This is a genomic window from Streptomyces huiliensis, assembly GCF_020037025.1.
GTDB classification, from domain to species: Bacteria; Actinomycetota; Actinomycetes; order Streptomycetales; family Streptomycetaceae; genus Streptomyces; species Streptomyces huiliensis.
On the sequence record NZ_JAIQLH010000087.1, the window covers coordinates 1 to 56873 of the forward strand.

The window sequence follows — 56873 nt, forward strand, 5'->3', positions numbered from 1 at the left end:
GGCCAGCCCGGAGGCGCGGGACCGAACGCGCCGGGCGGCGGACCCGGCGGCGGGCCGGGCGGGCGGTCACGGGGCGGCTGGGGCGGGGTGGCCATGCGTCCAGCGTCCTCCGCCGGGCGCCGCCGCCACCGCGGGGTGACAGGACCGTCACACGTCCCGCGCGGGAGCATGACATTCCGTCACGGTCCCTGGACCGTCACGGCTTCCGCGCCGTCATGGTCCCCGCTCCCACCCGCGTGGCGCACCGCACCAGCCCGACGATCCGACCGTACGATTTTCCGGATGACGGTCGATACGCACCAGAATGTCACCTCGGCGAAGGCGCGGGCCGCCTGCCTCCTGCTGGCCTTCCGCCACGGCAACCAGCGCGCCTTCGACGACGGCCTGCCCTCCGACATGGCGGCGGACGAGGCCCGTTACCTCGTCGCCGCCCTCGTCTGGATCGCCAACGAAGCGGTCCGCAAGGTGTACCGGCCCGCCGTCACCGACCGGGTGCTGCGCCACCTCGCCGGCCGCTCGCCGGACGAGCCCGGCTGGGTCCGGACGGACGAGGAGGCGGCGCCGGACGTCGCGCTGCTGCTGGAATCGGTGTGGCGGGAGGACACGGACGCGGTCCGTGAGCTGGTTCGGGCCACGCCCGACACCACGTTCCTGCTCGGCAAGCTGCTCCAGGCCGTGGCCCTGCTGCTGCCCCGGGTGCCGGAGGACGAGTTGCGCGGGGTGCTCAGCGAACTGCGCGGAGGAACGCCTCCAGACCCGCCAGATCGTCCGTGTTGAGGTGGTCGACACCGGCCGCCAGCAGCTCCCGCCACACCGCGTCCCGCGCCGGACCGGGCAGGTCGGGCGTCGCCCAGAATCGCACCCGCCGGTGCTCGGCGTGGGCCTGCCGGACGATCCGCCGCAGCGCCGCCCGCTCGGCCTCGGGCATCGGACCCACCCCCTGCCAGCGGAAGTTCTGCCCCCAGTTGTCGCTGACGAGTGGGAGGAACGAGGCGGGCACCGCGGTACCGAGGTCGGCCGGCCGCCCGTCGTAGCCGGCGTACCGCACCCGTTCCGCCTCCATCGGCCCGCGGGCCGCGCGGTCGCCGGAGACCACCGCCGTCACCGCGCCGGTCCTGACCCGGCCGTCCGCGCAGACGGTGAGGATCTCCCGGTAGCGGCGGAGTTCCCGGGACAGGGCGCGGTACGTGGGGTCGCCCGCGGACTTGATGTCGATCAGCAGCTGGAAGCCGCGGCCGTACCCCCGGTACACCCGCCCGCCGTTGGCCCGGACGCGGCGCAGCAGCGGGTCGAGGTAGAGCGCGGCGAGGGTGCGCCGCGGGTCGAGGCCGACGGGGTCGTGCGCGACGAGCAGCTTCTCGCCGACGAGCCAGATGTCGGCCTCGACGCTGGTGAAGCCGTGGGCGAGCGCGTCGGCGAGGGGGCGCGGGTGCTCGTAGTCGTTGTGGGCGTGGGCCTGCCGCAGGGGAGGCGGGGTGTGTCTGCCGCGCGCGGTGCCGGCGAGGGCGGGCGGGGCGACGGTCCCCGCGAGGGCGGCGCCCAGGGTGACGACGACGGCGCGGCGGGTGTGGCGCGACGGCCCGGGGCGGCCGGAGACGGACGGGGTCACGGTCCCTCCTGGGGAGCGGGAGTTCGGGGGAGCGGGAGTTCGGGGGACGGACATGCGGCCCGGGCGCGGGATACGCCTGTGCTGCGCGTGTCGCTGTCAGTGAAGTATCGGGGCCCGAAGGGCTGTTCGGGAGGGCCGTGCCGAGAGTTGCCGGGTTCGACGCCGGTGCTTTCACCGCCGTTCTTCCGGGGCAGGGATAGGGCCCCTTGTGGTGTGGTGCAGTCGACGGGTCTTCAGGGGTGACGGTGAGCAGACGCGGATGCCGCGTGCGCGCGGTGCTGACGGGGCTGGTGGCGTGGGTGTCCCTGGTCGCGGGGGCCGGCGGGACGACCGCGTGGGCCGGGCAGGAGGCGAAGGGGAGCGAACCGGGCGCCCTGTCGCTGGGCGCTCCGGCGGCGGTGGCCCCCGGGGTGGACTACCGGGAGTTCGCGCTGAAGGGTGGTCACGGTCCCGCGCGCGGGCACCTGCTGACCGTGGATCTGCGGGAGCGGCGGGTCTCCGTCGACCTGCTGTACCCGGGGGTGGTGGGGGCGAGGGAGAGCGTCTCACGGCTGGCCGACCGGCAGGGAGCCGTCGGCGGGGTGAACGGCGACTTCTTCAACATCGCCGAGGAGCAGCACCCGGGCGTCGACGCGACCGGCGCCCCCGTGGGTCCCGCCGTGGCGGGCGGCCGGGCGCTGAAGTCCGCGGTGCCGGACGGCCAGCGCTTCGGCCCGGCGCTGCCGCGCGGGGTCACCACCGAGGACGTGCTCGCGGTGGGCACCGACCGGGTGGCGCGGCTGGACCGGCTGCGCTTCGAGGGCGTGCTCCGGGCCGGGGGCGACGAGTTGGAGCTGAGCGGCTTCAACCAGTACGCGCTGCCGGTCGGCGGCGTCGGGGCGTACACCCCGGACTGGGGTGCGGCGTCCCGGCTGCGGGCCACGTGCGGCACCGACACGGACCGCGGCGCCCCGTGCAGCCGGACGACGCGGGAGGTCACCGTGCGGAACGGCCGGGTGGCGGCGGTGTCGGGCAAGCCCGGCAAGGGCGCGATCCCCCGGGGGTCCGTGGTGCTGCTGGGGCGGGACGGCGGGGCCCGGGACCTGGCCCGGCTGGAGGTCGGGGACCGGGTGGAGGTGTCGAAGCGGCTGCGCTCGCGGGAGTCCGGGGCGGTGCGCTTCGCGCTGGGCGGCTTCCCCGTCCTGCGGGACGGCCGCGCGCTCGGTGGGCTGGACGCCGCGACGGCGGCGGTGCGCACCGCGGCGGGGGTGGCGGACCACGGCCGGCGCCTGTACCTGCTGGCGCTGGACGGCCGGGCCGCCTACCGCCCCGGGCTGACCGTGGCCGAGCTGGCGGCCGCCATGCGGAAGCTGGGCGCCGTCGACGCGTTCAACCTGGACGGCGGCGGGTCGAGCACGCTGGTCACCCGGGGTTCCGGGGGGCACGCGACGGTCCGCAACCACCCCTCGGGCGGGGCGGAGCGGGCCGTGCCCAACGGGATCGGAATCTTCGTCAGGTAGACCGGCGGGCGCGGGCGAGGCGCCGTCCACACCGGACGGCGCCTCGGTACCGCGGTGCACCGTGGCTGCGACGCTGGCCCGCCGCGGCTCGGTGCCCGTCCCTGGCTCAGGGCCGCACGCTGGCGACCAGGTCGGCGGTGGCCGTGATGCCGTGCGAGATCGTCGGCGCGATGCTGGTGCTGGCCAGCATGAATCCCAGCAGGACGCAGACCAGCGCGTGGGACATCCGCAGTCCCCCATTGCGCAGGAACACCACGGCCAGAATCACGAGAAGCAGGATCACGGAGATGGAAACGGCCATGGTTGCCTCCTCGGCGGGGCTTCGGTCGTCCGCAAGTCTCGCGTATCGCGCCAGATGCCTTGGTATGGCACATGTCCTCCCTTCGGGTGACAAACTCCCGATCGGGTCAGTCGGCGGGCCGCGCCACGCCGCGGTACGGGTGACGTCCCGTGTCTACGTTCCAGGATTGTTCGACGGGCGTGCGGCCCCGGGCCTGCCTAGGCTGACGGAATGAGCCGCACAGTCCGGGAGCGCGGGCGCACCGCGGTGGAGCAGGGAACGGCGGGCGACGCCGCCGGGCGGGCCGCGGAGGCGCGGGAGGCCGGTCCCGGACCGGCCCCGGGCCGCCCGCTGCGCCGGGTGCCGGGCGCCTTCGCGCTCTTCTTCGGCCTGCTCGGCCTGTTCTGCGCGCTCACCTCGCTGATCCCGCCGCTGCGGCGCGCGGCGCACCCGGTGACGAACGCCCTGGACACCCTCACCGTCCCCACGGCGCCCAACCTGGCGTACGCGGTGTTCCTGCTGCTGCTCGCCACCGCGACGGCCGCCCGCAAACGGGTCGCGCTCTGGTTCGTCCTCGCGTACCTGACGCTGCTGGTGCTGGCGGACGCGCTGCTGCTCGCCGTCGGCTACTGGGACACGGTTCCGTCGCTGGTCCTGTCCCTGGCCGCGATGGCCCTGCTCGTCCTGGCACGCGGCGAGTTCTACGCCCAGGTGCGCCGGGGCGCGTTCGTCCGGGCGCTGCTGGTGCTGGTGGCCGGTCTCGCGGCGGGCACGCTGGTGGGCTGGGGGCTGGTGGAGCTGTTCCCCGGGACGCTGGAGCGCGGCGGCGGCAACCGGCTGCTGTTCGTGGCCAACAAGGTGTGCGGCGGGCTGGTCAGCGGCCGGCACTTCACCGGGCACCCGCCGCACCCGGTGTACTTCCTGCTCGGCCTGTTCGGCGCGCTGGCGCTGCTCAACGCGACCATGACGCTGTTCCGCTCGCAGCGGCTGGAGGCGGCGCTGCACGACGACGAGGAGCCGCGCATCCGCGCCCTGCTCGCCCGGTACGGCGGCCGGGACTCGCTCGGCTACTTCGCGACGCGCCGGGACAAGGCCGTCGTCTTCTCCCCCAGCGGCAAGGCCGCCGTCACCTACCGGGTGGAGGCGGGCGTCTGCCTGGCCTCCGGCGACCCGCTGGGCGACCCCGAGGCGTGGACGCCGGCCATCGACGCCTGGCTGGAGCTGGCCGGACGGTACGGGTGGCAGCCGGCGGTGATGGGCGCCGGGGAGGAGGGCGCCCGCGCGTACGCCCGCTCGGGCCTGGGCGCGCTCCAGCTCGGCGACGAGGCGATCCTCCAGGTGGCCTCGTTCGACCTGGAGGGCCGCGAGATGCGGGTGACCCGGCAGGCCGTCAACCGGGTGGAGCGCACCGGCGCGTCCGTCCGCGTGCGGCGGCACGCCGCGCTCTCCGACGAGGAGATGGGCGAGGTCATCCGGCGCGCGGACGCCTGGCGGGACACCGAGACCGAGCGCGGCTTCTCGATGGCCCTGGGCCGGCTGGGCGACCCGGCCGACGGGGAATGCCTGCTGGTCGAGGCGTTCGACAGCGAGGGACGCATGATCGCCCTGCTGTCCTTCGTGCCCTGGGGGCGGGACGGGGTCTCGCTCGACGTGATGCGGCGGGACCGGGCGGCGCCCAACGGCGTCATGGAGTTCATGGTGGCCCGGCTGTGCGCGCAGGCCGGCCGGTTCGGGATCAAGCGGATCTCGCTCAACTTCGCCGTGTTCCGCGCCGCGTTCGAGGAGGGCGCCCGGATCGGCGCGGGGCCGGTGCTGCGGCTGTGGCGCAGGCTGCTGCTGTTCTTCTCCAAGTGGTGGCAGCTCGAAGCGCTCTACCGGTCGAACGTCAAGTACAACCCCGAGTGGCACCCGCGCTTTCTCTGCTATGCGGACGCCGGTGCCCTCGCCCGGATCGGACTGGCCTCCGGCATCGCCGAGGGCTTCGTCTCGGTGCCCAGCCTGGGGCAGCTGTGGGGCCGGGGGCGGGCGCGCGGCCTCGTCAGCCCGGCGTCGACGGCCGGGCTCCCGTCGCTGTCCGAGCTGGGCCTCGGCGGCCCCGAGGCCGGGGGCGACCTGGTCAGGGACGAGCTGGAGCGGCTGCCCGAGCAGGTGCGGGTGCGCCGCCGCAAGCTCGACCGGCTCCGCCGGGAGGGCGTCGACCCCTACCCGCCGGACGCCCACCGGACACACACGGCCGCCGCCGTCCGCGCGGCGCACGCGGGGCTCGCGCCCGGCGCGCGCACCGGGGAGCGGGCGGCCGTGGCGGGCCGCGTGCTGCTGCTGCGCAACCACGGCGGGATCGCCTTCGCCGTGCTGCGCGACTGGTCGGGCGACCTCCAGCTCACCGTCGCCCGGGACGGTTCAGGGCCCGAGCTGCTGCGCCGCTTCACCCGGCTCGACCTCGGCGACCACATCGAGGCGGAGGGCGAGGTCGGCACCACCGACCGCGGCGAGCTCACCCTCTTCGTCACCCGGGCCCGGCTCATCGCCAAGTGCCTGCGCCCGCTGCCCGACAAGCGGCACGGGCTCACCGACCCGGAGGCCCGGGTGCGGATGCGGTACGTGGACCTCGCCGTCTCGCCGGACGCCCGGCGGACGGTCCGGGCGCGCAGCGAGGCCGTGCAGGCGCTGCGCGCGGGGCTGCTGGAGCGGGGCTACCTGGAGGTGGAGACGCCCATGCTCCAGCAGGTGCACGGCGGCGCGAACGCCCGCCCGTTCACCACCCACATCAACGCCTACGACCTGGACCTGTACCTGCGCATCGCCCCGGAGCTGTACCTGAAGCGGCTGTGCGTGGGCGGCCTGGAAAAGGTCTTCGAGCTGGGCCGCACCTTCCGCAACGAGGGCGTCTCCTACAAGCACAACCCCGAGTTCACCATGCTGGAGGCGTACCAGGCGTTCGCCGACTACGACGTGATGCTGGACCTGACGCGGGAGTTGATCCAGGAGGCGGCGGTCGCGGCGCACGGCGCGGCGGTGGCGGTGCGCGCGGACGGGTCGGGGAAGGCCGTCGAGCACGACATCTCCGGGCCGTGGCCGGTGCGGACGGTGTACGGTGCGCTCTCCGAGGCGCTGGGCGAGGAGGTGTCCGCGGACACCCCAGAGGCGGAGCTGCGGCGGCACTGCGACGCGGCGGGGGTGCCGCACCGGCCGGAGCAGGGGCGCGGGGACGTCGTCCTGGAGATGTACGAGCGGCTGGTCGAGGAGCGGACGACGCTGCCGGTCTTCTACAAGGACTTCCCCACCGACGTCTCGCCCCTCACCCGCCCGCACCGCGCGGACCCGCGGCTCGCCGAGCGCTGGGACCTCGTCGCGTTCGGCACCGAACTGGGCACGGCGTACTCGGAGTTGACGGATCCGGTCGAGCAGCGGAACCGCCTGACCGCGCAGTCGCTGCTGGCGGCCGGCGGCGATCCCGAGGCGATGGAGCTGGACGAGGACTTCCTGCGCGCCCTGGAGTACGCGATGCCGCCGACGGGCGGGCTCGGGATCGGCGTGGACCGGCTGGTGATGTTCCTGACGGGGCTGTCGATCCGCGAGACGCTGCCGTTCCCGCTGGTGCGGCACCTGTGACGGCCCCGGCCGTCGACGGGCGCGGGTCAGTCCTTGACGTTCTCGCGCACGCGCCGCGAGGGCGTGAAGACGTAGAGGTCGAGGATGCCCGGCGGGTCGGCGAGGCCGGGGCCACCCGCCTCCGTCCAGGCCGCGACATCGGCGGGGACGTCCGGATCGTTGCACAACCCCAGCCAGACGGGCCGTCCACCGGCCTCCCGGCCGGCCCGGGACGGCTGGACGACGATGACGTTCGCCTGCTCACAGGCGTCCAGGCAGTCGGTGACGCGCACGGCGGCCGTGCCGTCCACCGCCTGGCGCAGCGCGCGCAGCTGCTCGGCGTGGTCGACGCCGGGCACCTTGGGGGTGCCGCAGCAGCAGCCGCGGCAGACGGTGACGGTGCAGCGGTCCGCCGCGGGGGCGGCGGTGCCGGCGCGGCGGGGGCGTTTCCTCGCGGGGGCGGTCATCGGAGTGCCTCTTTCTGCGATGCCTGCACTTGCTGGACTTGCTGGGCTTCCTGCACTTCCTGCACTTCCCGCCAGCGGACCGTCCGGTCGCACCAGCGGTCCAGCAGGACCGGGTCGTGGCCCACCGCCAGCAGGCCGGCGCCGGTCTCGCGGCGGTAGTCCTCGACGACGGCGACCAGGGCGGCCGTCGTGGAGGCGTCGAGCATGGCCGTCATCTCGTCGCAGACCAGCCAGCGCGGCCGGAGCACCAGGGCGCGGGCCAGGCAGGCGCGTTGCAGCTGGCCGTCGCTGACCTCGTGCGGGCGGCGGGTGAGCAGGTCGGCGGTCAGGCCGGTGGCGGCGGCGAGTTCGCGGACGCGGTCGGGGGCCTCGGCGCGGCGGCCGGTCGCGCGGAGGGGTTCGGCGATCAGGTCGTGGAGCCGCAGCCGCGGGTCGGCGGACATCCTCGGCTGCTGGAAGACCACGCCGAACGCGGTGCGTTGCTCGCGCGGCGCGCGGTGCCGCCAGCCGCGTACGGGTTCGCCGTCCAGGGTCACCGTGCCGGCGTCGGGGCGGTGCAGCAGCGCCGCGACCCGCGCCAGGGTGGACTTGCCACAGCCGCTCGGCCCGAGCAGGCCGACGGATTCGCCCGCGGCCACGGTGAGGGAGGCATCACGGACGACGGGCCGGCGCGGTTCGTAGCCGGCGGTGATGCCGCGCAGCTCAAGCACGGTCGCTCCTCGGGTGGTGGCAGGCGACGCCGTCCGCGAGCGGCGGGACGGTGGCGCAGGCGTCCGCGGCGCGGGGGCAGCGGGGGGCGAAGGCGCAGCCGGCGGGGAGGTCGCCGAGCTCCGGCGGCATGCCGGGGATGGGGGTGAAGGCGCGTTCGGGCAGGGCGTCGAGCAGGCCGCGGGCGTACGGGTGGCGGGGGCCCGGTTCGCCGAAGAAGGCTTCGGCGTCGGCGATTTCGACGATGCGGCCGGCGTACATCACGGCGACGCGGTCGGCGATCCGCCCGGCCGCCGCCAGGTCGTGCGTGATCATCAGGAGGGTGTGGCCGCGGTCCACTTGGCGGCGGAGTTCGTCGACCGTGCGGTCCACGAGCTCGCGGTCGAGTCCCGTCGTCGGTTCGTCGGCGAGCAGCAGCGGGGCGTCGCCGACGAGGGCGAGGGCGGTGGCGGCGCGCTGGGCGAGGCCGCCGGAGAGCTGGTGTGGGTGGCGGTCGAGGTGGTCGGCGGGGAACGCGGCACGCTCGGCGGCCGCTTCCTCGCCGTCGCGCCGGCCGGTCAGCTCGCGGAGGGTCTCGCGGAGCTGCGAGCGGACGGTGCGGACGGGGGTGAGGTGGGCGGCGGGGCTTTGGGGGATGAGGCCGATGCGGCGGCCTCTGACCGTGCGGCTGAGCGTGCGCTCGTCCGCGGCGAGGAGGTCGAGCCGGGCCTCGTCCGCCTCGCCGCTGCCGAGCCAGGCGTGGCCTTCCGTGCGGGCGTTGCCCGGGAGGAGGCCGAGGAGCGCCGAGGCGAGGACGGATTTGCCGCAGCCGCTCTCGCCTATGAGGGCGAGGCATTCGCCTCGGTGGAGGCGGAAGGTGGCGTCGGTGACGGCGGCTATGGCGCGGTCTCCGCGCATGCGGAAGCGGACGGAAAGGTTCTGGACGTCCAGGAGGGGGGTGGGGGCTGGGGCTTCCTGCGGAGCTGTGCCCCTGCCCCGCCCCTTCCCATTTTCCGCAGGGGCTGCGCCCCCGCGCGCCCCCGCTTCGTCGCGGCTCCGCCGCTCGGCCTCAAACGCCGGCCGGGCTGATACGGCCTGCTCGTGCCCCTGCCGCCCGGCCGACTCAGCCCGTCCGGCGGTTGAGGACAACCGCGCGGAGCGCGGTTGCGGGGGTCGGGGGGCGGAGCCCCCGGTGGGAGACATCACAGCGTCAGCTCCGATCGCCGCCGCGGCGAGAGGCGCTCGCGCCAGGCGGCTGCCAGGGCCGCTACGGCCAGGGTGGGGACGATGATGAAGAGGCCGGGGAAGAGGGTGGGCCACCAGTCGCCGGCCAGCAGCGAACCCCGCGCCGCCTGCACCATGTTGCCGAGGCTGGCCTGGTGGGTGGGCAGGCCGAGGCCGAGGAACGACAGGGCCGACTCGTGCCAGATCGCGTGCGGGACCATGAGCACGGCGGCCAGCCCGGCCTGCGGCAGGACGCCCGGCAGCAGGTGCCGTACGGCGATCCGCAGCCGCGACGAACCGCCGGAGACGGCCGCGTCGACGAACGGGCGGGAGCGCAGCGAGAGCATCTCGGCGCGGACGATCCGGGCGGTGGACAGCCAGTGGGTGACGGCGATGGACGCGATGACCGGTCCGACGCCGGGCCGGAACATCGCCACCACGAAGATGCCGAGCAGCAGGTGCGGAACGGACGAGAACAGGTCGACGACGCGCATGACAACGCGGTCGGCCCAGCCGCCGAGCGCCCCGGCCAGGGCCCCCACCGCCGTGCCGATGACGGTGGCGACGAGGGCGGCGACCGCGCCGACGAGGAGCGAGACCCGCAGCCCGTAGACGGAGCGCAGCAGCAGGTCGCGGCCGACCTCGTCGGTGCCGAAGGGGTGGGACCAGCTCGGGGGCCGGAGCTTGGAGCCGAGGTCGACGGCCTGTTCGTCGAGGGGGACGAACAACGGGACCAGGACGACGGCCAGGACGGTCGCGGCGACGAGGGCGGCGCTGATCGCGCCCGTGGGCAGGCGCCGGGCGGGCGGTGCGAGGTCAGCCATCGAAGCCCACCCTCGGGTCGGCGAGGCCGTACAGCAGGTCCGACAGCAGGTTGCCGAGCAGCACGGCGGCCGTGGCCAGCACGGTGAGGGCGGCGAGCAGCGGGAAGTCGACGTTGGTCGCGGCGTCGACGGTGGCGGAGGCGATGCCCGGCCAGCTGAAGACGGTCTCCACGAGCAGGGCCCCGGTGATGAGTTCGGGGACGCGGGAGCCGATCAGGGTGAGGACCGGCAGCAGTCCGGAGCGGAGGGCGTGGCCCAGCAGGACGGTGCGCGGGGCGAGTCCGCGGGCGCGGGCGCCGCGTACGGGGTCCTCGTCGAGCGCGTCGCCGACGCCTTGGCGCACGTAGAGCACGAACCACGGCAGCTGGGTGACGGCGAGCACGGCCGCGGGGAGCACCAGGTGGGAGGCGACCTGGCCGGCGGTGACGGTGTCGCTGCCGGTGTCGGTGAGGCCGCCGGCGGGCAGCGCGCCGGCCTTGAGCGCGAAGAACCAGACGGCGAGCAGGCCGAGCCAGAACGGCGGTGCGGCCTCCAGGACGTACGCCAGGGAGGTGACGGCCCGGTCGAGGAGCCCGCCGCGGCGCCGGGCGGCGAGCACGCCGAGCGCGGTGCCGACGAGGACGGCGGCGGCGAAGGCGGTACCGCTGAGCAGCACGGACCAGCCGATGCGGGCGCCGATGGCGTCGGCGACCGGCTGCCGCAGGGTGGTGGAGACGCCGAGATCGCCGGTGAGGGCGCCGGTCAGCCAGTCCCACCAGCGGACGGCGAACGGCCGGTCGGCGCCGAGGTTGTGCCGCAGCTGGTCGAGGACGTCCTGGCCGGTGCCGGGGCCGCCGGCGCCCGCGTAGGCGCGGGCGGGGTCGAACGGGGAGGCGGCGGCCACGGCGAAGACGGCGAAGGTCACGACGAGCAGGACGGGGACGGCGGCGAGCAGCCGCCGTCCGGCCATGCGGGCCATGGGCCCCCAGGGGAGGGCCGTCGTGCGGGTCTTGCCGGAGCTCACTTCTTGGGCTGCCAGTCCTCGACGTTCCACCAGGGGCCGGCGCCGAGGCCGTGGTCGTGCGGCTCGACCTGGGTGGTGAGGTCCTTCCAGTCGTCCTTCATCACGTAGAGGTGGTCGACGTGGGTGAGGAAGACGTAGCCGGGGTCGTCGGCGAGGGCGTGCTGGATCTTGTCGTACGCGGCCTTGCGGGCGGCCTTGTCGCCGCTGCGGCGGCCCTCCTCCAGTGCCTTGTCGACCTCGGGGTTCTTGTAGGCGGCCATGTTGTTGAAGCCGTCGAGGGCGAGGGAGGAGTGCAGGAGGTTGTAGAGGTCGAAGTCGGGGTCGGCCGGGTTGCCGCCGCCGGCGAGGACGGCGTCGTCCTTCATGCGCGGCTCGATGACCTCCCAGGTGCCGCTCTGCACCTTGGCCCGGATGCCGATCTTCTTGGCGTCGGAGGCGAAGGCGAGGGCGTGCTCCTGGCGGAGCTTGTCACCGGCGGGGAACCAGAGGGTGAACTCGGCGCGCTCGCCGTCCTTCTCCCGGATGCCGTCGCCACCGGGCTTCCAGCCCGCGTCGTCCAGCAGCTTCTTCGCCTTCTCCGGGTCGTACGGGCGCTCGGTGCCCTTGGCGAACCACGCGCTGTCGGTGGGGACGGGCCCGTAGCCGGCCCGGCCCGCGCCCTCCAGCAGGCTCTTGATCATGGCGTCGCGGTCGACGGCGAGGTCGAGGGCGCGGCGGACGGCGGTGTCGCCGGTGACCTTGTTGGCGGTGGGCAGCGTCACACCGCGGAAGTCGGTGGTCTTGGCGGTGATCGTCGTCTTGGAGCCGTCGCCCTTGAAGCCCTTGACGAGGTTGGGCGGCAGGATGGCGCCGTCGAGGTCGCCGCTGCGCAGCCGGGTGGCCCGGACGTCGTCGTCCTTGATGATGGCCATCGTGAGCTTCTTGACCTTCGGCTCGCCGCCCCAGTAGTCGGGGTTGGCCTTGAAGGTCAGCTTCTCGCCCTTGCTCCAGCCGGTGAGGAGGTAGGGGCCGGTGCCGATCGGCTTGGTGTTGAACGCGCCGGTGTTGACGTCCTGCCCCTTGGCCGCGTGCTCGGGGACGATCGGCAGGACGGTGCGCTCGGCGAAGGGCGCGTAGGGGTACTTGAGGGAGAAGACGACGGTGTCGTCGCCGCGGGCGGTGACCTTGTCGACGGCGTCGAGCTCGCCCTTGTTCGCGTTGTTGGTCTTCTCGTCGAGGATGGTCCGGTAGGTGAAGACCACGTCCTCGGCGGTGAAGGGCTTGCCGTCGCTGAACTTCACCCCGTGCCGGAGCGCGAAGGTGTAGGTGCGTCCGTCGTCGGTGACCTTCGGGAGGGACGCGGCGAGGGCGGGGCGGAGCTTCATGTCCGCGTCGCGGCTCAGCAGGCCGTCGAAGATCTTGGAGTTGCCGTCCTTGCCGTAGCCGAGCAGGGGGCTGAGGGTCTCCGGCTCGTTGGCGATGCCGACGACGAGGGAGTCCTTGACTCCGTCGGCGGAGCCACCGCCGGCGGGCTTGGAGCAGGCGGCCGCTCCCGCGGCCAGGACGACTGCCGCGGCCGCGGCGGCCGCTCCCCGTATGGACCGGGCCGTCATGCCCTCCACCCCTGTTCACTGCTCAGTTGCTGTTGCGAATACCTCGCAATTAAATCGCACCAAAGCGGTGGCCATGATCCGGGGTGGCGGGACCGGGCCGGACGGCGGACGGCACGGCGGGGACGGACGGTCACCGGGACCGTACGAAGAGTGTGACGCACGGCACTGCCGGATCCCGCGAACGCCGGGGGCCGCCCGGGACAAGTACGCGTGCGGGCCGAAGTGACCGTCCGAAGTGACCGTCGCGCGAAAAGAGTTCACCGTGTCACCTCGGCCGTGCGCGCCCACCCTCCGGGAGGGCCTGTCCCGTTTCCGCGCACAGGGAGCTTGCCGCACACCATGAGTCCGAGCACGACGCCCGTCCCCGCACCCCCGCCGGCCTCCCCGCCGGCCGGCATCGCCGCCCCTCGCCCGGAAGCGGGCCGTCCGGCTTCCGGGATCCGCCTGCACTCCCTCACTGGGCTGCGCTGGTACGCCGCCCTGCTGATCTTCTGCTACCACTTCGCGTCCGAGCAGTCCGTCGCCGGAACCCGCGAGCACCGGGCCCTGCTGCGGAAGGCGCTGGTGGCGGGCCCGTCGGCGGTCTCCTTCTTCTTCATCCTCTCCGGATTCGTGCTGGCCTGGTCGGCCCGTCCCGGCGACAGCAGGACCGGCTTCTGGTGGCGCCGGTTCGCCCGGATCTACCCGAGCCACCTCGCCGGATTCCTCCTGGCGGTCGCGATGCTCCTCTGGATGGGCAGGACCCTCGACCCCGGCGTCGCCCTGGCCAACCTCACCCTGACGCAGGCATGGGTCCCCGACCGGACGGACTGGTGGTTCGGCTACAACGGGGTTTCCTGGTCGCTGTGCAGCGAAGCCCTCTTCTACCTGCTCTTCCCGTTCCTGATGCCCCTCTTCCGGCGGCTGACGACCACCGGCCTGCGGGTGGCGGTCGCCGTGGGCTGCCTCGCCGTCACGCTGTACCCGCTGTGCCGGGACGAGATCGGGCGGGCGACCGGCTGGAGCGCCAAGTTCACGCTCTACATAGCGCCGCCGGTGCGGCTGGCCGAGTTCGCGATCGGGGTCGCCCTCGCGCTGCTGGTCCGGCGCGGCGCCTGGCGGGGCCCGGGGGTGACGGTGAGCCTGGCACTGTGCGCCGGCGCCGTCCTGTGGCTGGCGCGCCAGGTGCCGAACGGCTTCCACTGGAGCGCCTGCACGGTGGTGCCGTACACGCTCGCCGTCGCCGCCGTCGCGCGGGCCGACGCCGAGGGGCGGCGCTCGGTGTTCCGGGACCGGGTCCATGTGTACCTGGGCGAGGTGTCCTTCGCGTTCTACCTCGTCCACGAGATGGTGATCTTCAGCGCCAACCATGCCTTCCGGGGGTACCGGCTCGCCCTGGTCCCGCACGTGGTGATCGTCTTCACCGTCTCCCTCGCCGGCGCGCTGCTCCTGCACGAGCTGGTGGAGCGGCCGGGCGTCCGGGCGCTGGCCGCCGTGACCCGGCGGCGGTCCGCCCGCGGGTCCGTTCCCGGGTCCGCCCCCGGTTCCGTCCCGGCTCAGGAGAGGACGAATCCCCGGTAACCGTCCCGGGCCACGGCGTCGCACTCCGCCCGGTACCGGTCGGCGCCGCCCGTGTACGCCAGGAAGACCCGCGGCTTGCCCGGGACGTTCGCGCCCATGTACCAGGAGGCGGCGGCCGGGTAGAGCGTGCCGGCGGCGAGGTCCGCGACGTGGGCGCACCAGTCGTCCTCGGCGCGCGGGGTCGCGTCGATCTCGGTGGCGCCGGCCCGGCGCAGGTGGGCGATGCAGTCGGTGATCCACTCGACGTGCTGCTCGATGGAGAAGACGGCGTTGCTGAGGACGGACGGGCTGAGCGGTCCGATCACGGTGAAGAGGTTGGGGAAGCCCGCCGAGACCAGGCCCAGGAGGTTCCGGGGGCCGTCCGCCCACTTCTCGCGGAGGGTCGTGCCGCCCTTGCCGACGATGTCGACGGCGACCTGGGAGCCGGTCAGGGCGTCGAAACCGGTGGCCAGGACCAGGACGTCGAGGAGGTACTCGCGGCCGGCGGTCCGGACTCCCTTGGGGGTGACCTCCTCGATCGGGGTCCTGGCGAGGTCCACCAGGGTCACGTGCGGCTCGTTGAAGGCGGCGTAGAAGCCGGTGTCGAGGCAGGGGCGCTTGGTCGCGAACGGGAAGGTGCGCGGGGAGAGGGCCTCGGCCGTCGCCGGGTCGGCCACGATCGACCGGATCTTGGAGCGGACGAACGCGGCGACGGTCTCGTTGGCGGCCTCGTCGACGAGGATGTCGGTGTAGGTGCGGAGCAGTCCGCTGAGGACACCCGAGTCCCACGCGGCCTCGTAGGCGGCGGCGCGCTCGGCGTCGTCCGCCTCCAGGGCGGACTTGGTGGGCGGCGCGAAGACGGTCCCGCCCCGGGACAGCCGCTGGGCGGCCCGGAACTCCGGGTAGCGGGCCTTGATCTCGGCGATCTCGGCCGCCGCCAGCGGGCGGTTGTGGGCCGGGAGCGCGTAGACGGGGGTGCGCTGGAAGACGGTGAGCTCGGCGGCCTCCGCGGCGATCACCGGGACGGCCTGGACGCCGGAGCAGCCGGTGCCGATCACGCCGACCCGTCTGCCGGCGAGGTCCACGCCGCCGGCCGGCCAGTCGGCGGTGTGGTGGACCGCGCCCGCGAAGGTGCCGAGGCCGGGTATGTCCGGGTCGTTGACGGCCGACACGCAGCCGGACGCGAGGACGACGAACCGGGCGGTGACGGTCTCCCCGGTGTCGGTGGACACCTCCCAGACGTGGCCGGCCTCGTCGTACACGGCCCGGGTGACGCGGGTGTTCAGGGTGATGTCGCGGCGCAGGCCGAAGCGGTCGGCGACGTGGTGGAGGTAGCGCAGGATCTCCGGCTGCGCGGCGTACCGCTCGCTCCACTCCCACTCCTGGTCGAGCTCCGGGGAGAAGGAGTACGAGTACGCCGTGCTCTCGACGTCGCAGCGGGCGCCGGGGTAGCGGTTCCGGTACCAGGTGCCGCCGATGTCGTCGCACGCCTCGAACACCCGGGTGCGGAGCCCGAGTTCCCGCAGCCGGTGGAGCTGGTAGAGGCCGGAGAAGCCGGCGCCGACGACGACGGCGTCGACCTGCGGGGAAGCCGCGGCGGGCCGGGCGGTGGGGTCCATGCGGTGCTCCTGACGGTGGCCTGGCGCGGGCAGCGGTACGGGTGGTGCCGGGGGTGGTCGGGGCGGGACGGAGCGGGACAGGGCGGAGCCGTCCCGGCGCGGTGGCCGGGACCGGCGGCCGGGCTCCCCGGCCGCACGCATCCCGTAGGGGCACATCCTCACCCGGCCCGCGCCCCGGGGGAAGACCCCGCCGGACCCCGGGGAAGACCTCGCTCCGGACTCCGCGAATCCGGCGTACTTCAGCGGGAGTCCGCGGCGCCCCGGCCGACCGGCCGTCCCGTCGACGCCCGTTCCACCAGCCGGGGCGTCGCGTCCCGGGTGCGGCGGGCCGGGCCGCCGTCCAGCAGGGCGATCAGTTCCTCGGCGGCGCGCCGGCCGAAGGCCGCGGTGTCGCGGGCGAGGGCGGTCAGCGGCGGGTGGGTGCTGCGGCAGAGGACGGAGTCGTCCCAGGCGACGATGGAGAGGTCGGAGGGGACGGACAGGCCGCGGCGGGCGGCGACGGCGAGGCCCGCGACGGCCATCACGTCGTTGTCGTAGACGACGGCGGTGGGCGGGTCGGGCGCGGCGAGCAGCCGGCGGGTGGCCTCGGCGCCCTGGGCGTCGGAGTAGTCCGTGGTCACGGAGGTGACGTGAAGGCCGTGGCGTTCGGCGGCCCGGCGCAGGGCGGCGCCGCGGCGCCGGGTGTGGGCGAGCTCGCCGAGGCCCGCGACGTGGGCGACGCGCCGGTGGCCGAGGGCGTCCAGGCGGCCGACGACGGAGTCCATGGCCGCCGCGTCGTCGGCCCAGAGGTTGGAGAGCGCGGCGTCCGGGCGCGCCTCCCAGGCGGGGTCGTCCATCGCGCCGATCACCACGGTGGGGAGGCCGAGGCCGGCGAGCAGGGCGGGCCGGGGGTCGTCGGCGCGCGGGTCGACGACGAGGAGGCCGTCGACGCGGTGCTCGGCCCACCAGCGGCGGTGTACGGCGCACTCGGCGGTCACGTCCTCGACCACCTGGAAGAGCAGCCCGAGCCCGCGCAGGGCGAGGGCCTCCTGGACGCCGGAGACGAGCTGGAGGAAGAACGACTCGACGCCGAGGGTCCGGGCGGGCCGGGCAAGGACGAGGCCGACGGTGGCGGAGCCCTCGCCGGAGAGCGCGCGGGCCGCCGTGCTGGGCTGCCAGCCCAGCTGCTCGGCGACGCGCCTGACCCGCTCGCGGGTGCCCTCCGAGACGCCCGGGCGGCCGTTGAGCGCGAAGGAGACCGCGCTCTCCGACACTCCGGCGCGGCGGGCGATGTCGCGGATGGTCGGGCGGCGGGCCGGCAGGCGGCGCATGGGGTCTCCTCGGACGTCCGGGGCGGGCCCGGCACCGGCCCGGGCTCCAACACACTAAAGCGCATTAGTCGTTGACGGAAGTATTGACGTGACTCCCTTGTCGGGTGCACCTTTTGGACCGCCACCTTCCGGCCCCCGACCGAAGGAGCCCGGCCATGCACCCGTCCCGTGGAGTCGTCCGGAGAACCGTCCGGCCGGCCGTTCCGCTGCTCGCCCTCGCGCTGGCGCTGAGCGCCTGCGGTTCGGACGGCGGAGGGGGCGGCGGTTCGTCGGCGGACGGCCGGATCGAGGGCCGGATCACCTTCCAGACCTGGAATCTCCGGGCCGGTTACAAGGACTACTTCGAGTCCCTGGTGAAGGAATTCGAGGAGAAGTATCCGGACGTCACGGTGAAATGGCAGGACCAGCCCGCCGAGCACTACGCGGACAAACTCGGGGCGGACGCCGCCGCCGGCACCCTGCCGGATGTCGTGAACGTCTCCCCGGACCTCTCCTATCCGCTGGCGAAGGCGGGCGTGCTGCTGAATCTCGACAAGGAGCCGGTGGCCGCGAAGTTCAAGGGCGAATACACCGCGGAGGCGTGGCGGGGGAACACCCTGCCGGGTCTGGACGGCGCCTACGCGTTCCCCTGGTATCTCACCACCGGCCCGCTGTTCTACAACAAGGCCCTGTTCCGGGACGCCGGCCTGGATCCGGAGAAGCCGCCGAGGACCTACGACGAGCTGTTCGGCGCGGCGGCGGAGCTGTCCCGCCGGTCGGGCGGCCGGACGGCCACCCTGGCGGGCACCCCGGCGATCGAGGACTTCGGCCGGTACGGCGTGCGGCTGATGGACGAGGACGCCACCCGGTTCACGTACAACGAGCCCAGGGGCGTCGAGCTGCTGACCCGCTACAAGCGGCTCCACGACGAGGGCGGGCTCGATCCGCAGGCGCTGACGAGCACCCCCGAGCAGGCGGGCCGGAAATTCCTGGAGCAGAAGGTCGCCATGAATCCGGGCGGCGCCAACGACCTGGCGAACTTCCGGAAGAACGCGCCGAGCCTGTACCGGAACCTCGGTATCACCGACGCCCCGAACAACACCGGGAAGCCGAACATGTACGTCATGGGCCTCGCGGTCAACCGGAACGGCAAGCACAAGGCGGCGGCCATCGCCTTCGCCCATTTCGTGACCGACCGGAAGAACCAGGAGGCGTTCGCGCACCGGGTGGCCGTCTTCCCGAGTACGAAGGGCTCGCTCGACGACCCGTACTGGACGAAGCACGACGGGACGGACGAGGGCCGGGTCCGGGTCGCCTCCGCGAAATCCCTGAAAGGTGCCGTGAATTACACACCCGTGGTGATGAGCGACGAAATGAAGACGATTCTGCGCAACGAGGTCGCCAAGGCCCTCCAGGGAAAGAAGTCGCCCAAGGAGGCGCTGGACGACGCGGTGGCGCAGAGCGACCGGCTGCTGCGGCGGAAGTGATCCCGCCATGGCTCGCGGAGACATGGCCCGTAATGACACGGCCCGCAGAGACACGGCCCGCAGAGGCGTCCGCCTCCACCACCCCGCGACCCCCTGGCTGCTCCTGCTCCCCGGGCTCGGCGTGCTCGCCGCGTTCAGCCTCTTCCCCTTCCTGACGACCGTCCACGACGCGTTCACCGACGCCCGGACGCTCGTCCCCGGGCAGTGGGTCGGGCTGCGGAACTTCCGGGACATGCTGCACGACGAGCAGTTCTGGGTGGCCCTGCGCAACAGCGCGCTGTACGTCGTCCTCGTCGTCCCGTTCACCGTGCTGCTGCCGTTGCTGCTGGCGCTGCTGGTGCACAAGCGGCTGCCGGGGATGGGCTTCTTCCGCTCCGCGTTCTACACCCCGGTGGTGGCCTCGGTGGTGGCGGTGGCGCTGATCTGGTCCTGGATGCTGGACGACCGGGGGCTGGTCAACGGCATCCTCAAGGCGCTGGGCGCCGGGCCGGTGTCGTTCCTCGGCGACTCCTGGCTGCTGCTGATCAGCGCGATGGCGCTGACGGTGTGGAAGGGCCTCGGCTACTACATGGTCATCTACCTGGCCGCGCTGGCCAACGTCCCGCGCGAGCTGCACGAGGCCGCGGCGGTCGACGGCGCCGGCCCGCTGCGCCGCTTCGCCAGCGTCACCGTGCCGGCCGTCCGCTCCACGATGGTGCTGGTCGGCGCCCTGTCGTCGGTCTCCGCGTTCAAGGTCTTCTCCGAGGTGTTCCTGCTGGCAGGACCCACCGGCGGGCCGGCCGGGGAGGACACCACGCTCGTCATGCTGGTGCAGCGGACGGGCACCGGGCTCGACGGGCGCGTCGGCTACGCCTCCGCCCTCTCCCTGGTGATCTTCGTGATCGCGCTGCTGCTGATGCTGCTGGTACTGCGCGCCGGCCGGGGCGGGGACGCGGCGGAGCGGCGGGAGGAGCGCCGGTGACCAGGACGTCGTGGGCGGAGAAGGCGTTCCGCTACGTGCTGCTGCTCGCGGTCCTGGCGCTGACCGTCGGCCCGTTCCTCTGGCAGCTGTCCACCTCGTTCAAGAGCACGACGGAGGACGTCTACACCTCGCCGCCGCGCTTCCTGCCCGAGCACCCGACCGCGCACAACTACGCCGAGGTTGCCGACATCGTCCCGGTCTGGGACTACGCCCTCAACTCGCTGACGGTGGCGGTGGCCAGTGTACTCACCAACCTGATCGGGGCGTCGACGGCGGGCTACGCGCTGGCCCGGCTGCGCTTCCGGGGCCGCGGGGCCGCCGGGCTCGCCTTCGTGGCGGCGCTGCTGGTCCCGGCGGAGTCCCTGGTCATCGCGCAGTTCACGATGATGCGCGACCTCCACCTGAACAACACGCTCACCGCCGTCGTCCTCCCCGGCGCGGTCGGGGCGCTGAACGTGCTGCTGATGCGGAACGCGTTCGCGAACGTGCCGCGCGAGATCGAGGAGGCGGCGGTCGTCGACGGCGCGAACACCTGGCAGCGGTTCACCCGGATCGCGCTGCCGTCGGTGCGCGGCACCCTCGCCGTCGTCGCGATCTTCGCGTTCATGGGCGCCTGGGACGACTTCCTCTGGCCGCTGATCGTGCTGTCGGACTCCGAGCGCTACACGCTGACCGTCGGCCTGAACTTCCTGCACGGCACGTTCCAGCAGAACCCGCGGCTCGTCGCCGCCGGGACCGTCATCGCGGTGGCTCCGCTCGTGGTGCTGTTCGCCTGCCTCCAGCGGTACTTCTTCCGCGGGGCGGGCGAGGGCGCCGTCAAGGGCTGAAGCCGTTCTGGACCGTCATGGACCGTCATGAACCGTCATGAAAGGAGCTCCATGAACGTGCGCTTCGGCGTCAACTACACCCCCAGTCGGGGCTGGTTCCACCACTGGCTCGACTTCGACCTCGACGACGTCCGCGCCGACCTGGACTGCGTCGCGTCCCTGGGCCTGGACCACGTCCGGGTCTTCCCGCTCTGGCCGCTGTTCCAGCCCAACCGGACGCTGATCCGGCCGCGCGCCGTCGAGCAGCTGGTCCGGCTGGTGGACGCGGCCGGGGAGCGCGGCCTGGACGTCGCCGTGGACGGGCTCCAGGGGCACCTGTCGAGCTTTGACTTCCTGCCCTCGTGGGTGACCACCTGGCACCGCCGCAACCTGTTCACCGACCCGGACGTCGTCGACGCGCAGGCCCGCTACCTGGCGGAACTGGCGGGGGCGCTCGCCGGGCGGCCCAACTTCCTCGGGATGACGGTCGGCAACGAGACCAACCAGTTCGCGGGCGACCCGCACCCCGATCCGCACCGGGTCACCACCGCCGAGGCGGGCCGCTGGCTGCGCCGGATGACCGAGGCGTGCGAACGGGCCGCGCCCGGCCGTGCGCACCTGCACGCCGCGTACGACGCCGCCTGGTACGACGGCACGCACCCCTTCACGCCCGCGCACGCGGCCCGGATCGGTGCCATGACCGCCGTGCACTCCTGGGTCTTCAACGGCACCGCCCAGCGGCACGGCCCGGACGGCGCCGCGACCGGGCTGCACGCCGCGTACCTGATCGAGCTGTCCAAGGCGTGGGCCGCCGATCCGGCGCGCCCGGTCTGGCTCCAGGAGGTCGGGGCGCCCGCGCCGCACGTACCGGCCGCGCGGGCGGCGGAGTTCACCCGCGCGACGCTCCGCAACGCGCTGGACTGCCCCGGGCTGTGGGGCGTCACCTGGTGGTGCTCGCACGACGTGGACCGGGCGCTGGGCGACTTCCCGGAGCTGGAGTACGGCCTGGGGCTGTTCACCAACGACCGCCGGCTCAAACCGGCGGGCGAGGCGCTGGCCCGGGTCGTACGGGAGTACGGGCAGGGCGCGTACGGTGAGCCCGCGCCCCGGCACACGGCGCTGATCGTGGACGCGGGGGACGTGGAGAGCGCGCCGCTGCGGCCACTGTGCGCGCCGGGCGGCACCTACTTCGAGGCGTGGATGCGGCTCGCCGCGGAGGGCGTCCGCCCGGCCGTGGTCCTCGCCCAGCGGATCGGCGAACCCGGTCACTTGGCGGGCCGGGGCATCAAGGAGACGGTCGCTCCCGACCGGCTTCCCTGACCACCGTCCGGCCGCCGGCGATCCGACCGGCCGAACGGCCACCGCCGCCGGCCCGGTCCGCCCGCGGACCCCGGGGCCGGACGAGGAGGGCGCGATCCCCGGGGCCGGGGCTGTCCCTCCGCATATCCCCTCGGAGGAGCGTCATGCACGAACCGACCCACCGATCCCCCACGGCCGCCCCCACCAGCGGGACGGCCGCCAACGGACCCGCCGGCCCGACCTCCGCCACCAAACCCAGCGACCCGACCGCCGTCGCCACGGGACCCACCGGCCCGACCGCCGTCGCCGAGATCACCGACCGCCCTACGCCGACGGAGGGCACCGGATCGACCGGCGCCGCCGGACCGACCGTACCCACCAGCCCCACCGGCCCCACCGCCCCCACCGGCTCGACCGTCCCCACCGCCCCCGACGACCGGACCGCCGTCGCCGGACCCACCGACGGAACCGCCGCCACCAGCCCCGCCTCCCACACCTCCCACACCTCCCTCGCCGGATCCGCCGGCCCGGCTGCCCCCGCCTCCCCCACCCGCCGGACTGTCCTCGCCGCCGGTCTCGTGGCCGCCCTCGCCGTGCCGCCCGCGCTGTCTTCCGCCACGCCGGCCGCCGCGGTCCCGTCCGGCACACCGCCCCCGCACGCACCACCCGCCCCGGACGGCTCCCCGGCCGGTCCCCCGGACCTCCAGCCGTACGCCGCCTACTGGTTCCCCGACTCCCCGCCCCCGGGAACGCCCCCGCCCGGGGCCGTGTGGCGCGGCCTCGCCCGGTGGAGACCCGAGGACGACCCCGACCTTCCCTTCAACCGCGCGTCCGTCCCCCTCGCCCCCCGCTTCACTCCCCCACCGCGCGACGGGGCCCGCGCCGAGCAGGCGCGGATCAGCGCCCTGGTCTCCTTCGCCCCGACCTCCGGGCACCCCTCCCAGGGCGGGCCGACCGCCGACCACTACGCGTTCACCCACTGGGCGTACCTCGACGAGCTGGTGTTCTGGGGCGGTTCGTCCGGCGAGGGCCTGGTCCTGGCGCCCACCGCGCCCGTCGTGGACGCCGCCCACCGCCACGGCGTGCCCGTCCTGGGCACGGTGTTCCTGCCCCCCGCGGCCTACGGCGGACGGCTGGAGTGGACGCGGGACCTGCTCCGCCGGGCTCCCGACGGCGGCTTCCCGCTCGCGGACAAGCTGCTGGCCGTGGCCCGCGCGTACGGCTTCGACGGCTGGTTCCTCAACGCCGAGACCGGGGGCGGCGACGCCCGCCTCGCCGCGGACATGCGCGACTTCGTGGCCCACCTCCGCCGCAGGGGGCGCGGCCTCCGCGTGACCTGGTACGACGCGCTGGCGATCTCCGGGGACGTCGCCTGGCAGAACGAGCTCAACGACCGCAACGACGCCTTCTTCCGCGCCGCCGACACGATGTTCCTCAATTTCAACTGGACGCGCCAGGGCCTGCGCTCATCCTCGGAACGGGCCGAGGCCATGGGCCGGGACCGCTACGAGCTGTGGGCCGGCGTCGACGTCGAGGCACGCGGCTGGGCCACGCCCGTCGACTGGGACGCCCTCCTCCCGCCCGACCGCCCGCACGTCACGTCCCTCGGCCTGTACCGCCCCGAGTGGACCTGGAAGCAGGCCGCCAACCGCTCCCCCGCCGCCTTCCACGCCCGCGACGACCGCTTCTGGACCGGCACAGGAGGCATGGGAGGCACAGGAGGCACGGGAGGCACCGGCGGCACCTGGCGCGCCCCCGCCGCGTCCGTCGCCGACCGGTCCACGCTCACCGCCCTCCCCTTCGCGACCGTGTTCAACACCGGCCACGGCCTCCGCTGGTACGAGCGCGGGCGGCCCGTCCCGTCCGGCCCCTGGCACCACCTGGGCCTCCAGGACCGGCTGCCCGGCCGCCGCCGCACGGCCGGGGGCCCGCACCCCGCCCCCTCCGTCGGCTACGACTTCGACGACGCGTGGCACGGCGGCGGCAGCCTGCTGGTCGCCGGCCCGCTCCCGGAGCCCGCGACGGTGGAGCTGTACGCGGCCCGGCTGCCGCTGTCGCCGTCCACGGTGGTCGAACTGACGTACCGTACGGACGCCGGAAGCGCCCCCGTGCGGGTGGAGTTCGCCGCCGAGGTGGACGGGCGCACCGGCCTCCTGGCCGCCGGGCGGGCGGGACCGGCGTGGACCACGGTGACCGTCCGGGCGGGCGCGCTGCTGCGGGGCCGCGCCCGGGGCACGCTCCGCACCCTGGGCGTGCGCCTCACCGCGACGGGCGACGGGCCGGTGCGCTGGCGGCTGGGCCGGCTGGCCGTGCGGGACGGCCTCCGGTTGCCGCCCGGCCGCCCGGTCCGGCCGAGGGTCACCGCGTCGGCGGTCCGCCCCGACGGCACCGCCGCCCTCCGCCTGGCCTGGCGCCCGTCCCCCGCCCCCGTCCGCCACTACGCGCTGCACCAGTGCCTGCCGGGCGGCAACGTCCGCTTCCTTGGCGGCACCTGTGGGCATGCCTTCTACGTTCCGGAGCTGCGCCGTACGGCCGGCGAGGCGGTCACGCGCGTCGAGGTGCGCGCGGTGGACGAGCTGTACGCCTCCTCGGCCCCCGCCGTCGTCCGGTTCCGCTGGCCGCACCCGAACTCCCGTAACGAGCTGCCGTAACAAGACCCCGTAACGACCTCCCGGTACCCCGATCGGTAAGGACACGCGATGCACAACGACCGCACGACCACCGAAGCCCGCCTGCGACGGGTGCTGGAGGAGCGCATCCGCCCGGCCGTGTACCCCGAGTCGGTGCCGCTGGGCGTCGGCGTGTGGCACGCCCCCGGCGAGCCCGTGCCCGTCGCGGAGGGCCTGGCGGCACCGCGCGAGCCGATCGGACCGGGGGACGCCTGGGGCCCGGCCTGGGGGACGAGCTGGTTCACCGTGACGGGCACGGTGCCGGCCGCCTGGGCCGGGCGGACCGTCGAGGCCCTGCTCGACCTCGGCTTCGACCCGAACCTCACCGGGTTCCAGTGCGAGGGCCTCGTCTACCGGGCGGACGGCTCGCCGGTGAAGGGCCTCAACCCGCGCAACCAGTGGGTGCGGATCGGCGCCCCCGCGACCGGGGGCGAGGAGGTGCGGCTGCATGTCGAGGCCGCCGCCAACCCGGTCATCCTCGACTACGAGCCGTTCCGCCCGACCGGGCTCGGCGATCTCGCGACGGCCGACCGCCGCCCGCGCTACCGGCTGGGCCGCATGGACCTCGCCGTGTTCGACGCCGCCGTGTGGGAGCTGGTGCACGACCTGGAGGTGCTGGACGGGCTGATGACCGGCCTGCCCGAGGACGCGCCGCGCCGCTGGGAGGTGCTGCGGGCGGTGGAACGGGCCCTGGACGCCGTCGACCTCCAGGACGTCGGCGCGACGGCCGCCCGCGCCCGCGACCTGCTGGCCGGCGTCCTCTCCGCCCCCGCCCAGGCGTCGGCGCACCGGATCAGCGCCGTCGGGCACGCCCACATCGACTCGGCGTGGCTGTGGCCGCTGCGCGAGACGGTCCGCAAGGTGGCCCGGACGACGTCCAACATGACGGCGCTGCTGGAGGAGGAGCCGGACTTCGTCTACGCGATGTCGCAGGCGCAGCAGTTCGCGTGGGTGAAGGAGCACCGGCCGGAGGTCTGGGCGCGGGTGAAGAAGGCGGTGGCGGACGGCCGGTTCGTGCCGGTCGGCGGGATGTGGGTGGAGTCGGACACCAACATGCCGGGGTCGGAGGCGCTGGCCCGGCAGTTCGTCCACGGGAAGCGGTTCTTCCTGGAGGAGTTCGGGATCGAGACGGAGGAGGTGTGGCTGCCGGACTCGTTCGGCTACTCGGCCGCGCTCCCGCAACTCGTGCGGCTGTCGGGTTCGAAGTGGTTCCTGACCCAGAAGATCTCCTGGAGCGCGACGAACAAGTTCCCCCACCACACGTTCTGGTGGGAGGGCCTGGACGGCACCCGCGTCTTCACCCACTTCCCGCCCATCGACACGTACAACGCGCAGCTCTCCGGCGAGGAACTCGCCCACGCCGTCCGCAACTTCCGGGAGAAGGGCGGCGCCACCCGCTCCCTCGCCCCCACCGGCTGGGGCGACGGAGGCGGCGGTACGACGCGCGAGATGCTGGCGCGGGCCCGGCGGCTCGCGGACCTGGAGGGCTCGGCACGGGTGGTGTTCGAACGGCCCTCGGCGTTCTTCGAGAAGGCGCACGCCGAGTACGCGGCGGACGCGCCGGTGTGGGCCGGTGAGCTCTATCTGGAGCTGCACCGGGCCACGCTCACCAGCCAGGCCCGCACCAAGCAGGGCAACCGCCGGGCCGAGCGGCTGCTGTACGAGGCGGAGCTGTGGTCGGCGACGGCGGCGGTACGCGCCGGCTTCCCGTACCCCTACGAGCGGCTGGACCGCCTCTGGAAGACGGTGCTGCTGCACCAGTTCCACGACATCCTGCCGGGCACGTCGATCGCCTGGGTGCACCGGGAGGCCGCGGCCACCTACGCGGAGGTGGCCGCGGAACTGGAGTCGCTGATCGCGGACGCGCTGGCGGCGCTCGCCGGGGACGCCGCGGCCGGCGGCACGGTCGTCTTCAACGCCGCGCCGCACGGCCGCGCCTGCGTCCAGGCCCGCTCCGCCCGCCCGGCGGACGAGCTGCCGCGCCCGGTCCCGGCGACGGCCATGGCCCGCGAGGCCGGCGGCTACGTCCTGGAGAACGGCCTGCTGAGGGTGGAGGTGGACGCCCGCGGCCTGGTCGTCTCCGTCGTCGACAAGGAGACGCGCCGCGAGACGATCCCCCCGGACACGACGGCCAATCTCCTCCAACTGCACCAGGACTTCCCGAACATGTGGGACGCCTGGGACGTCGACCGGTTCTACCGGAACACCGTCACCGACCTCACCGACGTGGAGTCGATGGAGCTCACGGACGAGGGCGCGGTCCGGGTGGTCCGCGCGTTCGGCACGTCCCGGGTGGAGCAGCGGATCGCCCTGCCGGACGGGGTGCGGCGGGTCGACTTCACGACGGAGGTCGACTGGCACGAGACGGAGAAGTTCCTCAAGGCCGCCTTCCCGCTGGACGTGCACGCGGACCGGGTCGCCGCCGAGACCCAGTTCGGCCACCTGTACCGGCCCGCGCACACCAACACCAGCTGGGACGCGGCCAAGTTCGAGGCGTGCGCCCACCGCTTCGTCCACGTGGAGGAGCACGGCTGGGGCGTGGCGCTGGTCAACGACTCGACGTACGGCTACGACGTGACGCGCACGGCCCGCGGCCCGGAGAACCCCGGAACCACCACCACGCTCCGCCTCTCCCTCCTGCGCGCCCCGCGCTTCCCCGACCCCCGCACCGACCAGGGCACGCACCGCTTCGGCTACGCCCTGGTGCCGGGCGCCGGGATCGCCGACGCCGTGTGCGAAGGCCACCGCGTCGGCATCCCGGAACGCCGGATCCCGGGCGACCGGGGGACGCCGCCCCTGGTGCGCGTGGACGACGAGGCGGTGGTGGTGTCGGCGGTGAAGCTCGCGGACGACGCGAGCGGCGACGTCGTGGTCCGCCTGTACGAGTCCCTGGGCGGCCGGGCCCGGACGGCTGTCGCGTTCGACTTCCCGACGACGACCGTGCACCGCTGCGACCTGCTGGAACGCCCGTTGGAGGAGGTCGAGTCGACGGACGGGAAGGTGGAACTGACGCTACGCCCGTTCGAGATCGTGACACTACGGGCACGCCGCAACAGCCCGTCCGCCGCTTGAGGACAAGCGGCGAAGCCGCTTCGGGGGGTGCGGGGGCGCAGCCTCGGCAAGAAACGGGGGAATAAACGCTCCTCCTCTGCGGGCTCGTGACTGGTGTGATGGTTTGACCGTTCGCGATGTGTGACCACTCGGCCGTGTAACGTGCACGACGATTTGTGGGCGCTGATCGAGCCGCCGCTGCCGCCCTGGCCGGAGAAGGCGCCAAGGCCGCAGCCGGTAGCGGACCGGCTGTGTCTGCAGGGCATCCTGTATGTCCTTCACAACGACATAGCCGGGCAACTCCTGCCTCCGGCACTGAGGTTCGGCTCCGGGCAGACCTGCCGGCGGCGCCTGGAGCGGTGGCAGCAGACCGGGGTCTTCGAGCAGCCGCACCGCATCCTGCTCGCCGAACTCAACGCGGCCGGCGAACTCGACTGGTCCCACGCGTGCGTGGACGGCTCCCACATCCGTGAAGAGCAGGAAGAGCCGCCACCGTACGCAAAGTGGGCGGTTGGAGTGGCGCATCGCCGGTCGATGGTCTTCTGCTCGTCGCGTTGCCGCACCCGGGTCTGGTGACAGAAGCTGTCACGGTCCTTGCCCGCGCGCTCGGCCACGGCGTCGGCGACCCGGTGGGGTGGTCGGGGTGGTGTGAGCCGGAGGTACGTCCTGTTGGTTGAGGAGGAGTTGCCCCGACCGTGAAGTGCTGCGTCCCCTGCACTCGGCCCACTGGGCACCTGTTTGCCCGCTGCCCCATTCAAGTGAATGCGCGGATGCCAAGGAGAGGGCAGGGGTATCGAGTTGATGACCAATACCGCGTCACCGCATCAGGGCCGCGAGGGGACGGCCTGTCCGCCTGCCGGGTGCTGTAGCCCACGTCTGCGCTGAAGCGCAACAGGAAACCGATCCCGTCTCACCAGGTGACGACAACGACGTTCATGGAGGTGTACTCGTGAGTCCTCTCCGCGTACTGCTGCCGGCCGTAGCCCTGGTCCTTTCCCTGACGCCCATGACGGCGGTGGCTTCGGCCGACTCGCTGTCCGACCCGCAGCGCGCCCCACAGACGTGCGGAACGAAGACCGCAGACTACGTCGGCCATGAATATCGAGGGCCAGCTCCTGGCGGCAACACGAGGCACATCAGGTTCTACTTCGAGCGTGGCGACGATCGTTACCCCATGGCGACAGTGACCGATACCCCCAAGAACGGACGATCCGAAACGGTGACACGCGAATTCACCGCCCTAGGTACCGACACGAGGGGGGGCGTCAGGTACTGGTACCCCGGCGGCGGCCAATCGACGGCGGCGGCTCGAGGGTGTCCCGTCGGAGCCAGCACACCCTCGAAGTTGGAGGGCGTGCGGCCTCGCTGGACCCTCACTCGGGTCAGCTAAGTTCAGCTTGGCGCCACCCCTCTTGATACTGGCGAAGGCCAGGAAGAGCTCGGCGGCACGGACAGGACAGCGCGGCGGGTGGCCCAGAACTGCGTTGTTGAGGCGGGGCGCGGGTAAGTCGCTTGCAGCAAGGACGCAACGTCACCGTGTCAGTGGGTGCGTGAAGGCCGCTTACCACGCGCTTTGAGCCGCGTGCTGCAGCGCAAACGTGAGCCGCATCCTGCGTAGCCGAGCGGTGAAGGACCCCTACCTGGAGGTGTATTCATGCGCGCACTGCGTGTGCTACTGCCTGTCCTGGCCCTGTTGATGCCCGCCACGGCGACGGCTTCTGCCGACTCAGCGCCTGGAGCGCAGCACGCGGCTTTGCCGTGCGGTACGAACTACTCGGACTACGACGGCCATGAATATGAAGGAACCTGGCCTGGGCTTTACACGAGGCACGTCAAGTTCTACCTTGAGGGCGGTGATTCTCGCTACCCCAAGGCGACGGTGACCCACACCTACCGTGACGGCCGAGTCGAAACGAAGACGCGGGAATTCACAGTCAGGCGGACTGGTGGTGGCAGGGTCGGAACCGTCTCCTATTGGCTCCCGGGGACCGACGGACTTCAGGGGGCGAACGCCGCTTGGGACTGTCCCGCCGGACACACCACGCCCAACAAGTTGAGGGGATTTCGCAAGACCCTCGTACGAGTTAGGTGAAGCGGTGCGCAGGCCACAACCCTGATGGGGCCTCTGGCGACACATGCGGCGTCCTCGAACACCACGTCAGGCAGGCGGAGCCGTATCCGGCGGCCAACTGCCGAAGGTGGTGGGAGACAGCCGGCCGCTCACCAGAGGCTCAGGGGTCGTCCAGCCTCGGCGGCCGCCCGGATACGCCGCTCGATCTCGGCTTCCGACTCGACTTTCGCCCGACCGGCCCGGATCGCGGATCCGATGGCCCGGGACCTGCCCGTCGGCCCACGGAGATCAGCCAGGGGGTTACCCGGGTGGCGGCGCCGGGCGAGCCACTCGGCCCGATTCTCCGCCGGCGTGCCCAGCCGTAGGTGTGCCGGCTGCTGACACGAGTGGTTGTCGCACGTGTGGCAGACGGTCGGGTTGTCGTTTCCCCAGCCCAGGCGAGGGATCACCCCGGGGCAAGCTGGTAGCCGTCCAGGTGTCCCGGCACGGTTCCCCGCCGCGTCCGGCCCGGGAGGGAGGCCGCGCGAAAGCTCGCGTGCCCGGTGTCCGAGATGGTTCGAAGAAGAACCAGCAGCCCCGTCGAAGTCCGGTGGACCTTGGCCCAGTATCGGGTCCTGACCGACTCGTCGTTCAGCCAGGCCGCCCACTCCGCCGCCGGGATACGCACCGGCGAGGGCTCTCCGATCAAGGCGAGCTGCTCGGGCGGGTACTCGGCCGGAAGGGGCCCGGACGGGTTCACCGCGGACGGCGGGAACAGCCCGGACCCCAGGGCATCGTCAGGCCGCATCGTCGTGGACGGCGGGCTGGGTGCTGGCGGCGATCTGCTGCTCGGCTGTCGTGGAAAGCCCAAGCCCAACAAAATGAGGTCCATCATCCAGGCTTGCACCCAGTACGCGACGACGGACCTCAAAGGGCATGAACTAGCGGGCACCGGGCCCCGCTCACATCCTCCAGACGTGGTACCACGTCCATCACGGGGCGCCGAAATCCGCTTCTAACAACCCTCACAAGGAGGCCGTTTTTACCCCCGATATGAACTCATCCCATGCTCCTGCCTGAATGCACAAACGGAGACCGAGCGGCTCTTTGCTGTCGCGGACGACAACGATTTCCCGTGCGTCTGCGTTCACCTCAACACATTGACCGTTCCCACTACTGTAAGAACTCTTGCGCCATATGGTCTCGTGGTGATCCGTCCTATTCACCCTGGCACCTCTTCTCTCACTGCATCTCTTGGGCCAACTCGGCAATCAGGTTCAACGTGTCGTCAGGGCTGAGAGCTACGGCACGTAGGTTGTCGAAGAGCCCGCCATACCGGCGAACGTCGGCTTCTGCTTCGAGAAAGAGATCACCAGCCATGCTGTCGATGTAGATAATTTCCGGATCCTCAACTTCCGGAAAAGACATAAGCACAAACGAGCCCGGCATTCCCGCGTGCGCTCCAGCGCTGAACGGGATCACCTGCAGCGTCACTTGTGGCTCTTGAGCCACCGCCGCGAGGCGCTTCAACTGTTCGTGCATCACGGCTGGGCCGCCCACCAGGCGTCGCAGAGCGGCTTCATCCATGATTGCCCAGAGGGTGAGGGGATCGGCTTTGGTAAGCACGGCCTGACGCTCCACTCGGGCCTGTACTCGCTGCTCAATCTCTCTGGTACTTGCCATCGGCAAAACGCCCTTGATGACAGCGCGTGCGTATTCCTCGGTCTGCAACAGACCTGGGATGAACAGGGATTCGTAGTTGCGTACTGCGCGTGCCTCAGCCTCAAAGCTGATGTAGGCAGTGTATTCCTCGGGAAGCTCGCTGTGGTACGGGCGTAGCCAGCCCTGTGAACTGGCGCCTTGGGAGAGCGCCACGATTTCGCCACGCTGTTTGGCGGTCACGCCGTACAGATCGAGGAGTGCCGTCAAGGTCCGCTGCTGCGGGCGAACCCGGGCGGTCTCGATCCTGTAGAGCGTCGCGGTGTTGATCCCTGTCTGCCCGGTGACTTCCTCCCTGGTCAGGCCAGCGCTCTTACGCAGCCGGCGCAGCTCGGCAGCCAACCGCCGCAGGCGGACCGTCGGCAACTGCCGCTTCGGAGGCATACCCACCAACCTTTCATTTGCACATGAGCCAGCGGCGATTCTGTCTGGCAACAGCCCACGCCGCAAGCTCAGTTCGCACATGCACTCTATGCATTCTCACGCCTTGCATGTGACGGCCTGGCAGGTGCATCCTGGGCACTCGGTTGCCGGACTGTCACTGCGTCATCACAGTCAGGTGATCTTGAGTCATCTCGTCATGCTCAAAAGCAAGCCCCGGCGACCGTCCTACCGGTCCCGGGGCACGGCCAACGCTGACAAGGAGCGCCGACATGCTCAACTCTATCCGCCGAGGACTCCGGCGACTGAGGGACGCCATCCTCCTCGACGTCCAGCCCCTCAACACCCCCAGCCGGCGGACCACCACCCCGCCCCCGCCCACCGTCCAAAAGCCCCCCGTGCGCACCCCCAAGCTCCGTTGCGGCTGCGGGCAACTCGTCCCCACACCGACCGGTGACGGCTACGTCCTCGTACCTTCCGTCCACGGAATCAACATCATCCGCCAGCCTCAGGCCGGGGAAACGAACCGATGACCGAACCCCCCGCGATCGGCTCGTACGTCGCCGACATCGAACGAAACAAGATCGGCCAAGTCATGGCCGGCGACCAAGACCTCATCCAACTCCGGCCGGTCGACGGCGGATTGGAATGGGACGCCAAACCGAACACCGTGCGCCCGGCAACCCTCGAAGAAGTCCTGAGCGCCAAGGTGAAAGCCGCGAACAACCGACCGAGGTGGGGCCAGTGAGCGCACACACCGTGATCCGGTGCGCCGACTGGGCCATCACCCCGGACACAACGGCAGAGGCTCCGCCCCTCCTCCACGAAATGGCATGCACCACCTGTGGAGACCTCTCCGGGACCAACGAGGACTTCGAAAAGACACGAGACTGGGCCTTTCGGCACGCCGGACGCAACCCCTCCCACACCGGCTACCGAGAGATCATCCACCGCTCTTGGAGGGCAACCCTCGTGAGGTGAGCAAACCCCCGCAAGCCCCGGCCTCGACCGCATCCGCGTGAGGACGGTCCGCAGCCGAGGCAGGCACCCGGCCCCCGCCAGGCTCAGGCGGGGGTCTTTTCGCACGCGGGGGTGCCCCCTCCGGGGAAGGGGCTGGGGTGAAGCCCACGCGGGGCGAAGCCCCGCGATCCACCCCGCCTCACCACCCCGCCCACCACGCCCCCACCCCCGCATACACCCCACACCCCACCACCACACTCACCAACAACGGCGCCCGCCAAGCCGCCGCACCCACCACCCCAGCCGTACCCGCGACGACAGCAGGCGATGGCACCGCTACCTCACCCCCCGCCACAGCGGACACCGCCAGCACCAACAGCACAGCCAAAGGAACCTGCCGCATCCACGCGGTGTCCGCGAAACGCCGGCCGAAGTGCGTCGCACCCGCGAGCCGCATGAGAAGCGTCCCGCCACCGGCGACGGCGGAGGCCAGCAGAGCGGCGGCGGCGGAACTCACACCACCTCACCGCCCCCCGGTTCGTACGGACACCCGGAGCCGGTCCGCCACCGCTAAGAGCACCGTCATGACGACCATCGCCGCCAGCTCGGCGAAGCTCCCCGCCGGACGGCAGCCGAGCACCACCGCGACCCCCGCGACCGGCACCCACACCCGCCCCCACCCGTCCACCCCGCGCAGCGCGTCCACCGCCAGGGCGACGAACAGCGCGGGCAGCGCGAAGGCGGTGGCGTCCTGGGGCACGACCGGGCCCAGCGCCGCCCCGACCGCCGTCCCGCCGACCCACGCCGTCCAGCAAGCGGCGTGTACGCCGTAGCGGAAGCCGGTGGGCCGGTCCGGCCGGCCCAGGTCCAGCGCGAACGACTCGTCGGTGAGGGTGTGCGCCAGCGCCAGCCGGCCCACCGGCCGCGCCCGGCGCAGCAGCGGCCCGGCCGCCAGACTCATCGGGATGTGCCGCAGGTTGACGACGAGCATGCCCGCCGCCACGAGCAGCGGATGCTGCCCGAACGCGAGCGCCTGCAGCCCGGCCATCTGCGCCGCGCCCGCGTAGACCCACCCGGACATCAGGACCGACAGCCAGAGCGGCAGGCCCGCGCGGGTGGCGATGGCGCCGAAGGCGGCGGCGACGGGCAGGTAGCCGACGGCGGCACCGAGCGCGTGCGCCGCGCCCTGGAGAAACGGTCCGCCGCCGGACACCCGCGTGCCGCGGGCCGGGCGCAGGGGGATGGTCCGCTCGACGGGCACTGGGCCTCCAGGCGGGGAGGGGACGGCCGTCTCCCACCCTAGGCAGGCCGCACGACGCGCCGGACGGCCTTGCGCCGCACACCGCCCGTTCGGCCCAACGCCCGGCGGAGCGCCGTGGATCACCCCGTGAGGACGGCTTCCCGCACCGGGTCCCCCTCGTAGAACGCGCGGATCCGGGGCACGTCCGGGTCCACCATGGAGACGATGAGGACCCACATGCCGCTGCCGCGCGCCAGGGCCGTGTCGAAGGCGGTGCAGGAGTCGCGTACGGGGTCCTCGGGCCAGGCGATCCGGTGGGTGTGGTAGTTGCCGAAGAGGATCCACCCGTGCGCGTCGGCGTCCTCCTCGGCCCGCAGGACGTCGCCGGGGCGGGCCACCCAGCCGCGCTGTTCCTGGGGCGTCGCGGTGGGGCGGGCGTGCTCGCGGTAGATCTCGTCGACGGTGTCGGCGTAGGCGGGGTCGGTCCGGGCGCTGTGGGTCAGCGGGTAGACGGCGGACACGGCGAGGACACCGGGTTCCGGCCAGTCGCCGGCGAGCAGGCCGAACGCCCTGAGCTGCGGGGGCTCGCCGGGGAGATGGCGTCCGGTCACCTTCCGCCGGGCGTGTTCCACCAGCCGGTCGCGCGGTCCGGGCGGCAGGACGATGGTCCGCGCCGCGGCGACGTCCCAGGGGGACCACGGGGAAGGGCTGCTGCCGTGCGGGGTGACGGTCATGAGGCGTCCGCCTGACGGGGGCTCGCACAGTCGTGTCGCCAAGAGGGTAGGCCGGTGGGGCCCGCCCGGGAAGTGGGCAGTGGCCGCCGCCCCGCGCATTCACGCCAACGTCACGGAACCCGGGACGGATCCCCGCGTTCCGGGTGGTCTACCCGGGTAGACCGGGTAGAGAGCCCGGGGATCAGCGCAGAGACCCCTGGAGTGGTGCCATGACCGCACGCCCTGATCATCCTGTGCTCGACGCCGACTGCCACATCGTGCTCCCCGACTCCGACGTCTGGTGGCGGGACAGCCTTCCGGAGAAGTACGCGCCGTGGATGCCCCGGTACGAGAACGACGTGCTCGTGGCCGAGGGCCGCGTCATCGAGACACCGTCGCCCACCTTCCACGGCCGCCCCACCCAGGCGGCCTGGTTCGGCAGCACCCAGGGGGCCACCTACACGCCCGGCAGCTGGGCGCTGGAGGACCCCGCGGTGGTGGAGGTGCTGAGCGCGCTCAAACGCGGCGGGCTCGACCCCCGCGACCGCATCGCCGCGATGGACCACGAGGGCATCGACAAGGCGTTCGTGTTCCCGTCCAAGGTCCTCGGCCTGCTGCCCGCGCTGCGCAGCGCGGCCTTCGCCGCCGCCCTCGCCGCGGCGTACAACGACTACGCGGTCTCCTACTGCGCCGCCGCCCCCGAGCGGCTGGTGCCGGTGGCCGTGCTGCCGCAGCACGACGCGGTGCTCGCCGTCGAGGAGGCGCGGCGGGTGCGCGCCAAGGGCGTGCGGTCCGTCATCCTGCGGCCCAACACGGTCGCCGGGACGAACATCGACGACGAGGTCTACGACGTGCTGTGGGAGGAGTGCGAGCGGCACGGCACGGCGGTGGCGTTCCACGAGGGGTTCGGGGTCGCGAAGATCCCGCGGATCGGCACCGAGCGCACCCACGACACGATGCAGGGCCATCTGGTCAGTCACACGTTCGAGCACATGACGGCGGTGATGCTGCTGATCACCGGCGGGGTGCTGGAGCGCTTCCCCGGCCTGCGGTTCGCCTTCATGGAGAGCGGCGCGGGCTGGGCGCCGTTCTGGCTGCACCGGATGGACGACCACGTGCTGCAGTTCGCCAAGGACCGGCCCGCGCTGCCGGAGCCGCCGAGCGCGTACTTCAAGCGCCAGTGCTACCTGGGCATCGAGCCGGAGGACCCGCTGCTGCCGATGCTGATCGACCAGGGGCTGGAGGACAATCTGCTGTTCGCCAGCGACTTCCCGCACTTCGACGCCACGTTCCCGGGGGCGGTCACCGGGCTGACCGACCGCAAGGACGTCGGCGAGGAGCAGAAGCGCAAGATCCTGTACGAGAACGCCCGCCGCTTCTACGGCCCCGCGGCCGAGGACCCGGCGGTCCCGTGAGCGGCGACCCGACGGAGACGGCCGCGGTCACGTCCGGCCTGGACCCGCGCGTCGCCTCGGTCCTCCGCGCCCTGGAGGAGCGGTCGGCCAAGGAGCGGGCGGAGATGGAGGTGCTGCGCGCGGTCGGCGCGCTGCGCGAGCGGGCGGCCGCGTTCATGCTGGACGTCGGCCCGGAGAGCGGCCTGTTCCTGAACACCCTGGTGCGGTCCGCCCGGGCGCGGACCGTGCTGGAGGTCGGCGGGTCGGTGGGCTACTCGACGCTCTGGCTCGCCGAGGCGGTCCAGGCGACCGGCGGCCGGGTGTACTCCATCGAGCCGGTCGACGGGAAGCGGGCCGAGCAGCGGGCCAACCTGCGGGCGGCCGGGCTGGCGGACGTCGTCGAGCTGACGGCGTGCGAGGCGCCCGAGCTGGTACCCGCCCTGCCCGCGCCGCTCGACCTGGTGCTGCTTGACCACTGGAAGGAGCTGTACGTGCGCGACTTCGAGGCGTGCTGGCCGGCCGTGGCGCCGGGCGGTCTGGTCGTGGCCGACAACATCCTGACCCCGCGGAAGAACGCGGTGGCGATCGCAGCGTACCGGCGGCACCTCGCCGGGCTCTCCGACGCCCGGAGTCAAGTGATGGCCGTCGGCGCCGGCCTGGAGGTCACCGTCAAGTGTGATGACCGGGTCATCGACGAGCGTTCCTCCGCCACCGCACCTAGCGTGTCCTCCGTCACCCCCGCCCCACTCGACGGAGGCCCGCCCAGATGAAGATCGGCATCGAGTCGGAACTGCCCGTGGTCGACCGGAACGGCTTCGCCGCCGGGCACGAGGCCGTCCGGTCCGTGTTCCGGCGCCTGGCCGCACGGGACGGGTTCCGCCCGTACGCCGACACGCCGGGCGGGGAGCCGGTGGGCGTCCGGGCGGCGCTCCCCGGCGGCACGCTCGACATCGGCACCGACTACGGGTTCTGCACGATCGAGGTGGCCCTGCCGCCGGAGGAGGACTTCGCCCGGGCCAAGGCCGCGTGGCACGCCTGCCTGGACGACGTGCTGCTGCCGGCGCTCGCCGCGGAGGGGCTGTCGGCGCTGGCCCACGGCTGCCAGCCGCGGACGGAGACGCTCGGCGCCCCCTGGCTCGCCGCCAAGGCCCACTACCGCCTCTGGCTGGACCGCGCCGAGAGGTACCCGGGCCACTACGCGGCCGACGCGTGGCCCGGCTTCGCGGCCGTCCAGTTCAACGTCGACGTCCCCCTGGACGCGGCCGTCACCGCCTGCGACACGCTGATCAAGCTCACCCCGCTCGTCTTCGCCTGGGGCTCCAACGACGCCGTCTTCGGCGGGGCCGTCCAGCCGTGGCACTCCCTCCGACTCCGCGGCTACACCGAACTCTCCGCGTCCAACCCGTTCTTCGCCGACCGGCTGCTCCTCCCCCACCACCTCTACCGCGACCTGTCCGACTACGTGCGGGAGGCGTGGGCGCGCCCGGTCTTCCAGGTCGAGCGGGACGGGGAGGTCCACAGTCCGGTCGACCAGGGGCTGACCACGGCCGGGTTCGCCGCCGCGGGCCGGGCGGACTTCGTGGGCCGGGACGGGGCGAAGCGGACGCTGCGCTGCACGACCGCGGACCTGGCGACCGGGCTCCTCTACTACTGGCCGGCCGTCCGGATCCGGGTGCGGCCGGACACGTCCCTGGACGTGCCGGACGTCGTCGCCGCGGTGGCCGCCGGGCGGGCCGAGGAGATCCTGGCGGACGGCGGGCGCGGCTGCTTCGTCGAGATCCGGCACCTGCCGACGATGGGGCGCGCCGAGACGTTCGCCTGGCTCGCGATGCTCCTCGGCTGGCTGGGCGACCTGGACGGCTGCCGCGCCCTGACCGAGGAGTGGACGCTCGACGACGTCCGGACGGCCACGGAGGACGTCCTGACGCGGGGCTGGTCGGCCCGGCTGCGCGGCCGGCCGCTCCCCGAGTGGGGGGCGGCGGCGTTCGAGCTGGCCGAAGCCTCGCTGCGGCGCCGCCCGGTGGCGCCGGTGGACGAACTGGCGCCGCTGGCCCGCCGGTTGGCTGAGCGCACCAGCCCGTCGTCCGACACCGTCGCCTGTCTGGAGCGGGACGGTATCGAGACGCTGGTCGACCGGCTGAGGATGTGACGCGATGGCCGGGGGCGGCGGCAGGGCGAACGGGCCGGAGGGGTCGGAACGGTCAGGGGGATCGGAGAAGTACGGGTACAACTTCTGCGCCGGCCCGGCGACCCTGCCCCGGTCCGTGATGCGCCGCGTCCGCGAGGAGTTCGCGGCCCACGCGGACGACGGCACCTCGGTCATCGAGATCAGCCACAAGAGCCCCCGGTTCACCGCGCTGCTGGACTCGGTGGTGGCCCGGCTCCGGAAGCTGTGCGGGATACCGGACGGTTACCACGTGCTGTTCGTGCACGGCGGGGCGCGGATGCAGTGCTCCGCCGTGCCCCTCAACCTCATCTCACGCTCCCCCGGCCGCACCTCGGGCTACGTCGAGACGGGCCTCTTCGCCCGGCAGGCCCGGGCGGAGGGCGCCCGCTACGGCACGGCCGCCGTGGTCGCCGGCAGCGCGGACACCGGCTTCGACCGGATACCGGACGTCCGCCCGGAGGACTGCCCGCCGGACGCCGCGTACATCCACCTGACCAGCAACAACACGGCGTACGGGACGCGGTGGCACACCTTCCCGCGCGGCCTCCCCGGCCCGCTGGTGGCCGACGCCACGTCCGACGTCCTCTCCCGGCGGCTGGACTTCTCCCGCTTCGGCGTCGTCTACGCGGGCTTCCAGAAGAACCTCGGCCCGTCGAGCGTGGCGCTCGTCGTCGTCCGCGACGACCTGCTCGGCCACGCCCTGCCCGGGACGCCGCTGCTGCTCGACTACGCGGTGTACGCCGCGAGCCGGTCGCTGCACAACACGCCCAACACCTTCGCGCTGTTCGTCCTCTCCCTCTACCTGGACTGGATCGACGAGCAGGGCGGCCTGGACGCCGTCGAGCGCGTCAACCGCGCCAAGGCGGACGTCCTCTACGAGGAGCTGGACCGGTCGTCGTTCTACCGCCCGACCGCGCACCCCGACCACCGGTCCATCACCAACATCACCTTCCTGCTGCCGGACGCCGAGGCGACCGCGGACTTCCTGCGCCACGCGGAGGCGGAGGGGCTCCGGGGGCTCGCCGGCCACCGCAGCGTGGGCGGGATCCGCGCCTCGGTCTACAACGGGATGCCGCCCGCCGGCGTCCGGGCGCTGGCCGGCTTCCTCCGCGAGTACGAGCGCACCCGCGGCTGAGCGTCATGCGGCCGAGCATCACGCGGCTGGGCGTCATACAGCTGAACGTCACACGGCTGAGCATCACGCGGCGGGCCGGACGGCGGTGAAGGCGTAGCGGCCCAGGCTGTAGAAGAACCGCCCGGCACGCGCCAGTTCGCGCTGCTCGTCGGCCCAGGCGCGGGTGGTGTCGGGGTCGGCCTCGGGGTGCCCGGCGAGGAACGCCTCGACGAACCCGAGCTGCCAGTGGCTGTAGAGGCCGGGGTGGCAGTCGCGGTTGACGAACGTCAGGGTGGTCAGCCGCTCCTCCCGCAGCCCGGCCCCCTCCAGCAGCGGGCCCAGCCGCTCGGGTAGCCGGGGGTCGGCCACGTGGTCGTCCCACAGCCGCAGCACGTGCCGCATCCGCGCGCGGTCGCGGGAGTGCCAGACCAGCGAGTCCCAGTCGGTGTCCAGGACCACCGCCCGGCCGCCGGGACGCAGGACGCGCGCGAACTCGGCGAGGGCGCGTTCGACGTCCTCGACGTACTCCAGCACCTGCGACGAGACCACCGCGTCGAACGAGGCGTCGGGGAATGGCAGTTCCTCGCAGCGCCCCTGCTCCAGGCCGACGCGCCCGTCCCCGGCGCACCGCCGCCGGGCCAGGTCCAGCATCGACGCGCTGACGTCGACGCCGCGGACGGCACCGTCCGGCCCGACCTCGGGGGCCATCTCCTCCAGCAGGTAGCCGGGCCCGCAGCCGGCGTCGAGGACCCGTTCCCCGGGCCGGAGGGCGAGCAGCGAGCGCAGGTGGGCGCGCTGGCCGGTGAGTTCGGGGGTGTGCGCCTCGGCGTCGGCCTCGGTGGCGCGCTCGCCGTCGAAGCGCAGGTAGCCGGTCATACGGGCCTCCGGGTCGTCAGCTGGGGGCGGGTGCCGGCGCGGCGGCGGCCAGCCACCGCCGCGCCCGTTCGACGGTCCGGTCCGTGAGCTCGGCGGACGCGCCGAGATAGCGGGCGGGGTCGAGCCGCTCCTCCAGGGCGGCGGCGTCGAGGTACCGGCCGACGACGCCGTCCTTGGCGAGGGCGGCGCGCAGGGAGCCGCCGTCCTCCTGGGCCCGCTGGCTCGCCTCGTAGACGAGGGTGTGGGCGCTCTGCTTGCCGATCGCCCGGCCGAGGGTGAGCATCAGGGCCTCGGAGCAGAGCTGTTCGGCCATCCGCCGGGCGTTCTCGGCCATCCGTTCGCGGTCCACCCGCAGCCCGGCGAGGACGGCGTTGAGCGTGGCGAGGGCGGCGAGGGTGTGGTGGGAGACGTCGGCGAGGGCGACCCACTCCACGCGCAGCCCGCGGGCGTCGCGCTCGTGCTCCTGGACCATGCCCTCGATGCCGAGCGCCGCGTTGGCGCGGGCCAGCCGGGCGAGGACGACGACCTGGGCGGAGCGCTCGGGGTTGCGCTTGTGCGGCATCGTGCTGCTGCCGACCCGCCCGTGCTCCCAGCCCTCGGCGAGCTCCCCGATCTCCGGCCGGGACAGCTCGTGCACCTCGTTGGCGACGCGGGCCAGGCCCGCCGCGAGCAGGGCCAGGACGGCGCCGAACTCGGCCGGCCGGTCGCGCGCGGTGTGCCAGCCGACGGCGGGCACGCCGAGGCCGAGCCGCCGCGCGAACACCTCCAGCAGCGCCACGCCCCCGGGCCCGAAGCCCGCCATGGTGCCGGCCCCGCCGAACAGCTGCGCCACCAGCGCCTCCTCGCGCAGCCGGGCCAGCCGCCGGGCGTGCCGCAGCAGTTCGTCGAGCCAGCCCGCCGCCTTCAGCCCGAAGGTGATGGGGACGGCGGGCTGCCCGTAGCTGCGTCCGGTCATCAGGCTGTCGCGGTGCTCCTCCGCGAGGCCGGCGAGTCGTGCCACCATGACGGCCAGTTCGCGGTCGGCCTCGTCCAGGACGTCGCGCATCTCCAGGGCCTGGGCGGTGTCCTGGATGTCCTGGGTGGTGGCCCCCAGGTGCACCATCTCGCCCAGGCCCCCGGTACACGCGGCCTCGACGCCGCGCAGCAGCGGCACGAGCGAGTGCCCGGTGCGGCGGAACTCGGGCGCCAGCGCGTCGAGGTCGACCCGCCCCGGCGCGCAGGCCCGGGCGATCTCCTCGGCCGCCGCGGCGGGCAGCATCCCGGTCTCGGCCTGGCTGGCGGCCAGCACCGCCTCGACGTACAGCCACCGCTGGAGCCGGCAGCGGTCGCAGAAGATGCGCCGGCTGGCCGGGGTGCCGTAGGCGTTGCCGTGGAACAGGGAGTCGACGACGTGTCCGCGTGCGTGGGCGCAGTGCGCCGCCGCGAGCGGGGCTGACGGAATGTCCATGGAACCTCGCCGTGGTCCGTGGGGGGAACCGCAGGATGCCGCGGAGGCGCGCGGCCGGTTCCATGCCAGCACCCCGGCGCCGGGGTGACAAGGGCGTGGGGCGCCCGGGCGCGGTTCCCGCTCCCCCGTGGCGGGAACCGCACCCGGGCGCCGGTTCAGGATCGGCGCCGGTTCAGGATCGGTGCCGGTTCAGGATCGGTGCCGGTTCGGGATCAGCGCCGGGGCAGCCAGTGGTGGACCTTGTAGTCGCCCTTCTCGACGGTCTCGAAGGGCGCGCTGCCCAGGCACTTGGGCACGCTCTTGGTGGGCAGGCCGTCCAGGGCCCAGCTGTAGCCCAGCCGGTCCTTCCGTCCTTCGTCGAGCACGGTGAAGCCGAACCGCTTGCCCTTGAGGTTCCGGACCTTCGGCAGCCCGGGCGCGTCGACGACGTGCGCCTCGGTGACGACGCCCGTGGCGACGGCGGCCTTGCCGCCGGTGATCAGGCAGTCGATCCGGCCGCTGAAGGAGGCGCTCCACTTGGGGCCGAAGCGGTGGCTGACCCGGAAGGTGCCGTGTGCCTTCTCGGCGAACCCATGGGCGTCGAAGGCGAAGCGGACGTCGTCGCCGGGCTTCCGCGCGAGCTTGCCGCTGCCGGTGAGCGACGGCTCGTCGGCGGCCCTGACGGCGGCCGGTCTCCCGGAGCCGTCCGCGGCGGCCGGGCTCGCGGCGCCGGTGGTCAGGCCGATCGCCGCGCAGCCGGCGAGGGCGGCGGCGACGGTGGTGAGGGAACGGCGGGCGCGGGGCATGGGGTCCTCCTGAAGGGCGGTCGTCCTGACGGGCGGTCGCCCTGACGGGCTTCCGGGTGATCCGCCGGGGTTTCCCCCGGCCTGCCACCACTCTCCCGCCGGCCCACCGGCGGCGCCTCGTACCCAGGGCCGACACTCCTCCGCCGCGCGGCGGAACGGCGCTCCCCCGCCCGGCGGGCGCCGGTCCGTGCTCAGGCAGGATCGGGGCATGCTCGCCGCCGTCCACCTCCTCCCCGGCACCCCGCCCCGGGCGCGTGTCCGTACGGCGTGGGGACGGGCCGTCGTGCGCTGGTGCGGCCCGCCGGACGCGGCCGACGGCCCGTACCACGTGGAGTGGACGGTCGACGACGACGTCGTGTGGGGCCGGAACACCCACCCGGCCGCCGTCCCCGCTCCGGGACTGTGGACGGAGGGCGGCCGGGTGGTGCTGCGCGGGCGCCTCCACGCCGACCGGGACGGCGGTGCGGCGTGGCTCGCGTGGGGCCCGTCCGTCGTCCTCCTGGACGTCACCGGGCCGCTGCCGGAGACCGCCGACGGGGCGTGGGCGGAGCTGCGGTGCCCGGCCGTGCGGGTGTCCCTGTATCCGTACGCGCTCTGACGGTCACGCGTCCGCGGGTTCGTCCCACAGGCCGGTGCCGTACGCCTCGGCCAGGGCGCGGACGCGGCCCAGGAACGCGTCGGCGGGCAGCGGCGCGAGCCTGCGCCCGTCGCGCAGCCGGACGGCGAGCTGCCCGGCGGCGGCCTCCCGGGGGCCGAGGACGGCCTGGTACGGGACGAGCCGGGCCTCGCGCACCCGGGCGCCGAGGGTGCCGCGGTCCGGGGCGGCGATCTCGGCGCGGAGCCCGAGCGCGAGACAGCGCCGGAGGAGCGCCTCGGCGGCGGGCAGTTCCCCCTCGGAGACGGGGAGCAGGACCACCTGGACCGGTGCCAGCCACACGGGGAAGGCACCGCCGTGCACCTCGATGAGGTGGGCGACCGCCCGCTCCACGCTGCCGACGACGGCCCGGTGGACCATGACCGGCCGGTGCCGGGCGCCGTCCACGCCGATGTACTCCAGGCCGAACCGCTCCGGCTGGTGGAAGTCGATCTGCACGGTCGACAGGGTCGCCTCGCGGCCGGCCGCGTCGGCGATCTGTACGTCGATCTTGGGCCCGTAGAACGCGGCCTCCCCCTCGGCCGCCTCGTAGGGCAGCCCCGACCGGTCCAGGACGTCGGTGAGCAGGGCGACGGACCGTTCCCAGAGCTCGGGCGCGGCCACGTACTTGCCGCCCGGCCCGGGCAGGGACAGCCGGTAGCGGACGGGCTCGATGCCCAGCGCCGCGTAGGCGCGGCGGATGAGCTCCAGGGCCCCGGCCGCCTCGTCGGCGACCTGGTCGAGGGTGCAGAAGATGTGCCCGTCGTTGAGCTGGATGGCGCGGACGCGGGTCAGCCCGCCGAGGACCCCGGAGAGCTCGGAGCGGTACATCCCGCCCAACTCCGCCATGCGCAGTGGCAGTTCGCGGTAGCTGTGGGAGCGGGAGCGGTAGATGAGCGCGTGGTGCGGGCACATGCTGGGCCGCAGGACGACCTGTTCGCCGCCGAGGTCCATGGGCGGGAACATGTCGTCGTCGTAGTGCGCCCAGTAGCCGGAGATCTCGTAGAGCTCCCGTTTCCCGAGCACGGGTGAGTACACGTGCCGGTAGCCCGCCCGGCGTTCGGCCTCCCGGATGTACTCCTCCAGCGCGTGCCGCACGGCGGCGCCGTCCGGCAGCCAGTACGGGAGCCCCGCCCCCATCAGCGGATCGGTGTCGAACAGGTCGAGCTCACGGCCGAGTCGGCGGTGGTCGTGCACGGCGGTCTCCTCAAGAGTGGCGAGGCGAGTGACCGCAAGACGAAGCCCCGGGGCACTCGCCCCGGGGCTTCGACAAAGTCAGCTGTCAGCGCGCCGGGACGGGTCCGGCGTCGTCGTGGAGTGGTGCTGGGCGCGCTGCATGCGGGTCAAGCTAACAGAGAGGCGAGCCGCATGTCAGCCCGTTGGGGGTGCCCCCCTCTGGGGGAGGGACCGGGGCAAACCCCGTCCGCACGGCCCGCGAAGCGCGCCGCATACCATCGCGGCATGAAGCTGCGTTTGCCCCGCCACCGGCGAGGCCGCCTGACCGCCGCCCTGGCCGCGCTCGGCGTCCTCGCCGGCGCCGGCACCTGGACAGCGGCGGAGGCCACCGACGGCGACCCCCCGGTCCACCGCGAGGACCGGTTCCTGACGATGCCGGAGTCCGGAAGCGGCGCCAAGGGCCCGACGGTCCGCATCGACACCTCGTTCTTCACCACCGACGGCGACGCCCGCAGACCCGCCGTCCTCCTCGCCCACGGCTTCGGCGGCGACAAGGACGACCTCCGCGACCGCGCCGAGGAGTTGGCGAGGCACGGCTACGCCGTCCTCACCTGGTCGGCCCGCGGCTTCGGCGACTCCACCGGCCGGATCGGCCTCAACGACCCGGACCGCGAGGTGGCCGACGTCAGCCGGCTGATCGACTGGCTGGCGAAGCGCCCCGAGGTGCGGCTCGACCGCGCGGGCGACCCCAGGGTCGGCATCGCGGGCGCCTCGTACGGCGGCGCCGCCGCCCTCCTCGCGGCCGGGCACGACAAGCGCGTCGACGCCATCGCCCCGCAGATCACGTACTGGGACCTGAACTCCGCCCTCTTCCCGAACGACGTGTTCAAGAAACTCTGGTCGGGCGTCTTCTTCACCACCGGCTCGACCGCGACCGGTACGGACACGAAGAGCTCCGGCGGCGGCTGCGGCCGCTTCGACCCGGAGCTGTGCGCGATGTACGAGCGGGTGGCCGTCGCCGGGCGGCCCGACGACAAGGCCCGCGCGCTGCTGGAGCGCCGCAGCCCCGCCGCCGTCGCCCGTGACATCAAGGTGCCGACCCTGCTCGTCCAGGGCCAGAGCGACTCCCTGTTCCCGCTCACCGAGTCGGACCGGGCCGCCGAGGCCCTGGCCCGCAACGGCGCGCCGGTCGCCGTCGACTGGATCGCGGGCGGCCACGACACCGGCGGCTCCGACGAGGACGGCCGCGTCGCCCGCCGGACCCGCGCCTGGTTCGACCGCTTCCTCAAGGAGGGCGAGAGCGCCGAGAACACGGACACCGGCCCCGCGTTCCGGATCAGCCGGACCGGCGGCCTGGACACCACCGACGGCACCACGCGGCTGCGCGGCGCGAGCGGCGACCGCTACCCCGGCCTGCGCGGCGACCCCCGGCCCGTGCCGCTGACCGGCCGCGAGCAGCGCTTCGGCAATCCGGCGGGCGGCTCCCCGCCCGCGGTCTCCGCCGTCCCCGGCCTGGGCGGGCTCTCCCGCCTCTCCGGCCTGGGCGTCGGGGTCTCCCTGGACTTCCCGGGCCAGTACGCCCGCTTCGACTCCCCGAAGCTCACCGAGAGCGTCCGTGCCACCGGCACGCCGACCGCGCGGGTGCGGGTGTCCTCGGACAGCGGCGAGGCGGTGCTGTTCGCGAAGGTGTACGACGTGGGTCCGGACGGCCGGCAGCAGCTGCCCGGCCAGCTGGTCACCCCGCTGCGCGTGACGGACGCCAAGGGCGGCCGCACGGTGGACGTGCGGCTCCCCGCCGTCGACCACGTCTTCGAGGCCGGCCACCGCATGCGGCTGGTCCTCTCCGCCACGGACCTCGGCTACGCCTCGCCGGCGGCCCCGGCCGCGTACACGGTCTCCCTCGCCGACCGTGAGCTGAGCGTGCCCACCGCGCCCGGCGTCCGCACCGGTTCGGCGGCGCTGCCCTGGTGGACGTGGGGCCTGCCGGCCGGCGGGCTGGCGGTCGCGGTGGCGCTGCTGGTCACCGGCCGGCGACGCGGTCCCGTCCGCGCGCCGGACCCCGCCCTCGCGGACGTCCCGCTGGTCATCAGCGGGCTGAGCAAGCGGTACGCCAAGTCGGCCGACCGGTACGCGGTCCGCGACCTGTCATTCCGGGTGGAGCGCGGCCAGGTGCTCGGCCTGCTCGGGCCGAACGGCGCGGGCAAGACGACGACGCTGCGGATGCTGATGGGGCTGATCCGGCCGGACGGTGGCGAGGTGCGCGTCTTCGGGCACGCGATCCGGCCGGGCGCGCCGGTGCTGTCGCGGGTCGGGGCGTTCGTGGAGGGCGCGGGCTTCCTGCCGCACCTGTCGGGCCGGGCCAACCTGGACCTGTACTGGCGGGCCACCGGCCGCCCGGCGGAGGACGCGCACGTCGACGAGGCGCTGGAGATCGCCGGGCTGGGTTCGGCGCTGGACCGGGCCGTCCGCACGTACTCGCAGGGCATGCGGCAGCGGCTGGCCATCGCCCAGGCCATGCTGGGCCTGCCCGACCTGCTGATCCTCGACGAGCCGACGAACGGTCTGGACCCGCCGCAGATCCGCGAGATGCGCGAGGTGATGATCCGGTACGCGGCGGCCGGGCGCACGGTGATCGTGTCCAGCCATCTGCTGGCCGAGGTCGAGCAGAGCTGCACCCACCTCGTGGTGATGGATCGCGGCCGGCTGGTGACGGCCGGTCCGGTGGCGGAGATCACCGGCTCGGGTGAGACGTTGCTGGTCGGGGTGGCGGGCGAGGTGTCCGATGCCGTCGCCGAGAAGGTCGGCGCGCTGCCGGGCGTGGCGTCGGCCGTCCGCGCGGAGAGCGGGCTGCTGGTCCGGCTCGACGGCGGGACCACCCCGGAACTGCTGGTGGAACTGGTCCGGCTGGAGATTCCGGTGACGGGTGTGGGCCCGCACCGGCGGCTGGAGGACGCGTTCCTGACCCTGATCGGAGGCCAGGCATGAGTGCGGGAACGAGCGCATCCCCGGCGGCGACGAGCACATCCCCGGCGGTCGCGCCCGGCTACCGGGCGGGCCGCACGCTGCCGCTGCGCGTCGAGGCGGCGCGGCAGTTGCGGCGCCGGCGCACCCTGGTGATCGGGGGTGTGCTGGCGGTCCTGCCGTTCGTCCTGATCGCGGCGTTCGCGATCGGCGGCCGGCCGGGCGGACGGGACAACCGGGTGACGCTGATGGACACCGCCACCGCCTCCGGGCCCAACTTCGCGGCCACGGCCCTGTTCGTCTCGGCCGGGTTCCTGCTGGTGGTGCCGGTGGCGCTGTTCTGCGGCGACACGGTGGCGTCGGAGGCGGGCTGGTCGTCGCTGCGCTACCTGCTGGCGGCGCCCGTGCCCCGGACGCGGCTGCTGGTGAGCAAGCTGACGGTGGCGCTGGGGTTCAGCGCGGCGGCGATCCTGCTGCTCCCGCTGGTCGCACTGGCGGCGGGCACGGCCGCGTACGGCTGGGGGCCGCTGCGGATCCCCACCGGCGGGACGCTCCCGGCGGACACGGCGGTGGCCCGGCTGGCGATCGTCGTCCTGTACGTCTTCGTCAGCCAACTCGTCACCGCCGCCCTGGCGTTCTGGCTGTCGACGGTGACGGACGCGCCGCTCGGCGCGGTCGGCGGAGCCATGGGCCTGACGGTGCTCGGCAACGTCCTGGACGCGGTCACCGCGCTCGGCCACTGGCGCGACCTGCTGCCCGCGCACTGGCAGTACGCCTGGGCGGACGCCCTCCAGCCGCACGCCGAGTGGGGCGGCATGGTGAAGGGGACGTCGGTGTCGGTGGCGTACGCGCTGGTCCTGTTCGCGCTGGCGTTCCGGCACTTCCGGGCGAAGGACGTGGTCTCCTGACGGCTTCCGGCGGGTAACGGCCCCTGGTGACGGGCCGTCCGGGCGTTCTGCCAGGCTGACCCGTGCCCGCGTGAGCTCCCCTCGTACGGAGGTTCCCCCATGGACGACGCAGCAGTGGACGACACGGCAGTGGATGACACAGTAGTGGACGACACAGCGGCCATCGCGCCGGAGGCCGCGGCCCGCGCCCTCTGGCGGTTGGCCGAACCGGTGCACGCCGTCACCTACTTCGCCCCCGAGGCGCGGGCGGCCTACGAGGAGGCGGGGCTGCGCGGCTGGCGGCGCGGCTACTTCGCCGGCCGCGCCGCCCCCTTCGGTCCGGTCGGCCCGGAGCCGGTGGCGGCCTCCTTCTTCGGCTTCGCCCCGGACACGGTGGCCGGCGCGCTGCCGTCCGTCTGGGAGATCGTCTCCCCCGGCCGCGCCCTGGAACTGCGGCGGTCGGGCGCCCGGAACGCGCTGCGCCGGCTGCTCGCCGGCCGCGACGAGGAGGTCGGCAGAGCCGCCGGCCTCCTCGCGGACCGCGTCCGCGAACTGGACTGCGGCGGACGGGTGCTGAGCGCCGCCAACATGGCGCTCGGCCTCCCCGTCGACCCCCTCGACCGGCTCTGGCACGCGGCCACCCTGCTGCGCGAGCACCGCGGCGACGGGCATGTGGCGGCGCTGGTCGCGGCCGACCTGGACGGCTGCGAGTCCCTCGCCCTGCGCGCCGGCATCGACGTCCCGCGCTCCGAACTCCAGCCGTACCGCGGCTGGACGGACGAGGAGTGGGCCGCGGCCGTCCACCGCCTGACCGCCCGCGGCCTCCTCGCCCCCGACGGCACCGCCACCGACGAGGGCCACCGGCTGCACGCCTCCGTCGAGGCGGCGACGGACCGGGCGGCGTCCCGCCCGTGGCGAACCGTCGAGCCGGCGGAACTCCGGGAGTTGACGACCGCCCTCACCCCGCTCTCCCGCGCCTGCGCGGCGGCGCTCCGCTTCCCGAACCCGATCGGCCTGCCGGAACCGGACTGACCGCCGGTCTTTACCGCAAATTCACGTGCGACGGGGCGGCGGCGGGCGTGAGGATCACCCCATGACGGAGTACGAGGCGTTGCTGATCGGCGGGCGCTCCGGCGTCGGCAAGTCCACGGTGGGGTGGGAGGTTTCCGCGCTCCTGGAGGAGGCGGGCGTCCCCCACTGCGTCCTGGACGGCGACTACCTGGGGCACGTGAGCCCGGCCCCGCCGGACGACCCGCACCGCGCGGCCCTCACCGAGCGCAACCTGGCGGCGGTCTGGGCGAACTTCGCGGCGCTCGGCCACCGCCGGCTGGTCTACACGAACACGGCGAGCGTGCTGGAGGACGGCCTCTTCCGCCGCGCCCTGGGCGGCGACTCCCTCCGCCTCGTCCGCGTCCTCCTCACCGCCTCGGACGAGACGGCGGCGGCCCGCCTCGCCCGCCGCGAATCCGGCTCCCACCTCACCGCCCACCTCCACCGCAGCCGCACCGCGGCCCGCCGCCTGGACGCGGAGGCCCCGGCCGACACGGTCCGGGTGACCACGGACGGGCGGCGGGTGCGGGAGATCGCCCGGGAGGTGGTGGGGGTGGCGGGGTGGTGAGGGGCCCGGCGGTGCCGCGGCGGGCATCGACGCGGCACGCGCGAGCCGCGTGACCTGGCCGGTGCCGGCCGGGTGGGCGGCGTCCGGCCGACCGCCCCTCGTCAGCTGTCCTTGATCAGCCGGTAGACCGGTGTGAAGATCATCCCGCCGAGGACGAACCAGCCGGCGCCCCGGCAGAACGCCTGGAGGTCGTGCGCCGGGTAACCGGCGAGGGCGGCCGTACAGCCGTAGGCCACGGCCACGGCGACCAGGGCACGCAAGGACTGGCTGATTGGCGACCAGGCGAGTTCGCTCAGCTGGTCCGGCTCGGGGCCGAAGGCGAACACGAAGACCCAGGGCAGCATGCACAGCCCGCCGATGGCCGCGACCATCGCCCAGGCGCCCTCGTCGACGCCGCCCGCCTTCAGGTCCACCCGCCACCGCTGGTCCGCCAGCCCGCGCAGCTCCCGGAGCTCGGCGTGGTAGCCGCCGAGGGAGGGGGCATCGGGAGCCCACAGCACCGGAAGGCGCTCGCCCTGTCGCAGCGGCCGACCGGTGTGGACCGGCCCGACGGGCAGCCGTGCGGGACCACCGGGGACGGAGACGCGGAGCCGGCTGGAGTAGCCCACGACGCGGTCGGGGCGGTCGTCGTCGTAGTCCTTGCCGACGACGCGCGGGGGTTCGGCGATGGTGGCGGTCGCGACCTCGGCGCCCGCCCGCTGAAGGGCGGCCTGCGGGGCGTCGCGCCCCGGCAGGCCCAGGAACGTGGCGGTGGTCATGGCTGCCGCCAGCAGGAGGAGGTTCGCGCCGACCTGCCGGGTCCGGATCCAGCCGTCCGACTCGTACGGCGTGTCGTGGTCCCACTCCCGCCTCCGGCGGCCCCTCCGCCCCGAGCGTGCACCCTTCTCCAGGGAGACACCGTCCTCGGGCTCCGGGTACCACCCGCTCACCCCCCGCACCCACAGCAGCACCGCCCGCACCACCATGGCCCCGGCCGCCGTCCAGACGCAGACGAGGACGCCCGTGTGCGGCGCCGGCTGGTGGTCGATGCCCAGGGCCCAGACGCAGGCGGCCAGGGTGGCGGCACAGGCCACGCCGGCGCAGAGACGTATGGCGTGCGTGAGCACGTCGCGGATGGTCAGGTACGGCACGGGCCCCCCACGGCAGCGAATACCGGATGTCGAGACGTCCGCCTCGCGGACGCGGGCCCAGTGGATCACGCGGAACGGATCTTGGAAAACCGCCCGTGACCAGGGAAGACCTCCCTCGGCGGCACCTTGCGTCGCAGATACCCCCCGGGGGTAATTGATTCTTCTCTCCGAACCCCTTGCCCGTCATACACCCTGGGGGTATACATAGAGACGTTCGAGGGATACCCCCCAGGGGTATAAGATCCCTACGGAGCCAAGCCGCACACCAGGAGGCACCCCATGTCGACCCCCACCACCGCCACCCCCTCCGTCACCACCACCTACGCCGTCACCGGCATGAGCTGCGGCCACTGCGAGTCCGCCGTCAGCAAGGCGGTCGGGGCGCTCGGCGCCGTGCGCGCCGTGGCGGTCGACGTGGCCGCCGGGCGGGTCACCGTCACCACGGCCGGCGAGCCCGACGACGCCGCCGTCGCCGAGGCCGTGGACGACGCCGGGTACGAGCTCGCCGGCCGCGTCTGAGAGTCCCCCAGCCCCCTGCCCCCGCCGGGGCCGACCGCAGACCGGCCCCGGCGACTCCCCCCAGCCACAGGAGCAGCGATGCCCAGCACCACCACCGGGACCTCCGGCACGGACCGCGTCGAACTCGCCATCGGCGGCATGACGTGCGCGTCGTGCGCGGCCCGCGTCGAGAAGAAGCTCAACCGCATGGAAGGGGTGGCGGCCACCGTCAACTACGCGACCGAGAAGGCGCAGGTCACCTACGACGCCGGCGTCACGGTGGCCGACCTGGTCGCCACGGTCGAGGCGACGGGGTACACGGCGGCGCCGCCCGCTCCGGCCCGTTCCGCCGACGAGCGGGACGAAGCCGCCGAGAAGGCTGCCGACGACGAGCTGCGCCCGCTCCGCGAGCGGCTGATCACCGCCGTGGTGCTGGCGGTGCCGGTGGTGGTGCTGTCGATGGTCCCGGCCCTGCAGTTCGAGTACTGGCAGTGGCTGTGCCTGACGCTGACCGCGCCGGTCGTCACCTACGCTGCCTGGCCGTTCCACCGGGCCGCGTTCACCAACGCCCGGCACGGCGCGGCCACCATGGACACGCTGATCTCGCTCGGCACGTCGGCGGCGTTCCTCTGGTCCCTGTGGGCGCTGTTCCTCGGGCACGCGGGCATGCCGGGCATGACGCACTCCTTCGAGCTGACGATCGCGCGGGGCGACGGCGCCGAGAACATCTACCTGGAGGCGGCGGCGGGCGTGACCGCCTTCATCCTGGCGGGCCGCTACTTCGAGGCCCGGTCCAAGCGCCGGGCGGGCGCGGCGCTGCGGGCGCTGCTGGAGCTGGGCGCCAAGGAGGTGACCGTCCTCCGGAACGGCCGGGAGGTGCTGATCCGCACCGAGGAGCTGGCCGTGGGCGACCGCTTCGTCGTCCGCCCCGGGGAGAAGATCGCGACGGACGGCACGGTGGTCGAGGGCGGTTCGGCCGTGGACGCGTCGATGCTCACCGGCGAGTCGGTGCCGGTCGAGGTCGGGGTCGGCGACGCGGTCACCGGTGCCACGATCAACGCGGGCGGCCGGCTGGTGGTCGAGGCCACCCGGGTCGGTGCGGACACCCAGCTGGCGCGGATGGCCCGGCTGGTGGAGGACGCCCAGAACGGCAAGGCCGCCGCGCAGCGGCTCGCCGACCGGATCTCGGCCGTCTTCGTCCCCGTCGTCATCGCGCTCGCGCTGGGCACGCTCGCCTTCTGGCTGCTGAGCGGCGCCGGGCTGACCGCTGCGTTCACCGCCGCCGTGGCCGTCCTGATCATCGCCTGCCCGTGCGCCCTGGGCCTCGCAACCCCGACCGCGCTGATGGTCGGCACCGGGCGCGGCGCGCAGCTGGGCATCCTGATCAAGGGCCCGGAGGCGCTGGAGACCACGCGTGGCGTGGACACGATCGTGCTGGACAAGACGGGCACCGTCACCACCGGCCGGATGACCCTGCTGGCCGTCACCGCTGCGGGGGGCACGGCGGAGGACGAGGTGCTGCGGCTGGCCGGGGCGCTGGAGCACGCCTCGGAGCACCCGATCGCCCGGGCCGTGGCGGCGGGCGCGGCCGAGCGGGTCGGCGCGCTGCCGGTGCCGGAGGACTTCGCCAACGTCCCCGGGCTCGGGGTGCAGGGTGTCGTGGACGGGCACGCGGTGCTCGTCGGCCGGGAGAAGCTGCTCGCCGAGTGGGCGATGAGCCTGCCCGAGGAGCTGGCGGCGGCGCGGGACGCGGCCGAGGCGGCCGGCCGGACGGCGGTCCTGGTGGCCTGGAACGGCGCGCCGCGGGCGGTGCTGGAGGTCGCGGACGCGGTGAAGGAGACCAGTCCGGAGGCGGTGCGGCGGCTGCGGGCGCTGGGCCTGACCCCGATCCTGCTGACCGGCGACAACCAGGCGGTGGCGGAGGCCGTGGCCGCCGAGGTGGGCATCGACGAGGTGATCGCCGAGGTGCTGCCCGAGGACAAGGTGGCCGTGGTGAAGCGGCTGCAGGCCGAGGGCCGCTCGGTGGCCATGGTCGGTGACGGCGTCAACGACGCGGCGGCGCTGGCCCAGGCGGACCTCGGGCTGGCGATGGGCACGGGCACCGACGCGGCCATCGAGGCCGGCGACCTCACCCTCGTCCGGGGCGACCTGCGGGCGGCGGCGGACGCGATCCGGCTCTCGCGCAAGACGCTGGGCACCATCAAGACCAACCTGTTCTGGGCCTTCGCCTACAACGTGGCCGCCCTCCCGCTGGCCGCGGCCGGCCTCCTCAACCCGATGATCGCGGGCGCGGCGATGGCCTTCTCCTCGGTCTTCGTGGTCGGCAACAGCCTGCGGCTCCGGAGCTTCCGCGCCGCCGAGTGAGGCGGCGCCCCACCGAAGGACACCGCGCGGTCGCCGGGCGGACGGTGACCGTCCGCCCGGCGACCGCGCGGTGTCAGCCTCGTGATGAATCCGTAACAGCGGGATCCCCCGCACCACCCGGCGCGTCTCTCCGGGTGACGAACGCAAGAGCACGAACGCAAGAGCACGGACACGCGAGCACAGAGGAGAGGGTGCGACGCCATGGCGCTGCCCCAGCTGTACAGGAACAGGATCACGGCCCTGGTAGCCGTCACGGTCTTCGGCTTCGCGGGCACCCTGACCGCGGCGGTCACCGCCGAGGCGGTCGGCCGCAGCGCCGCGGCGGACCTGCCCGCGAACACGCGCACGGGCACGGGCACGAGCACCGCCCCCGGCGACGGCACCGCCCACACCGTCGTGGTCGTCCGCGGCGCCCCGGCGGCGCAGGCCCTGTCCCGGCCCTGAACCCGACGGCTCCAGCCCTGAACCCGACGCCTCCGGCCCTGAGCCGACGGTCCCGCACGGACCCCCGCGCTAGGCGCGGTCGCACTCCAGCGCGTCCAGCCGCTTCCCGCCGCCGGACAGCGTCACCTTCACCTGGTTCCACGGCAGCCCGCCGGGCACCTGGTTGTGGGCCGCGGTGCAGACCAGTTGGATGCGGGCGGTACGGGTGAGGCGGGTGACGTCGACGGGCAGCCGGATGGCGACCCGGCCGCGTTCGGTCGTGACGAGGGTGTCCGTCTCGGGCCGGCGGATGCCGATGTCGCTGTAGATGCCGCGGGTGCGTTCCGCCTCGTTGGGCCCCTGGAGCATCAGCCGTACCGCGTCCTCCGCCGTCACCGGGCCGTCCGCGGGCCGGGGGGTGGCGATGACGCCGGTCACCACGGCGAAGTACAGCCGGGCCGCCCAGCCGGGCGCACCCGGCTGGTGGACGCCGGTGGCGGGCTGGCCGAACTCGATGACCTCCGAGGGCTCGATACCGCAGCCCGCGAGCGTTCCCAGCAGGAGCGCCCCGGCCGCCGCGCGTCGGATCCTCACTCCTCGTCTCCTCCTGTGCGCAGCGGGAGGTCGACGGTGAACACCGCGCCTCCCCCGGGCCGGTTGGCGGCCCGGATGGTTCCGTCGTGCAGCCGGACGTTCTCCAGCGTGATGGCGAGGCCGAGGCCGCTGCCCTCGGAGCGGACCCGGGCGGCGTCGGCCTTGTAGAAGCGGTCGAAGACGTGGGGCAGGACCTCCGGGTCGATGCCCGGGCCCTGGTCGGCGACCTCGATGAGCAGCCGTCCCGCCGCGGCGTCCGCGCGCACCGCCACGCGGACGGGTTCGCCGCCGTGCCGCAGGGCGTTGCCGACGAGGTTGGCCACCACGACGTCGATGCGCCGGGTGTCGAGCCGGGCGCGGACGCCGTCCGGCAGGTCGGCGGCGACCCGGTCCTGCCAGTTGCGGGCCTGGAGGGTCTTGCGGACGGTCTCGGCGACGTCGACCTCGTCGAGGTGCAGGGCCGCGGCGCCGGCGTCGAAGCGGGAGATCTCCATCAGGTCCTCGACCATGCGGGCGAGCTTGCCGGTCTCCTCGCTGATCAGCCGGACGGCGTGGGCCGTGTCCGGGTCGAGGGTCGCGGCGTCCTCGTCGAGCACGTCGACGACGGCCGTCATGGCGGCCAGCGGGGTGCGCAGTTCGTGCGAGACGTCGGCGGCGAAGCGGCGCGCGTTGGCCTCCATGCGGCGGAGTTCGGCGACGTTCTCCTCCAGGGCGGCGGCCATGCCGTTGAACGTCCGGGAGAGTTCGGCGAGTTCGTCGCCGCCGGTGACCTTCAGCCGGGTGTCGAGGGCGCCCTCGGTGATCCGCTGGGCGCCGCGCCGCAGTTCGCGGACGGGACGGAGGACGCCGCCCGCGGCGATGAGGGCGGGGACGACGGCGAGGGCGACGGCGGGCAGCGCGCCGCTCTGGGCGGCGTCGACGAGGGCCCGGACGTTGGCCTCGTCCTCCCGCAGCGGGACCCGGGCGAAGACCTCCACGCCGGACGGCTTCTTCTGGTCGGTGCTGAAGGTGACGGGCAGGCCGATGACGAGCCAGGGCCGGCCGCCGGTCTCGACGCGCTGCACGGCGGGGATCCCGGCCTGCACCTTGTCGCGCACGCCGGGGCTGATGGCGTCGTCCTCGCCGGGGCGGAGGGACGGGACCATGGGCCCGCCGGCGTAGCGGACGTGCACGATCCAGTGCTGGGCCGCCTCGCCGGCGCGGTTGAGGTTGGCCGCGAACGTGGCGAGGTCCTTCGTGTCGGGCGGGAAGTCCACGTTGGGGGCCTGGGAGTTGACCTGGCCGCGCAGGGCGTCCACGGCGGTGTCCTGGGTGCGCTGGAGGATCGCGGTGCGCGCCTCGCGGAACGTGAGCGCCGCGGTGGCCAGCGCGCTCAACGCGGCGACCAGCAGGAACGCGATCACGAGCCGGGCGCGCAGGCCGCGCGCGAGGGTGCGCAGGGCGGGCTTGCGCGCCCCGGCGGGCCGGCACCGGCCGGCCGGGCGCCGCACGCCGAAACGTCTCACAACGGGCCGAACCGGTAGCCGAATCCGCGCACGGTCTGGATGTAGCGGGGCGAGCGCGTGGAGTCCTCCACCTTGGTGCGCAGCCGCATCACACAGGCGTCCACGAGCCGGGCGTCGCCGTGGTAGCTGTGCTCCCAGACGTGCTCCAGGAGCTGCTGGCGGCTGTGGACGCGGCCGGGGGTCGCGGAGAGGTGGAGCAGCAGCTTCATCTCGGAGGGGGCGAGCGCGAGGTCCTTGCCGTGCTTGGAGACGACCAGGCCGGCGCGGTCGACGACCAGGTCGCCGTGGACCTCGGCGGGCCGGGCGGCGCCCTCGGGGCCGCCGCCGTCGGCGGGTGCCGCGCGGCGGAGGACCGCGCGGATGCGGGCCTCCAGGACCTCGCCGCGGGCCGGCTTGACGATGTAGTCGTCGGCGCCCGCCTCCAGGCCGAGGACGACGTCGATGTCGTCGCCGCGCGCGGTGAGCATGATGATCGGGAGCTGCTGGGTGGCGCGGATCCGGCGGCAGACCTCGAAGCCGCTGAGGTCGGGGAGCATCAGATCGAGCAGGACGAGGTCGGGCCGGAAGGCGCCGAGCGCGGCGAGCCCGGCCTCGCCGTTCGGCGCGGCCTCGACCTCGTGGCCGCGGCGGCGCAGGGTGAGGGTGACCCCTTCGCGTACGGCTCGGTCGTCCTCGATCAGAAGCACGCGTGACATAGGGACAGTATCGATCGGATCATCACACCGACGCGTCCAATGGGAG

General features: G+C 73.8%; 47 protein-coding genes and 1 pseudogene. 25 read left to right on the forward strand and 23 right to left on the reverse strand.

Annotation, left to right across the window (positions count from 1 at the left end; genetic code table 11):
- The first annotated feature begins 282 nt into the window (after positions 1-282).
- A complete protein-coding gene (locus JNW98_RS17355) occupies positions 283-777 on the forward strand; it encodes a hypothetical protein (RefSeq protein ID WP_223769151.1) in 495 nt (164 codons plus the stop codon).
- Here the strand turns inward: JNW98_RS17355 and JNW98_RS17360 are convergent.
- A complete protein-coding gene (locus tag JNW98_RS17360) occupies positions 725-1609 on the reverse strand; it encodes a phosphatidylinositol-specific phospholipase C/glycerophosphodiester phosphodiesterase family protein (RefSeq protein WP_223769152.1) in 885 nt (294 codons plus the stop codon). The two genes, JNW98_RS17355 and JNW98_RS17360, sit on opposite strands and share 53 nt — an antisense overlap.
- Before the next feature lie 245 nt (positions 1610-1854).
- Here JNW98_RS17360 and JNW98_RS17365 point away from each other — a divergent pair, with 245 nt between their 5' ends.
- Entirely contained in the window at positions 1855-3108 is a 1254-nt protein-coding gene (locus JNW98_RS17365; RefSeq protein ID WP_223769153.1) for a phosphodiester glycosidase family protein, read from the forward strand.
- A gap of 106 nt (positions 3109-3214) precedes the next feature.
- Here JNW98_RS17365 and JNW98_RS17370 read toward each other — a convergent pair whose 3' ends face one another.
- Entirely contained in the window at positions 3215-3409 is a 195-nt protein-coding gene (locus JNW98_RS17370) for a hypothetical protein (RefSeq protein ID WP_223769154.1), read from the reverse strand.
- A gap of 210 nt (positions 3410-3619) precedes the next feature.
- Between JNW98_RS17370 and lysX the strand changes: the two genes are divergently transcribed.
- Positions 3620-7000, forward strand: a complete 3381-nt coding sequence (gene lysX / locus JNW98_RS17375) for a bifunctional lysylphosphatidylglycerol synthetase/lysine--tRNA ligase LysX (RefSeq protein WP_223769155.1) — start codon at positions 3620-3622, stop codon at positions 6998-7000.
- A gap of 26 nt (positions 7001-7026) precedes the next feature.
- Here the strand turns inward: lysX and JNW98_RS17380 are convergent, their stop codons facing one another.
- From JNW98_RS17380 to JNW98_RS17405, 6 genes are all read right to left on the reverse strand, one after another.
- On the reverse strand, positions 7027-7446 hold the full coding sequence (locus JNW98_RS17380; protein ID WP_223769156.1) for a (2Fe-2S) ferredoxin domain-containing protein: 420 nt from the start codon (positions 7444-7446) through the stop codon (positions 7027-7029).
- On the reverse strand, positions 7443-8156 hold the full coding sequence (locus tag JNW98_RS17385) for an ABC transporter ATP-binding protein (RefSeq protein WP_223769157.1): 714 nt from the start codon (positions 8154-8156) through the stop codon (positions 7443-7445). The genes JNW98_RS17380 and JNW98_RS17385 overlap by 4 nt, the downstream gene beginning before the upstream one ends.
- Positions 8149-9051, reverse strand: coding sequence for an ABC transporter ATP-binding protein (locus JNW98_RS17390; protein ID WP_223769158.1), 903 nt, complete (start codon positions 9049-9051; stop codon positions 8149-8151). The genes JNW98_RS17385 and JNW98_RS17390 overlap by 8 nt, the downstream gene beginning before the upstream one ends.
- A gap of 284 nt (positions 9052-9335) precedes the next feature.
- Positions 9336-10181 carry an ABC transporter permease gene (locus tag JNW98_RS17395; RefSeq protein ID WP_223769159.1) on the reverse strand — a complete coding sequence of 282 codons (846 nt, stop codon included), beginning with the start codon at positions 10179-10181 and terminating at the stop codon, positions 9336-9338.
- Positions 10174-11139 carry an ABC transporter permease gene (locus JNW98_RS17400; protein WP_223769197.1) on the reverse strand — a complete coding sequence of 322 codons (966 nt, stop codon included), beginning with the start codon at positions 11137-11139 and terminating at the stop codon, positions 10174-10176. Before JNW98_RS17400 ends, JNW98_RS17395 begins: the two co-directional genes overlap by 8 nt.
- Positions 11140-11180: 41 nt before the next feature.
- The gene (locus tag JNW98_RS17405) at positions 11181-12776 is read right to left on the reverse strand and encodes an ABC transporter substrate-binding protein (RefSeq protein ID WP_223769160.1); all 1596 of its coding nucleotides are present in this window, start codon (positions 12774-12776) and stop codon (positions 11181-11183) included.
- A gap of 339 nt (positions 12777-13115) precedes the next feature.
- Here JNW98_RS17405 and JNW98_RS17410 point away from each other — a divergent pair, with 339 nt between their 5' ends.
- Positions 13116-14336, forward strand: coding sequence for an acyltransferase family protein (locus JNW98_RS17410; RefSeq protein ID WP_223769161.1), 1221 nt, complete (start codon positions 13116-13118; stop codon positions 14334-14336).
- Here the strand turns inward: JNW98_RS17410 and JNW98_RS17415 are convergent.
- Complete coding sequence (locus JNW98_RS17415) at positions 14312-15934, reverse strand: flavin-containing monooxygenase (RefSeq protein WP_223769162.1); 1623 nt, start codon at positions 15932-15934, stop codon at positions 14312-14314. The two genes, JNW98_RS17410 and JNW98_RS17415, sit on opposite strands and share 25 nt — an antisense overlap.
- 239 nt (positions 15935-16173) lie before the next feature.
- A complete protein-coding gene (locus JNW98_RS17420) occupies positions 16174-17244 on the reverse strand; it encodes a LacI family DNA-binding transcriptional regulator (protein WP_223769163.1) in 1071 nt (356 codons plus the stop codon).
- A 155-nt stretch (positions 17245-17399) separates the two neighbouring features.
- Here JNW98_RS17420 and JNW98_RS17425 point away from each other — a divergent pair, with 155 nt between their 5' ends.
- The 7 genes from JNW98_RS17425 to JNW98_RS17455 all read left to right on the forward strand — a co-directional run bounded on the left by JNW98_RS17425 (position 17400) and on the right by JNW98_RS17455 (position 28072).
- Entirely contained in the window at positions 17400-18710 is a 1311-nt protein-coding gene (locus JNW98_RS17425; RefSeq protein WP_223769164.1) for an ABC transporter substrate-binding protein, read from the forward strand.
- 7 nt (positions 18711-18717) lie between these two features.
- Positions 18718-19671 (forward strand): carbohydrate ABC transporter permease, encoded by a 954-nt coding sequence (locus JNW98_RS17430; protein WP_372459266.1) that lies wholly within the window; start codon positions 18718-18720, stop codon positions 19669-19671.
- On the forward strand, positions 19668-20498 hold the full coding sequence (locus tag JNW98_RS17435; protein ID WP_223769165.1) for a carbohydrate ABC transporter permease: 831 nt from the start codon (positions 19668-19670) through the stop codon (positions 20496-20498). The genes JNW98_RS17430 and JNW98_RS17435 overlap by 4 nt, the downstream gene beginning before the upstream one ends.
- A gap of 51 nt (positions 20499-20549) precedes the next feature.
- The gene (locus JNW98_RS17440; RefSeq protein WP_223769166.1) at positions 20550-21797 is read left to right on the forward strand and encodes a glycoside hydrolase 5 family protein; all 1248 of its coding nucleotides are present in this window, start codon (positions 20550-20552) and stop codon (positions 21795-21797) included.
- 143 nt (positions 21798-21940) lie between these two features.
- Complete coding sequence (locus JNW98_RS17445; RefSeq protein ID WP_223769167.1) at positions 21941-24427, forward strand: endo-beta-N-acetylglucosaminidase; 2487 nt, start codon at positions 21941-21943, stop codon at positions 24425-24427.
- A gap of 48 nt (positions 24428-24475) precedes the next feature.
- Complete coding sequence (locus JNW98_RS17450; protein ID WP_223769168.1) at positions 24476-27517, forward strand: alpha-mannosidase; 3042 nt, start codon at positions 24476-24478, stop codon at positions 27515-27517.
- Between the two features lie 141 nt (positions 27518-27658).
- Positions 27659-28072 (forward strand): transposase, encoded by a 414-nt coding sequence (locus JNW98_RS17455; protein ID WP_223769169.1) that lies wholly within the window; start codon positions 27659-27661, stop codon positions 28070-28072.
- Between the two features lie 2499 nt (positions 28073-30571).
- Here JNW98_RS17455 and JNW98_RS17460 read toward each other — a convergent pair.
- Positions 30572-30772, reverse strand: coding sequence for a DUF397 domain-containing protein (locus JNW98_RS17460; protein ID WP_308015620.1), 201 nt, complete (start codon positions 30770-30772; stop codon positions 30572-30574).
- Positions 30773-30788: 16 nt separating this feature from the next.
- Positions 30789-31649 carry a helix-turn-helix domain-containing protein gene (locus JNW98_RS17465; protein WP_223769170.1) on the reverse strand — a complete coding sequence of 287 codons (861 nt, stop codon included), beginning with the start codon at positions 31647-31649 and terminating at the stop codon, positions 30789-30791.
- A 526-nt stretch (positions 31650-32175) separates the two neighbouring features.
- Here JNW98_RS17465 and JNW98_RS17470 point away from each other — a divergent pair.
- Together JNW98_RS17470 and JNW98_RS37025 are read left to right on the forward strand one after the other, a co-directional pair.
- Positions 32176-32394: a hypothetical protein gene (locus tag JNW98_RS17470; protein ID WP_223769171.1), complete on the forward strand. Its 219-nt coding sequence runs from the start codon at positions 32176-32178 to the stop codon at positions 32392-32394.
- The gene (locus tag JNW98_RS37025) at positions 32295-32627 is read left to right on the forward strand and encodes a DUF7848 domain-containing protein (RefSeq protein WP_443732499.1); all 333 of its coding nucleotides are present in this window, start codon (positions 32295-32297) and stop codon (positions 32625-32627) included. The genes JNW98_RS17470 and JNW98_RS37025 overlap by 100 nt, the downstream gene beginning before the upstream one ends.
- Before the next feature lie 178 nt (positions 32628-32805).
- On the opposite strand, the gene JNW98_RS36895 is transcribed toward JNW98_RS37025, so the two are convergent.
- The 3 genes from JNW98_RS36895 to JNW98_RS17485 all read right to left on the reverse strand — a co-directional run bounded on the left by JNW98_RS36895 (position 32806) and on the right by JNW98_RS17485 (position 34580).
- The gene (locus JNW98_RS36895) at positions 32806-33123 is read right to left on the reverse strand and encodes an AzlD domain-containing protein (RefSeq protein ID WP_223769172.1); all 318 of its coding nucleotides are present in this window, start codon (positions 33121-33123) and stop codon (positions 32806-32808) included.
- A 6-nt stretch (positions 33124-33129) separates the two neighbouring features.
- Positions 33130-33867 carry an AzlC family ABC transporter permease gene (locus JNW98_RS17480; protein WP_223769173.1) on the reverse strand — a complete coding sequence of 246 codons (738 nt, stop codon included), beginning with the start codon at positions 33865-33867 and terminating at the stop codon, positions 33130-33132.
- 119 nt (positions 33868-33986) lie between these two features.
- Entirely contained in the window at positions 33987-34580 is a 594-nt protein-coding gene (locus JNW98_RS17485; RefSeq protein ID WP_223769174.1) for an MPN domain-containing protein, read from the reverse strand.
- Between the two features lie 209 nt (positions 34581-34789).
- On the opposite strand from JNW98_RS17485, the gene JNW98_RS17490 reads away from it, so the two are divergent.
- From JNW98_RS17490 to serC, 4 genes are read left to right on the forward strand one after another with little or no spacing between them, the layout of a single operon-like run.
- A complete protein-coding gene (locus JNW98_RS17490; RefSeq protein WP_223769175.1) occupies positions 34790-35974 on the forward strand; it encodes an amidohydrolase family protein in 1185 nt (394 codons plus the stop codon).
- A complete protein-coding gene (locus tag JNW98_RS17495; RefSeq protein ID WP_223769176.1) occupies positions 35971-36723 on the forward strand; it encodes an O-methyltransferase in 753 nt (250 codons plus the stop codon). Before JNW98_RS17490 ends, JNW98_RS17495 begins: the two co-directional genes overlap by 4 nt.
- On the forward strand, positions 36720-38102 hold the full coding sequence (locus JNW98_RS17500) for a glutamate-cysteine ligase family protein (RefSeq protein WP_223769177.1): 1383 nt from the start codon (positions 36720-36722) through the stop codon (positions 38100-38102). Before JNW98_RS17495 ends, JNW98_RS17500 begins: the two co-directional genes overlap by 4 nt.
- A gap of 4 nt (positions 38103-38106) precedes the next feature.
- Positions 38107-39255, forward strand: coding sequence for a 3-phosphoserine/phosphohydroxythreonine transaminase (gene serC, locus JNW98_RS17505; protein WP_223769178.1), 1149 nt, complete (start codon positions 38107-38109; stop codon positions 39253-39255).
- Positions 39256-39318: 63 nt separating this feature from the next.
- Here serC and JNW98_RS17510 read toward each other — a convergent pair whose 3' ends face one another.
- The 3 genes from JNW98_RS17510 to JNW98_RS17520 form a co-directional block, all read right to left on the reverse strand.
- Positions 39319-40110, reverse strand: coding sequence for a methyltransferase domain-containing protein (locus tag JNW98_RS17510; protein WP_223769179.1), 792 nt, complete (start codon positions 40108-40110; stop codon positions 39319-39321).
- A 16-nt stretch (positions 40111-40126) separates the two neighbouring features.
- Positions 40127-41557: a class-II fumarase/aspartase family protein gene (locus tag JNW98_RS17515; protein ID WP_223769180.1), complete on the reverse strand. Its 1431-nt coding sequence runs from the start codon at positions 41555-41557 to the stop codon at positions 40127-40129.
- Positions 41558-41769: 212 nt separating this feature from the next.
- Positions 41770-42342, reverse strand: coding sequence for a hypothetical protein (locus tag JNW98_RS17520; RefSeq protein WP_223769181.1), 573 nt, complete (start codon positions 42340-42342; stop codon positions 41770-41772).
- Positions 42343-42550: 208 nt separating this feature from the next.
- On the opposite strand from JNW98_RS17520, the gene JNW98_RS17525 reads away from it, so the two are divergent.
- Positions 42551-42940 (forward strand): hypothetical protein, encoded by a 390-nt coding sequence (locus tag JNW98_RS17525; RefSeq protein WP_223769182.1) that lies wholly within the window; start codon positions 42551-42553, stop codon positions 42938-42940.
- 3 nt (positions 42941-42943) lie between these two features.
- Here the strand turns inward: JNW98_RS17525 and thrS are convergent.
- Positions 42944-44245, reverse strand: a pseudogene (gene thrS, locus JNW98_RS17530) (threonine--tRNA ligase); the annotation flags it as partial.
- Between the two features lie 192 nt (positions 44246-44437).
- Between thrS and JNW98_RS17535 the strand changes: the two are divergent.
- From JNW98_RS17535 to JNW98_RS17550, 4 genes are all read left to right on the forward strand, one after another.
- A complete protein-coding gene (locus JNW98_RS17535) occupies positions 44438-47137 on the forward strand; it encodes an alpha/beta fold hydrolase (RefSeq protein WP_223769184.1) in 2700 nt (899 codons plus the stop codon).
- The gene (locus JNW98_RS17540) at positions 47134-48021 is read left to right on the forward strand and encodes an ABC transporter permease (protein ID WP_223769185.1); all 888 of its coding nucleotides are present in this window, start codon (positions 47134-47136) and stop codon (positions 48019-48021) included. The genes JNW98_RS17535 and JNW98_RS17540 overlap by 4 nt, the downstream gene beginning before the upstream one ends.
- 144 nt (positions 48022-48165) lie before the next feature.
- Positions 48166-49032 (forward strand): SCO6745 family protein, encoded by an 867-nt coding sequence (locus JNW98_RS17545; RefSeq protein WP_443732500.1) that lies wholly within the window; start codon positions 48166-48168, stop codon positions 49030-49032.
- A 61-nt stretch (positions 49033-49093) separates the two neighbouring features.
- Complete coding sequence (locus JNW98_RS17550) at positions 49094-49618, forward strand: nucleoside/nucleotide kinase family protein (RefSeq protein ID WP_223769187.1); 525 nt, start codon at positions 49094-49096, stop codon at positions 49616-49618.
- 101 nt (positions 49619-49719) lie between these two features.
- On the opposite strand, the gene JNW98_RS17555 is transcribed toward JNW98_RS17550, so the two are convergent.
- The gene (locus JNW98_RS17555; protein WP_223769188.1) at positions 49720-50748 is read right to left on the reverse strand and encodes a hypothetical protein; all 1029 of its coding nucleotides are present in this window, start codon (positions 50746-50748) and stop codon (positions 49720-49722) included.
- A gap of 279 nt (positions 50749-51027) precedes the next feature.
- On the opposite strand from JNW98_RS17555, the gene JNW98_RS17560 reads away from it, so the two are divergent.
- The 3 genes from JNW98_RS17560 (at position 51028) to JNW98_RS17570 (ending at position 54054) form a co-directional block, all read left to right on the forward strand.
- Positions 51028-51267 (forward strand): cation transporter, encoded by a 240-nt coding sequence (locus JNW98_RS17560; RefSeq protein ID WP_223769189.1) that lies wholly within the window; start codon positions 51028-51030, stop codon positions 51265-51267.
- A 78-nt stretch (positions 51268-51345) separates the two neighbouring features.
- Positions 51346-53610 (forward strand): heavy metal translocating P-type ATPase, encoded by a 2265-nt coding sequence (locus JNW98_RS17565; protein ID WP_223769190.1) that lies wholly within the window; start codon positions 51346-51348, stop codon positions 53608-53610.
- A gap of 201 nt (positions 53611-53811) precedes the next feature.
- Positions 53812-54054: a hypothetical protein gene (locus tag JNW98_RS17570; protein WP_223769191.1), complete on the forward strand. Its 243-nt coding sequence runs from the start codon at positions 53812-53814 to the stop codon at positions 54052-54054.
- 69 nt (positions 54055-54123) lie between these two features.
- On the opposite strand, the gene JNW98_RS17575 is transcribed toward JNW98_RS17570, so the two are convergent.
- From JNW98_RS17575 to JNW98_RS17585, 3 genes are read right to left on the reverse strand one after another with little or no spacing between them, the layout of a single operon-like run.
- The gene (locus JNW98_RS17575) at positions 54124-54627 is read right to left on the reverse strand and encodes a hypothetical protein (RefSeq protein WP_223769192.1); all 504 of its coding nucleotides are present in this window, start codon (positions 54625-54627) and stop codon (positions 54124-54126) included.
- The gene (locus JNW98_RS17580; protein ID WP_223769193.1) at positions 54624-56117 is read right to left on the reverse strand and encodes an ATP-binding protein; all 1494 of its coding nucleotides are present in this window, start codon (positions 56115-56117) and stop codon (positions 54624-54626) included. The genes JNW98_RS17575 and JNW98_RS17580 overlap by 4 nt, the downstream gene beginning before the upstream one ends.
- 11 nt (positions 56118-56128) lie before the next feature.
- Complete coding sequence (locus JNW98_RS17585; protein WP_223769194.1) at positions 56129-56827, reverse strand: response regulator; 699 nt, start codon at positions 56825-56827, stop codon at positions 56129-56131.
- Positions 56828-56873: the final 46 nt, after the last annotated feature.

Bases quoted from the DNA above. Each gene is read 5' to 3' on its own strand.
- JNW98_RS17355 (WP_223769151.1), top strand. From the start codon at position 283: ATGACGGTCGATACGCACCAGAATGTCACCTCGGCGAAGGCGCGGGCC.
- JNW98_RS17370 (WP_223769154.1), bottom strand. From the start codon at position 3,409: ATGGCCGTTTCCATCTCCGTGATCCTGCTTCTCGTGATTCTGGCCGTG.
- lysX (WP_223769155.1), top strand. From the start codon at position 3,620: ATGAGCCGCACAGTCCGGGAGCGCGGGCGCACCGCGGTGGAGCAGGGA.
- JNW98_RS17380 (WP_223769156.1), bottom strand. From the start codon at position 7,446: ATGACCGCCCCCGCGAGGAAACGCCCCCGCCGCGCCGGCACCGCCGCC.
- JNW98_RS17390 (WP_223769158.1), bottom strand. From the start codon at position 9,051: ATGCGCGGAGACCGCGCCATAGCCGCCGTCACCGACGCCACCTTCCGC.
- JNW98_RS17395 (WP_223769159.1), bottom strand. From the start codon at position 10,181: ATGGCTGACCTCGCACCGCCCGCCCGGCGCCTGCCCACGGGCGCGATC.
- JNW98_RS17400 (WP_223769197.1), bottom strand. From the start codon at position 11,139: ATGGCCCGCATGGCCGGACGGCGGCTGCTCGCCGCCGTCCCCGTCCTG.
- JNW98_RS17405 (WP_223769160.1), bottom strand. From the start codon at position 12,776: ATGACGGCCCGGTCCATACGGGGAGCGGCCGCCGCGGCCGCGGCAGTC.
- JNW98_RS17410 (WP_223769161.1), top strand. From the start codon at position 13,116: ATGAGTCCGAGCACGACGCCCGTCCCCGCACCCCCGCCGGCCTCCCCG.
- JNW98_RS17415 (WP_223769162.1), bottom strand. From the start codon at position 15,934: ATGGACCCCACCGCCCGGCCCGCCGCGGCTTCCCCGCAGGTCGACGCC.
- JNW98_RS17420 (WP_223769163.1), bottom strand. From the start codon at position 17,244: ATGCGCCGCCTGCCGGCCCGCCGCCCGACCATCCGCGACATCGCCCGC.
- JNW98_RS17425 (WP_223769164.1), top strand. From the start codon at position 17,400: ATGCACCCGTCCCGTGGAGTCGTCCGGAGAACCGTCCGGCCGGCCGTT.
- JNW98_RS17430 (WP_372459266.1), top strand. From the start codon at position 18,718: ATGGCTCGCGGAGACATGGCCCGTAATGACACGGCCCGCAGAGACACG.
- JNW98_RS17440 (WP_223769166.1), top strand. From the start codon at position 20,550: ATGAACGTGCGCTTCGGCGTCAACTACACCCCCAGTCGGGGCTGGTTC.
- JNW98_RS17445 (WP_223769167.1), top strand. From the start codon at position 21,941: ATGCACGAACCGACCCACCGATCCCCCACGGCCGCCCCCACCAGCGGG.
- JNW98_RS17450 (WP_223769168.1), top strand. From the start codon at position 24,476: ATGCACAACGACCGCACGACCACCGAAGCCCGCCTGCGACGGGTGCTG.
- JNW98_RS17465 (WP_223769170.1), bottom strand. From the start codon at position 31,649: ATGCCTCCGAAGCGGCAGTTGCCGACGGTCCGCCTGCGGCGGTTGGCT.
- JNW98_RS17470 (WP_223769171.1), top strand. From the start codon at position 32,176: ATGACCGAACCCCCCGCGATCGGCTCGTACGTCGCCGACATCGAACGA.
- JNW98_RS37025 (WP_443732499.1), top strand. From the start codon at position 32,295: ATGGGACGCCAAACCGAACACCGTGCGCCCGGCAACCCTCGAAGAAGT.
- JNW98_RS17485 (WP_223769174.1), bottom strand. From the start codon at position 34,580: ATGACCGTCACCCCGCACGGCAGCAGCCCTTCCCCGTGGTCCCCCTGG.
- JNW98_RS17490 (WP_223769175.1), top strand. From the start codon at position 34,790: ATGACCGCACGCCCTGATCATCCTGTGCTCGACGCCGACTGCCACATC.
- JNW98_RS17500 (WP_223769177.1), top strand. From the start codon at position 36,720: ATGAAGATCGGCATCGAGTCGGAACTGCCCGTGGTCGACCGGAACGGC.
- serC (WP_223769178.1), top strand. From the start codon at position 38,107: ATGGCCGGGGGCGGCGGCAGGGCGAACGGGCCGGAGGGGTCGGAACGG.
- JNW98_RS17510 (WP_223769179.1), bottom strand. From the start codon at position 40,110: ATGACCGGCTACCTGCGCTTCGACGGCGAGCGCGCCACCGAGGCCGAC.
- JNW98_RS17515 (WP_223769180.1), bottom strand. From the start codon at position 41,557: ATGGACATTCCGTCAGCCCCGCTCGCGGCGGCGCACTGCGCCCACGCA.
- JNW98_RS17520 (WP_223769181.1), bottom strand. From the start codon at position 42,342: ATGCCCCGCGCCCGCCGTTCCCTCACCACCGTCGCCGCCGCCCTCGCC.
- JNW98_RS17525 (WP_223769182.1), top strand. From the start codon at position 42,551: ATGCTCGCCGCCGTCCACCTCCTCCCCGGCACCCCGCCCCGGGCGCGT.
- JNW98_RS17535 (WP_223769184.1), top strand. From the start codon at position 44,438: ATGAAGCTGCGTTTGCCCCGCCACCGGCGAGGCCGCCTGACCGCCGCC.
- JNW98_RS17540 (WP_223769185.1), top strand. From the start codon at position 47,134: ATGAGTGCGGGAACGAGCGCATCCCCGGCGGCGACGAGCACATCCCCG.
- JNW98_RS17550 (WP_223769187.1), top strand. From the start codon at position 49,094: ATGACGGAGTACGAGGCGTTGCTGATCGGCGGGCGCTCCGGCGTCGGC.
- JNW98_RS17560 (WP_223769189.1), top strand. From the start codon at position 51,028: ATGTCGACCCCCACCACCGCCACCCCCTCCGTCACCACCACCTACGCC.
- JNW98_RS17565 (WP_223769190.1), top strand. From the start codon at position 51,346: ATGCCCAGCACCACCACCGGGACCTCCGGCACGGACCGCGTCGAACTC.
- JNW98_RS17570 (WP_223769191.1), top strand. From the start codon at position 53,812: ATGGCGCTGCCCCAGCTGTACAGGAACAGGATCACGGCCCTGGTAGCC.
- JNW98_RS17585 (WP_223769194.1), bottom strand. From the start codon at position 56,827: ATGTCACGCGTGCTTCTGATCGAGGACGACCGAGCCGTACGCGAAGGG.